This is a genomic window from Streptomyces sp. AC602_WCS936, from assembly GCF_019049125.1.
Lineage (GTDB): Bacteria > Actinomycetota > Actinomycetes > Streptomycetales > Streptomycetaceae > Streptomyces.
This window is the reverse complement of sequence record NZ_JAGMUF010000105.1, coordinates 1-53663: the sequence shown is the minus strand read 5'-3', so window position 1 is coordinate 53663 and position 53663 is coordinate 1. Positions and strand designations below refer to the sequence as shown.

At 72.1% G+C, this 53663-nt stretch carries 57 protein-coding genes and 3 pseudogenes (1 of these 60 running past the window's edge); 27 read left to right on the top strand and 33 right to left on the bottom strand.

Features of this window, described 5'->3' with window-relative positions; genetic code table 11:
* Together KUM03_RS29560 and KUM03_RS29555 are read left to right on the top strand one after the other, a co-directional pair.
* Positions 1 to 284: the final stretch of a thymidine phosphorylase gene (locus KUM03_RS29560; protein ID WP_217253342.1), read on the top strand. The gene continues 994 nt to the left of window position 1, outside the view; 284 of the gene's 1278 nt are visible here — the last part of the coding sequence; its start codon lies beyond the left edge, outside the window; the stop codon is at positions 282 to 284.
* A 74-nt stretch (positions 285 to 358) separates the two neighbouring features.
* Positions 359 to 949: a Uma2 family endonuclease gene (locus KUM03_RS29555; protein ID WP_217253269.1), complete on the top strand. Its 591-nt coding sequence runs from the start codon at positions 359 to 361 to the stop codon at positions 947 to 949.
* A 1-nt stretch (position 950) separates the two neighbouring features.
* Here KUM03_RS29555 and KUM03_RS29550 read toward each other — a convergent pair whose 3' ends face one another.
* A complete protein-coding gene (locus KUM03_RS29550; protein WP_217253267.1) occupies positions 951 to 1871 on the bottom strand; it encodes an AEC family transporter in 921 nt (306 codons plus the stop codon).
* Positions 1872 to 2006: 135 nt separating this feature from the next.
* Here KUM03_RS29550 and KUM03_RS29545 point away from each other — a divergent pair, with 135 nt between their 5' ends.
* Complete coding sequence (locus KUM03_RS29545) at positions 2007 to 2393, top strand: STAS domain-containing protein (RefSeq protein ID WP_217253265.1); 387 nt, start codon at positions 2007 to 2009, stop codon at positions 2391 to 2393.
* Here the strand turns inward: KUM03_RS29545 and KUM03_RS29540 are convergent.
* Together KUM03_RS29540 and KUM03_RS29535 are read right to left on the bottom strand one after the other, a co-directional pair.
* The gene (locus KUM03_RS29540) at positions 2277 to 3290 is read right to left on the bottom strand and encodes a sigma-70 family RNA polymerase sigma factor (protein WP_217253263.1); all 1014 of its coding nucleotides are present in this window, start codon (positions 3288 to 3290) and stop codon (positions 2277 to 2279) included. The two genes, KUM03_RS29545 and KUM03_RS29540, sit on opposite strands and share 117 nt — an antisense overlap.
* A gap of 123 nt (positions 3291 to 3413) precedes the next feature.
* A complete protein-coding gene (locus tag KUM03_RS29535; protein WP_217253261.1) occupies positions 3414 to 4715 on the bottom strand; it encodes an MFS transporter in 1302 nt (433 codons plus the stop codon).
* Between the two features lie 63 nt (positions 4716 to 4778).
* Here KUM03_RS29535 and KUM03_RS29530 point away from each other — a divergent pair, with 63 nt between their 5' ends.
* Positions 4779 to 5732: a LysR family transcriptional regulator gene (locus tag KUM03_RS29530; protein WP_217253259.1), complete on the top strand. Its 954-nt coding sequence runs from the start codon at positions 4779 to 4781 to the stop codon at positions 5730 to 5732.
* A gap of 9 nt (positions 5733 to 5741) precedes the next feature.
* On the opposite strand, the gene KUM03_RS29525 is transcribed toward KUM03_RS29530, so the two are convergent.
* A complete protein-coding gene (locus KUM03_RS29525) occupies positions 5742 to 6503 on the bottom strand; it encodes an alpha/beta hydrolase (protein WP_217253257.1) in 762 nt (253 codons plus the stop codon).
* Positions 6504 to 6665: 162 nt separating this feature from the next.
* Between KUM03_RS29525 and KUM03_RS29520 the strand changes: the two genes are divergently transcribed.
* Both KUM03_RS29520 and KUM03_RS29515 read left to right on the top strand, forming a co-directional pair.
* The gene (locus KUM03_RS29520) at positions 6666 to 7835 is read left to right on the top strand and encodes an adenosine deaminase (protein WP_217253255.1); all 1170 of its coding nucleotides are present in this window, start codon (positions 6666 to 6668) and stop codon (positions 7833 to 7835) included.
* Positions 7836 to 7973: 138 nt separating this feature from the next.
* A complete protein-coding gene (locus tag KUM03_RS29515; protein ID WP_073724784.1) occupies positions 7974 to 8342 on the top strand; it encodes an ATP-binding protein in 369 nt (122 codons plus the stop codon).
* Positions 8343 to 8459: 117 nt separating this feature from the next.
* On the opposite strand, the gene KUM03_RS29510 is transcribed toward KUM03_RS29515, so the two are convergent.
* From KUM03_RS29510 to afsQ1, 5 genes are all read right to left on the bottom strand, one after another.
* Positions 8460 to 8663: a PspC domain-containing protein gene (locus KUM03_RS29510; RefSeq protein WP_217253253.1), complete on the bottom strand. Its 204-nt coding sequence runs from the start codon at positions 8661 to 8663 to the stop codon at positions 8460 to 8462.
* Positions 8664 to 8758: 95 nt separating this feature from the next.
* Positions 8759 to 9310, bottom strand: a complete 552-nt coding sequence (locus KUM03_RS29505) for a VanZ family protein (protein WP_217253251.1) — start codon at positions 9308 to 9310, stop codon at positions 8759 to 8761.
* Between the two features lie 102 nt (positions 9311 to 9412).
* Positions 9413 to 10033, bottom strand: a complete 621-nt coding sequence (locus KUM03_RS29500) for a hypothetical protein (protein ID WP_217253249.1) — start codon at positions 10031 to 10033, stop codon at positions 9413 to 9415.
* On the bottom strand, positions 10033 to 11637 hold the full coding sequence (locus KUM03_RS29495) for a HAMP domain-containing sensor histidine kinase (protein WP_217253247.1): 1605 nt from the start codon (positions 11635 to 11637) through the stop codon (positions 10033 to 10035). The genes KUM03_RS29500 and KUM03_RS29495 overlap by 1 nt, the downstream gene beginning before the upstream one ends.
* Complete coding sequence (gene afsQ1 / locus KUM03_RS29490) at positions 11634 to 12311, bottom strand: two-component system response regulator AfsQ1 (RefSeq protein WP_003974066.1); 678 nt, start codon at positions 12309 to 12311, stop codon at positions 11634 to 11636. The genes KUM03_RS29495 and afsQ1 overlap by 4 nt, the downstream gene beginning before the upstream one ends.
* Positions 12312 to 12521: 210 nt before the next feature.
* Between afsQ1 and KUM03_RS29485 the strand changes: the two genes are divergently transcribed.
* Positions 12522 to 13277, top strand: a complete 756-nt coding sequence (locus tag KUM03_RS29485) for a SigE family RNA polymerase sigma factor (protein WP_217253245.1) — start codon at positions 12522 to 12524, stop codon at positions 13275 to 13277.
* Between the two features lie 241 nt (positions 13278 to 13518).
* Here the strand turns inward: KUM03_RS29485 and KUM03_RS29480 are convergent, their stop codons facing one another.
* The gene (locus KUM03_RS29480) at positions 13519 to 14121 is read right to left on the bottom strand and encodes a uridine kinase (RefSeq protein ID WP_217253340.1); all 603 of its coding nucleotides are present in this window, start codon (positions 14119 to 14121) and stop codon (positions 13519 to 13521) included.
* Positions 14122 to 14312: 191 nt separating this feature from the next.
* On the opposite strand from KUM03_RS29480, the gene KUM03_RS29475 reads away from it, so the two are divergent.
* Positions 14313 to 14723 (top strand): hypothetical protein, encoded by a 411-nt coding sequence (locus KUM03_RS29475; protein WP_217253243.1) that lies wholly within the window; start codon positions 14313 to 14315, stop codon positions 14721 to 14723.
* Positions 14724 to 14744: 21 nt separating this feature from the next.
* Here KUM03_RS29475 and KUM03_RS29470 read toward each other — a convergent pair whose 3' ends face one another.
* The 5 genes from KUM03_RS29470 to deoC form a co-directional block, all read right to left on the bottom strand.
* Positions 14745 to 14996: a type II toxin-antitoxin system RelE/ParE family toxin gene (locus tag KUM03_RS29470; protein ID WP_217253241.1), complete on the bottom strand. Its 252-nt coding sequence runs from the start codon at positions 14994 to 14996 to the stop codon at positions 14745 to 14747.
* Positions 14993 to 15247, bottom strand: coding sequence for a type II toxin-antitoxin system Phd/YefM family antitoxin (locus tag KUM03_RS29465; protein WP_217253239.1), 255 nt, complete (start codon positions 15245 to 15247; stop codon positions 14993 to 14995). Before KUM03_RS29465 ends, KUM03_RS29470 begins: the two co-directional genes overlap by 4 nt.
* A gap of 115 nt (positions 15248 to 15362) precedes the next feature.
* Entirely contained in the window at positions 15363 to 16256 is an 894-nt protein-coding gene (locus KUM03_RS29460) for an aldehyde dehydrogenase (RefSeq protein WP_217253237.1), read from the bottom strand.
* A complete protein-coding gene (locus KUM03_RS29455) occupies positions 16249 to 17691 on the bottom strand; it encodes an aldehyde dehydrogenase family protein (RefSeq protein ID WP_217253235.1) in 1443 nt (480 codons plus the stop codon). The genes KUM03_RS29460 and KUM03_RS29455 overlap by 8 nt, the downstream gene beginning before the upstream one ends.
* Positions 17692 to 17696: 5 nt before the next feature.
* Positions 17697 to 18662, bottom strand: coding sequence for a deoxyribose-phosphate aldolase (gene deoC, locus KUM03_RS29450; protein ID WP_217253227.1), 966 nt, complete (start codon positions 18660 to 18662; stop codon positions 17697 to 17699).
* A gap of 159 nt (positions 18663 to 18821) precedes the next feature.
* Here deoC and KUM03_RS29445 point away from each other — a divergent pair, with 159 nt between their 5' ends.
* Positions 18822 to 19523 (top strand): PH domain-containing protein, encoded by a 702-nt coding sequence (locus tag KUM03_RS29445; protein ID WP_217253225.1) that lies wholly within the window; start codon positions 18822 to 18824, stop codon positions 19521 to 19523.
* Positions 19524 to 19560: 37 nt separating this feature from the next.
* On the opposite strand, the gene KUM03_RS29440 is transcribed toward KUM03_RS29445, so the two are convergent.
* The 4 genes from KUM03_RS29440 to KUM03_RS29425 form a co-directional block, all read right to left on the bottom strand.
* Positions 19561 to 20796, bottom strand: a complete 1236-nt coding sequence (locus tag KUM03_RS29440; RefSeq protein ID WP_217253223.1) for a hypothetical protein — start codon at positions 20794 to 20796, stop codon at positions 19561 to 19563.
* 188 nt (positions 20797 to 20984) lie between these two features.
* Positions 20985 to 22652, bottom strand: a complete 1668-nt coding sequence (locus tag KUM03_RS29435) for a phospho-sugar mutase (RefSeq protein WP_217253337.1) — start codon at positions 22650 to 22652, stop codon at positions 20985 to 20987.
* Positions 22653 to 23088: 436 nt separating this feature from the next.
* On the bottom strand, positions 23089 to 23913 hold the full coding sequence (locus KUM03_RS29430) for a purine-nucleoside phosphorylase (protein WP_217253221.1): 825 nt from the start codon (positions 23911 to 23913) through the stop codon (positions 23089 to 23091).
* A 104-nt stretch (positions 23914 to 24017) separates the two neighbouring features.
* On the bottom strand, positions 24018 to 24455 hold the full coding sequence (locus tag KUM03_RS29425) for a gamma-glutamylcyclotransferase (RefSeq protein ID WP_217253219.1): 438 nt from the start codon (positions 24453 to 24455) through the stop codon (positions 24018 to 24020).
* A 71-nt stretch (positions 24456 to 24526) separates the two neighbouring features.
* On the opposite strand from KUM03_RS29425, the gene KUM03_RS29420 reads away from it, so the two are divergent.
* Complete coding sequence (locus KUM03_RS29420; protein ID WP_217253217.1) at positions 24527 to 25975, top strand: NAD(P)H-quinone dehydrogenase; 1449 nt, start codon at positions 24527 to 24529, stop codon at positions 25973 to 25975.
* A 180-nt stretch (positions 25976 to 26155) separates the two neighbouring features.
* Complete coding sequence (locus KUM03_RS29415) at positions 26156 to 27127, top strand: DeoR/GlpR family DNA-binding transcription regulator (RefSeq protein ID WP_217253215.1); 972 nt, start codon at positions 26156 to 26158, stop codon at positions 27125 to 27127.
* A 106-nt stretch (positions 27128 to 27233) separates the two neighbouring features.
* On the opposite strand, the gene KUM03_RS29410 is transcribed toward KUM03_RS29415, so the two are convergent.
* Positions 27234 to 29006 (bottom strand): biotin carboxylase N-terminal domain-containing protein, encoded by a 1773-nt coding sequence (locus KUM03_RS29410; RefSeq protein ID WP_217253213.1) that lies wholly within the window; start codon positions 29004 to 29006, stop codon positions 27234 to 27236.
* Between the two features lie 374 nt (positions 29007 to 29380).
* On the opposite strand from KUM03_RS29410, the gene KUM03_RS29405 reads away from it, so the two are divergent.
* Entirely contained in the window at positions 29381 to 29860 is a 480-nt protein-coding gene (locus tag KUM03_RS29405) for a hypothetical protein (RefSeq protein WP_217253211.1), read from the top strand.
* Here KUM03_RS29405 and KUM03_RS29400 read toward each other — a convergent pair.
* The 4 genes from KUM03_RS29400 to KUM03_RS29390 form a co-directional block, all read right to left on the bottom strand.
* On the bottom strand, positions 29829 to 30449 hold the full coding sequence (locus KUM03_RS29400) for a nucleoside triphosphate pyrophosphatase (protein WP_217253209.1): 621 nt from the start codon (positions 30447 to 30449) through the stop codon (positions 29829 to 29831). The genes KUM03_RS29405 and KUM03_RS29400 overlap by 32 nt on opposite strands.
* A gap of 32 nt (positions 30450 to 30481) precedes the next feature.
* A complete protein-coding gene (gene mmpB, locus KUM03_RS38930; protein ID WP_302185910.1) occupies positions 30482 to 30610 on the bottom strand; it encodes a morphogenic membrane protein MmpB in 129 nt (42 codons plus the stop codon).
* Positions 30611 to 30721: 111 nt separating this feature from the next.
* Positions 30722 to 30928: an acyl-CoA carboxylase subunit epsilon gene (locus KUM03_RS29395; protein WP_217253207.1), complete on the bottom strand. Its 207-nt coding sequence runs from the start codon at positions 30926 to 30928 to the stop codon at positions 30722 to 30724.
* 18 nt (positions 30929 to 30946) lie between these two features.
* Complete coding sequence (locus KUM03_RS29390) at positions 30947 to 32539, bottom strand: acyl-CoA carboxylase subunit beta (RefSeq protein WP_217253204.1); 1593 nt, start codon at positions 32537 to 32539, stop codon at positions 30947 to 30949.
* A 181-nt stretch (positions 32540 to 32720) separates the two neighbouring features.
* On the opposite strand from KUM03_RS29390, the gene KUM03_RS29385 reads away from it, so the two are divergent.
* Together KUM03_RS29385 and KUM03_RS29380 are read left to right on the top strand one after the other, a co-directional pair.
* The gene (locus tag KUM03_RS29385; RefSeq protein ID WP_217253203.1) at positions 32721 to 33614 is read left to right on the top strand and encodes a biotin--[acetyl-CoA-carboxylase] ligase; all 894 of its coding nucleotides are present in this window, start codon (positions 32721 to 32723) and stop codon (positions 33612 to 33614) included.
* A gap of 114 nt (positions 33615 to 33728) precedes the next feature.
* The gene (locus KUM03_RS29380; protein WP_217253201.1) at positions 33729 to 34871 is read left to right on the top strand and encodes an adenylate/guanylate cyclase domain-containing protein; all 1143 of its coding nucleotides are present in this window, start codon (positions 33729 to 33731) and stop codon (positions 34869 to 34871) included.
* Positions 34872 to 34901: 30 nt separating this feature from the next.
* Here the strand turns inward: KUM03_RS29380 and KUM03_RS29375 are convergent, their stop codons facing one another.
* The gene (locus KUM03_RS29375; RefSeq protein ID WP_254400072.1) at positions 34902 to 35582 is read right to left on the bottom strand and encodes a hypothetical protein; all 681 of its coding nucleotides are present in this window, start codon (positions 35580 to 35582) and stop codon (positions 34902 to 34904) included.
* 212 nt (positions 35583 to 35794) lie between these two features.
* Here KUM03_RS29375 and KUM03_RS29370 point away from each other — a divergent pair, with 212 nt between their 5' ends.
* The 3 genes from KUM03_RS29370 to hutH all read left to right on the top strand — a co-directional run bounded on the left by KUM03_RS29370 (position 35795) and on the right by hutH (position 39455).
* Positions 35795 to 36595, top strand: coding sequence for an enoyl-CoA hydratase/isomerase family protein (locus KUM03_RS29370; protein WP_217253198.1), 801 nt, complete (start codon positions 35795 to 35797; stop codon positions 36593 to 36595).
* A gap of 78 nt (positions 36596 to 36673) precedes the next feature.
* The gene (locus KUM03_RS29365; RefSeq protein ID WP_073724750.1) at positions 36674 to 37822 is read left to right on the top strand and encodes a diguanylate cyclase domain-containing protein; all 1149 of its coding nucleotides are present in this window, start codon (positions 36674 to 36676) and stop codon (positions 37820 to 37822) included.
* 94 nt (positions 37823 to 37916) lie between these two features.
* Positions 37917 to 39455: a histidine ammonia-lyase gene (gene hutH / locus KUM03_RS29360; protein WP_217253333.1), complete on the top strand. Its 1539-nt coding sequence runs from the start codon at positions 37917 to 37919 to the stop codon at positions 39453 to 39455.
* 93 nt (positions 39456 to 39548) lie between these two features.
* Here hutH and KUM03_RS29355 read toward each other — a convergent pair whose 3' ends face one another.
* Positions 39549 to 39866: a hypothetical protein gene (locus tag KUM03_RS29355; RefSeq protein WP_217253196.1), complete on the bottom strand. Its 318-nt coding sequence runs from the start codon at positions 39864 to 39866 to the stop codon at positions 39549 to 39551.
* Between the two features lie 109 nt (positions 39867 to 39975).
* Between KUM03_RS29355 and KUM03_RS29350 the strand changes: the two genes are divergently transcribed.
* The 4 genes and pseudogenes from KUM03_RS29350 (at position 39976) to KUM03_RS29340 (ending at position 42244) form a co-directional block, all read left to right on the top strand.
* Positions 39976 to 40329, top strand: a complete 354-nt coding sequence (locus KUM03_RS29350) for a hypothetical protein (protein ID WP_217253193.1) — start codon at positions 39976 to 39978, stop codon at positions 40327 to 40329.
* A 231-nt stretch (positions 40330 to 40560) separates the two neighbouring features.
* Positions 40561 to 41808 carry an Ig-like domain-containing protein gene (locus KUM03_RS29345; RefSeq protein ID WP_217253191.1) on the top strand — a complete coding sequence of 416 codons (1248 nt, stop codon included), beginning with the start codon at positions 40561 to 40563 and terminating at the stop codon, positions 41806 to 41808.
* 99 nt (positions 41809 to 41907) lie between these two features.
* Positions 41908 to 42081: pseudogene (locus KUM03_RS38635) on the top strand (Scr1 family TA system antitoxin-like transcriptional regulator); the annotation flags it as partial.
* Positions 42020 to 42244 (top strand): DUF397 domain-containing protein, encoded by a 225-nt coding sequence (locus tag KUM03_RS29340; RefSeq protein ID WP_254400071.1) that lies wholly within the window; start codon positions 42020 to 42022, stop codon positions 42242 to 42244. The pseudogene KUM03_RS38635 and the gene KUM03_RS29340, both read left to right, overlap by 62 nt.
* A gap of 141 nt (positions 42245 to 42385) precedes the next feature.
* Here KUM03_RS29340 and KUM03_RS29335 read toward each other — a convergent pair whose 3' ends face one another.
* Positions 42386 to 43315 carry a ketopantoate reductase family protein gene (locus KUM03_RS29335; protein WP_217253189.1) on the bottom strand — a complete coding sequence of 310 codons (930 nt, stop codon included), beginning with the start codon at positions 43313 to 43315 and terminating at the stop codon, positions 42386 to 42388.
* Positions 43316 to 43534: 219 nt separating this feature from the next.
* On the opposite strand from KUM03_RS29335, the gene KUM03_RS29330 reads away from it, so the two are divergent.
* The gene (locus KUM03_RS29330; RefSeq protein WP_217253186.1) at positions 43535 to 44437 is read left to right on the top strand and encodes a LysR family transcriptional regulator; all 903 of its coding nucleotides are present in this window, start codon (positions 43535 to 43537) and stop codon (positions 44435 to 44437) included.
* Between the two features lie 12 nt (positions 44438 to 44449).
* Here the strand turns inward: KUM03_RS29330 and KUM03_RS29325 are convergent, their stop codons facing one another.
* A complete protein-coding gene (locus tag KUM03_RS29325; protein ID WP_217253184.1) occupies positions 44450 to 45331 on the bottom strand; it encodes a helix-turn-helix domain-containing protein in 882 nt (293 codons plus the stop codon).
* 167 nt (positions 45332 to 45498) lie between these two features.
* Between KUM03_RS29325 and KUM03_RS29320 the strand changes: the two genes are divergently transcribed.
* Together KUM03_RS29320 and KUM03_RS29315 are read left to right on the top strand one after the other, a co-directional pair.
* Complete coding sequence (locus KUM03_RS29320; RefSeq protein WP_217253181.1) at positions 45499 to 46539, top strand: NAD(P)-dependent alcohol dehydrogenase; 1041 nt, start codon at positions 45499 to 45501, stop codon at positions 46537 to 46539.
* 140 nt (positions 46540 to 46679) lie between these two features.
* Positions 46680 to 47498: an SDR family oxidoreductase gene (locus tag KUM03_RS29315; RefSeq protein WP_217253180.1), complete on the top strand. Its 819-nt coding sequence runs from the start codon at positions 46680 to 46682 to the stop codon at positions 47496 to 47498.
* Here KUM03_RS29315 and KUM03_RS29310 read toward each other — a convergent pair.
* Positions 47482 to 48537, bottom strand: a complete 1056-nt coding sequence (locus tag KUM03_RS29310) for an aldo/keto reductase (protein WP_217253177.1) — start codon at positions 48535 to 48537, stop codon at positions 47482 to 47484. The genes KUM03_RS29315 and KUM03_RS29310 overlap by 17 nt on opposite strands.
* A gap of 180 nt (positions 48538 to 48717) precedes the next feature.
* Between KUM03_RS29310 and KUM03_RS29305 the strand changes: the two genes are divergently transcribed.
* The gene (locus KUM03_RS29305; RefSeq protein WP_217253330.1) at positions 48718 to 49308 is read left to right on the top strand and encodes a TetR/AcrR family transcriptional regulator; all 591 of its coding nucleotides are present in this window, start codon (positions 48718 to 48720) and stop codon (positions 49306 to 49308) included.
* 18 nt (positions 49309 to 49326) lie between these two features.
* On the opposite strand, the gene KUM03_RS29300 is transcribed toward KUM03_RS29305, so the two are convergent.
* Both KUM03_RS29300 and KUM03_RS29295 read right to left on the bottom strand, forming a co-directional pair.
* Entirely contained in the window at positions 49327 to 49977 is a 651-nt protein-coding gene (locus tag KUM03_RS29300; protein ID WP_217253176.1) for a hypothetical protein, read from the bottom strand.
* Between the two features lie 118 nt (positions 49978 to 50095).
* Positions 50096 to 50404: pseudogene (locus KUM03_RS29295) on the bottom strand (DUF6247 family protein); the annotation flags it as partial.
* A 199-nt stretch (positions 50405 to 50603) separates the two neighbouring features.
* Between KUM03_RS29295 and msrA the strand changes: the two are divergent.
* Positions 50604 to 51116 carry a peptide-methionine (S)-S-oxide reductase MsrA gene (msrA, locus tag KUM03_RS29290; RefSeq protein WP_217253171.1) on the top strand — a complete coding sequence of 171 codons (513 nt, stop codon included), beginning with the start codon at positions 50604 to 50606 and terminating at the stop codon, positions 51114 to 51116.
* Between the two features lie 77 nt (positions 51117 to 51193).
* Here msrA and KUM03_RS29285 read toward each other — a convergent pair whose 3' ends face one another.
* Positions 51194 to 52312, bottom strand: coding sequence for a hypothetical protein (locus KUM03_RS29285; protein WP_217253168.1), 1119 nt, complete (start codon positions 52310 to 52312; stop codon positions 51194 to 51196).
* A 97-nt stretch (positions 52313 to 52409) separates the two neighbouring features.
* Between KUM03_RS29285 and KUM03_RS29280 the strand changes: the two genes are divergently transcribed.
* The gene (locus KUM03_RS29280; protein ID WP_073724720.1) at positions 52410 to 53564 is read left to right on the top strand and encodes a cystathionine gamma-synthase; all 1155 of its coding nucleotides are present in this window, start codon (positions 52410 to 52412) and stop codon (positions 53562 to 53564) included.
* Here the strand turns inward: KUM03_RS29280 and KUM03_RS29275 are convergent.
* Positions 53561 to 53663: pseudogene (locus KUM03_RS29275) on the bottom strand (IS481 family transposase); the annotation flags it as partial. The gene KUM03_RS29280 and the pseudogene KUM03_RS29275 overlap by 4 nt on opposite strands.

Genomic DNA, 53663 nt, shown 5'->3' with positions numbered 1-53663 from the left:
CGGGCGTCCTGACCCGCCTCGACGCCTACGACATCGGCGTCGCCGCCTGGCGCCTGGGCGCGGGCCGCGCCCGCAAGGAGGACCCGGTGCAGGCCGCCGCGGGCGTCGAACTCCACGCCAAGCCCGGCGACACGGTCACCGAGGGCCAGCCCCTCCTGACCCTCCACACCGACACCCCGGACCGCTTCGAGTACGCCCTCGCGGCGGTGGAGGGTTCGTACGACGTGGCTCCGGCGGGCACGGACTTCACGGCGTCGCCGGTGGTGCGGGAGCGTATCGCCTGATCAGGGGGTTCCTCGATCGGGTGAACGGGACCGGTGGACCTCCACCGGTCCCGTTCGGCATGTTCACTGACGGGATGCGGGAAATCGAGGGTGACTACATCCTGGCCGACAACGTGTGGGACGAGATTGTCTGGGTCTGGCGCCAGACAGAGGCGCCCAAAGGCTGCAAGGCGGAGATTGTCGAAGGGCTCATCACGGTCGCTCCGCTGTCCTCCGTCGCGCACAACGGCGTCGCCGAACGCGTGCAGCGACGTCTCTACGACGTGGTCCCGCAAGACTGGGGCATCTATCAGCGGCTTCCCCTCGCCGTACCCGGCCGTCTCGGTCTTTTCGAGCCGGACCTGGTCGTGGTGCCGAAGCAATTGCTGCGTGCGGGAGAGGAGCAGCTGATCCCCGCGTCCAAGGCCGAACTCGTCGGGGAGATCGTCTCCGCGGCCACGGCGACCAACGACCGGATTCACAAACACGCGGGCTACGCCCAGGCAGGCGTCCCGTTGTACCTCCTGATCGACAGCCTGGCGCCGGGCGGCCCGACGGTCACGCGCTACGGCGAACCCGACGGCGAGACCTATCGGGTCCTGTACGCAGGAAGAGTCGGCGATCCGGTGGTGTTGCCGGCGCCCTTCCAGTGCACGTTGCACACCAGTGAGTTCCCTGGACGCTGACTCACCCCAACACCGCCGCCACCCCCACCAACACCGGCACCGAAACCACCGTAGACACCAGGATCGCGTCCCGCGCCAGCCGCTCGCCCACCCCGTACGTCGACGCGTACGTGTACAGGTTCTGCGCCGCCGGCAGCGCCGACGTCACCACCACGTCGAGCAGTTGGGCGCCCCGCAGTCCGAACACCCCGGACGCCAGTGCCCAGGCCACCGCCGGCTGCCCCACCGTCTTCAACGCCACCGCGAGCAGCACCGGCCGCCGTTCCACGCCCCGCAGCGGCATCGTGGAGCCGCACAGACCGATGCCGAAGGCCAGCAGGACCGCCGGCACCGACATGTTGCCGATCAAGGTCACCGGATCCATGACCGCGTCCGGCACCCGCAGCCCACTCGCGGCGACCGCGACCCCGGCCAGCGAGCCCAGCGCTATCGGATTGCGCACCGGCGTCAGCAGTCGCCGCCACACCGGGCCCTTCCCGCCCCCTCCCGACAGGTCCAGGATCGTCACCGCGATCGGCGTCACCAGCACCAGCTGGAACAGCAGCACCGGCGCCACCAGCGAGGCGTCGCCCAGGACGTACACGGCGATCGGGATGCCGAGGTTGCCGGAGTTGACGTAGCCGGAGCAGAGCGCGCCGATCGTCGTCCGGCCCACGCCCCAGTGCCGTGCGACGCCCACCGCGACGAAGACCCCGGCCACCGCCACCGTCGACAGCGCCGTGACCAGCAGCCGGCTGGAGAAGACGACGGACAGGTCGGCCGTCGCGAGGGTCGTGAACAGCAGGGCGGGGGAGGCCACGTGGAAGGCGAGCTTGGTCAGGACCTCGCGTCCCTGGGGGCCGAGGTGGCCCCGCAGACCGAGTACATAGCCCACGGCGATGACGACCGCGATGACCGCGAAGCCGGTCAGCACCCCCTGCACGGAACCTCCCCGACAAGCAGGCCGAGCGGACGGGCCTGGGACGCCAGGGCGCGGGGAGGGGATACGTGGGGCATGCAGCAAACCCTCCGGCGGAGGGTGCGCGCACGTCAATGTGATCTCTGATGGCGGGCACCGATGAGTTCCCGCCGCGCCCCGGGTCTACCGCACGTGGACGCCGTGACACCCGCCGTACTCGTGCTGCCGGGGCCCGTCTCCCGAGGGGAGACACCCCGGCTCTGCGACGAGGTGCGCGCGCTGATGGAAAGCACCCGGGCCGGGGTGGTCGTCTGCGACGTCGGCGGTCTTGGACCGCCGGGGCTCGCCGTCGTCGATCTGCTGGCCCGCCTGGAGCTCACCGCCCGGCGGGCCGGTGGCCGCATCCGGCTGCGCGACCCCGATCCCGCGCTACACGCCCTTCTCGACCTCGTCGGCCTCCGCTTCGAGACGGAGCGGCAGGTCGAACAGCGGGAACCACCGCTTGGTGTCCAGGAAGCAGTGGAACCCGGTGATGCGGCCCTCTGAGATCTCCAGCACCTGGACCGCCCACGGGGCGAAGCCGCCCGCCTCCTCGTCCGGCTTGTAGTGCGCGAAGGCCGGCAGCCCGTTGGCCTCGACCGGCACCAGCCGCGAGTTCGCGCACGCGGCGCCGAGGGTCGTCATGAAGCCCGTGATGTCCGCCGAGCCGGACAGCCACAGGTCGAACGGCGGCATCGTCATGATGGCGTCCTCGTGCAGCAGCTCCGTCAGGGCCGTCATGTCGTAGCCCTCGAAGGCCGCGACATAGCGCTCCAGGAGCTTCTGCTGCTCCTCGTCCAGCGGGTCCGAGACCGCCGCCCCGTCACCCTGCTCCGCCCGCTCGGCGAGGGTCGCGCGGGCGCGCTGGAGGGCGCTGTTGACGGAGGCGACCGACGTGCCGAGCAGCTCGGCGACCTCGCTCGCCCTCCACGCCAGCACCTCGCGCAGGATCAGCACCGCCCGCTGCTTGGGCGGCAGCTGCTGGAGCGCCGCCATGAAGGCGAGCCGCACCGACTCCTTGGCGACCGCGGCCTCGGCCGGGTCGGCGGTCGAGGGCAGTACGCGGGCGTCCGGCATCGGCTCCAGCCAGGTGTTGTCCGGGCGGGGGGAGAGGGCGGCCTGCGCGAGGGGTGTGGAGTCGGTCAGGTCCATCGGGCGGGCCCGCTTGTTGCCCGCGGTCAGCATGTCCAGGCAGACGTTGGTCGCGATGCGGTAGAGCCAGGAGCGGAGGCTGGAGCGGCCCTCGAACTTGTCGTAGCTCCGCCAGGCGCGGACCAGGGTGTCCTGGACCGCGTCCTCGGCCTCGAAGGAGGAGCCGAGCATCCGGTAGCAGTACCCCGTCAGCTCGACCCGGTGCTTCTCCAGCGCGGCATCCAGCTCCGTCGTCACGGTGCCGTTGGTCATCGTCCACCCACCCCTGTGGCGTTCCCGTCGTGCGCGTCTTCGCGCCTCGCACTTCGGAAGCTACCGCAGGGGACTGACAATGGCCTGTGCAGTCGGGAAAAGACCAGGTGAGGAAGGTGGGCCTCAGGCCCGCGCCGGCACGCCCCCGCCCGTGCGCCGTGCCGCCAGCGAACCGGCCACCGTGATCGCCACGACGCCCACCACCGCCAGCAGCCCGACGCCGACCGTCCCGGCCCAGCCGCCGGAGTGGAAGGCCATCGCGCCGACCGTGCTGCCCGCGCTGGAGCCGATGTAGTAGGCGGACTGGTACAGCGCCGAGGCCTGCGCGCGGCCGTGCGTGGCCGTCCGGCTCACCGCCGAGGAGGCCACCGCGTGCCCGGCGAAGAAGCCCGCCGTGATCAGCACCAGGCCCAGCAGGACCAGCGGGAGGGAGGGGGCGAGGGAGAGCAGCAGGCCCACCGCGGTCGTACCGCCGCCCAGGTACAGCGCCCCGCGCCGGCCGAGGCGGCCCACCAGGCGGCCCGCCGTGGACGCGGAGACCGTGCCCACCAGGTACACCAGGAAGATCGAGCCGATGAGGCCCTGCGGCAGCGAGAACGGGGCTTCCGCCAGGCGGTAGCCGATCACCGTGTAGACGCCGCCGAACACCGTCATGAACAGCGCGCCGATCGCGTACAGGCGGCGCAGCAGCGGGTTGGCGAGGTGGTCGCGGACCGTGCGGGCCAGGACGCGCGGGCGCAGCGAGCCCGGGGTGAAGTGCTTCGGCGCCGGCAGCAGCATCCGGAAGGCCACCGCGCACGCCACCGCCACCACGCCGATCACGCCGACCGCGACCCGCCAGCCCCACTCCTGGGCGACCCAGCCGGTGATGACCCGGCCGCTCATCCCGCCGACGCTGTTGCCCGCGACGAACAGGCCGATCGCGGTGACCAGCGCCCGCGGGGTGACCTCCTCCGCGAGGTACGCGGTCGCCGAGGCGGGCAGCCCCGCCAGTGCCGCGCCCTGCACCGCGCGCAGCGCGACCAGCGCCGGCAGCGACGGGGCGAAGGGGACCAGCAGCCCGACGGTCACCGCGACCGCCAGGGACGCCGTCATGACCGTACGCCGTCCGAACCGCTCCGACAGCGCGCTCATCGGCAGCACGAACACCGCGAGGCCACCGGTCGCCGCGGCCACCGTCCAGCTCGCGTCGCCCGCCGTGACACCCATGTCGCCGGAGATCAGCGGCAGCAGCGCCTGGGTGGAGTAGAGCAGCGCGAAGGTCGCGACGCCCGCGAGGAAGAGGGCGAGACTCATCCGGCGGTAGCCGGGGCCGCCCGGGGCCATGCGCGAGTCGGGGCCGCCGGGTGTGCCGGGGACGTCGGGGGCGGATACGGAAGCGGCGGCGCCCACGGTGGTGGACGCCCCGGTATCGGCGGGAGTCATACCGTGACCGTACGGAGCCAGCGACTCATCCGTCCAATGCATGGAATGGCCATAATCGTTCCCATGGTGCATCAGCAAAGCTCACAGGCACGCCTGTCACCTTCCGGTGACACAGAAGACATCGTCGCGCTGCTCGCGCCGCGCCTGGCGCACTTCGCCGGCGTGGCCCGCACCGAGCACGTCACCCGGGCCGCGCAGGAGATGAACGTCCCCCAGTCGACGCTCTCCCGTGCGCTCGTCCGGCTCGAAGCGGACCTGGGCGTCGACCTGTTCGTCCGCCGTGGCCGCACCCTCGCGCTGACCGTCGCCGGGCGCACCTTCCTCGGCTCGGTCGAGCGTGCCCTCGCCGAGGTCGAGCGGGCCGCCGAGGAGGTCCGTGCGGACGCCGACCCGGCCACCGGCAAGGTCGCCTTCGGCTTCCTGCACACCATGGGCGCCGAGACCGTCCCCGGCCTGCTGCACGCCTTCCGCGCCGACCACCCCCGGGTGCGCTTCAGCCTGGTCCAGAACTACGGCGAGGCGATGCTGGAACGTCTGCGCGCCGGTGAACTCGACCTCTGCCTGACCTCCCCGGTCCCGGACGCTCCCGACCTGGTCGCCCGCCGCCTGGACGAACAGAAACTGCGCCTGGTCGTCCCCGCCGACCATCCGCTGGCCGGCCGGCGGCGCATCCGCCTCGCCGAGGCCGCCGACGAGAACTTCGTGACCCTGGAGCCCGGATACGGCCTGCGCCGCATCACCGACGCCCTGTGCAAGGAAGCGGGCTTCCGGCCCCGGGTGGCCTTCGAGGGGGAGGAGGCCGAGACCCTGAGGGGCCTGGTCGCCGCCGGTCTCGGCGTCGCGCTCCTGCCGCCGCCCGCGGTGCCCCGCCCCGGCGTGGTGGAACTGACGGTCACGGCGCCGCGCGCGGCCCGGGAGATCGGCGTGGCCTGGCTGGCGGGGCGCACGGACACACCTCCGGTGGCGGCGTTCAAGAAGTTCCTGCTGTCGAGGCGGGGCCACCTCCTCCCGGACTGACCGCGGCGGCTACCGCCGCAACGACTTCCCGAACCCCACCGCGAGCGGCATCCGCAGCCCCAGCGGCGGGGGAGCGGCCAGCGCGTCCTCCACCGGGCGGGAGAAGGACTGCCCGAAGAGCGCGCCCATCACGAAGTCCTCCGCCAGCGCCGCCACTTCCTCCCGGTAGTGCCGCAAACCGTGGCCGTCGGAGTGGACTTCGAACCGGCACACGGCGCGGTTGGCCTTCTTCGCCCGGGAGGCCAGCCGGAACGACAGCTCGGGGTCGCTGCGTTCGTCGTTGGTGCCGTGCACGATCAGCACCTGCCGCCCGGTGAGCTGCTTCACCGGCTCGGGGGGCGCGGCCATGTCCTCGTCGGGCAGCCAAGGGGCGATCGCCAGCACGGAGTTGACGGCCTCGTGCCCGGCCGCCCGCAGCGCGGCCCGCCCGCCCATGCCGAGGCCGGCCAGGCAGACGGGCACGTCGCCGTAGCGCCGTACGGCCTCGTCGGCGGCCCAGTCGGCGTCGCGGGCGAGGTGCGCCTCCGCACCGTTCCAGCCCCGGTAGCGGTAGTGCACGACATGCGTGGCCAGGCCCTCGTCCCGCCCCGCGCGCGCGAGCCGGCGCCCGAGCGTGCGCACGGAGGCCGCCGCCAGCAGCGGAGACGGTCTGCGGCTGGACACCTCGTCCCCGGCGGGGAGCAGCAGCACCACCCCGCTCACCGCCGTCCCCTCCGGACCGAGCGTTCGCCCCAGCCGGGCCCGACGGACCGGCGTCGCTTGCTGTGCCATGGCAGAACATTCTCAGAAGACCGGGTGTACGCCACCCGTCATCGCAGTCACCGTTACATATCGGCCGGTTCGTAAAGCCGTGAATCCCGCCCTCGCCGTCGCGTTCGACCGTGTCCGTGCGTTCGCCCGGTGCTCTACGCGCGTAGGAGTTAGAGTGCGGAAATGACGAGCCAGAGCACCGCGAAGACCAGCGCGAGGACGCCGACGCCGGACCACATCCGCCGGGCGCCGAAGGTTCTGCTGCACGATCACCTCGACGGCGGGCTGCGCCCCGGCACGGTCGTCGAACTCGCCCGCGCCACGGGCTACTCGAATCTCCCGGAGACCGACGCCGACCGGCTCGGCACATGGTTCCGCCGGGCCGCCGACTCCGGGTCGCTGGAGCGCTACCTGGAGACCTTCTCCCACACCGTGGGCGTCATGCAGACCCGCGACGCCCTGGTCCGGGTCGCCGCCGAGTGCGCCGAGGACCTCGCCGAGGACGGCGTCGTCTACGCGGAGGTGCGCTACGCCCCCGAGCAGCACCTGGAGGGCGGACTCAGCCTCGAAGAGGTCGTCGAGGCCGTCAACGAGGGCTTCCGGGAGGGCGAGCGGCGGGCCCGGGAGGGCGGCCACCGCATCCGCGTCGGCGCCCTGCTCACCGCCATGCGGCACGCCGCCCGCGCCCTGGAGATCGCCGAACTCGCCAACCGCTACCGCGACCTCGGCGTCGTCGGCTTCGACATCGCGGGCGCCGAGGCCGGCTACCCGCCCACCCGGCACCTGGACGCCTTCGAGTACCTCAAGCGGGAGAACAACCACTTCACCATCCACGCGGGTGAGGCCTTCGGCCTGCCGTCCATCTGGCAGGCCCTCCAGTGGTGCGGCGCCGACCGGCTCGGGCACGGCGTGCGCATCATCGACGACATCCAGGTCCACGAGGACGGCACGGTCAAGCTCGGCCGGCTCGCCTCGTACGTCCGGGACAAGCGCATCCCCCTGGAGCTGTGCCCCAGCTCCAACCTCCAGACCGGCGCGGCGGACTCGTACGCCGAGCACCCGATCGGCCTGCTGCGCCGGCTGCACTTCCGCGCCACGGTGAACACGGACAACCGGCTGATGTCCCACACCAGCATGAGCCGTGAATTCGAGCACCTTGTCGACGCGTTCGGTTACACGCTCGACGACATGCAGTGGTTCTCCGTCAATGCGATGAAATCAGCGTTCATTCCTTTCGATGAACGACTGGCCATGATCAATGACGTCATCAAGCCCGGATATGCGGAGCTGAAATCCGAATGGCTGTTCCAGCAGACCGCTTCCACCAGCACTTTCGCCGAGAGCGAGGGCTGATCGAGGGGGGACGGTAATACGGAAATGCGGACGGGCTTTCACAATCCGTCCGCATTTCGATGTTTGCCGCGAGGGGTGGTGCGTGTTTACGGTCAAGGACCGCTCACATCCCCGTCATCCCATTCGAGGACGCATTTCATGAAGCAGTCTGCTGCCAAGACCCTCGGTGTCGCCGCCCTCGGTGCCGCCTTCGCCGCCGCCGGCGCGGGTGCGGCCACCGCGGCCCCCGCGCTCCCGGACACCGCCCAGACGGTGGACTCCGTCGCCCGGACGCTGCCCGCGGAGACCGTCTCCCAGGTGGTGCCCGGCGCCGGCAACATCGTGGAGCAGGGCCGCAAGGTCTCCGCCACGGGTCTGACCGCCGCGCAGCCGGTCGTCGAGCAGGTCGTCGAGCAGCAGCTCTCCGAGGGCCCGACCAAGCCGGTCGCCGGACTCCTCGGCGGTCTGCCCGCCAAGGGCCTGCCCACCCAGGGCCTGCCGGTCAACGGCCTCCCGATCGGCGGCTGACCCACAGCCCCAGACGCGCCGGAAGGGGCGCACCCGGTGTCGCCGGGTGCGCCCCTTCGGCGTACCAGAGGGAGGTACGTCAATCGGGCGCCGTCACCTGCCGTCGGTGCGGGCCGGTCACCACGCCGTCCGCGCGGCCTTCTCCTCGGACGGCAGCAGGATCCACAGCGCCAGGTAGAGCAGGAACTGCGGGCCGGGTAGCAGGCAGGAGACCACGAAGATCACCCGCATCGTGGTGGTGGAGGTGCCGAAGCGCCGGGCCAGCGCGGCGCACACTCCGCCGATCATGCGGCCGTGGGTGGGGCGGGCGAGGCGGGACATCGCGGCTCCTTCGTCAGCGTGTGGCGGGTCTGCCCTGTCGGCTTCCCCTTCATCCGCCCTCCACGCTACGGAGACGAACGGAACAAAGCGTCGCTCTACGGGGCGATACCGACCCTGGGAATCGTCGGGGTCCGCCCCTGAGCGGGCTCCTCCTGGGGGACGTCCTCCCGCGGCGCCCGCTCGGACCAGCGACGGACCCGGGCGCGGCCCGCGGGCACGACGGCGAGGTGTACGAGGGCCACGCCCGCCGTGTTCAGCAGCAGCGAGTCGACGTCGACGACCTGGCCGGGCACCCCGGTCTGCAACAGCTCGATGCCCAGTGACAGCAGCGCCGCCGCGGCCGTGGTGCGCAGCAGCGAGCCCAGCGGGGAGACGGCCAGCCGGCCGCCCGCCACCGGCAGCAGGACGCCCAGCGGCGCCAGCAGTGCCAGCGACCCGCCGATGGCCCGGGCCGCCGCGGGCCAGCCCAGCGCCAGATCGGCGCGGATGCCGTCGAAGGGGTGCAGGTTCGGCGGCAGCACCCAGGGCACGTCCAGTGGCCGCAGCGTGTACCAGGCGACGAACGCGAGATGTGCGACCAGGAGGACACTTCCTGTCACACGGATGCGGAGCGCGGCGCTGCCGCCGAGGAACCCATGACGCTGCACGCCCCCCTAGACGCGGCCGCCGCCGCGCGCGGTTCCGGCCCCTCCCACGCAAGGGTGAGGCTTGCGCCACACGGCCCACGTCACAGGGTCCCCTTCGCCGGATCAGCCGTCGGTGACCTCGGTGGACGGAGGCTCGTTGCTGCCCGGACGGGCGCGGACCTCGTCCGTGCAGGAGTAGCGGCGGGCGGGCGCGTCGGAGGGGCCGGCCAGGATGACGGAGCCGTCGCCCTCGGCCGCCGCCGAGTCGGAGAAGGTGCACACCACCTGGGCGAGCGCGTACGAGGTGAGGTCGGCGGGGGCGGTGCCCAGGCGCAGCGTGTCCTCGGGGTCACCCGGCCGCGGGCCGCTCACGGTGATCCCGTCGCGAACGTCCGTCGTGTACCCGGCCTGCTTCTCCGCGGCCGACGGCGACTGAGCCAGCTCGTCGAGCAGCCCCTGGGCCACCCGCGCCCGCCGCCCGGAGTCCGCCGCGGCCTCCGGAACCCGTACCGTCCGGTCCACGGCCACCAGAGACGAGCCGCACAGCAGGAACACGCGTACCGGCATCCCGGGCGCGGCCCGCTCCGCCGCGTCCGGATCGGCGAGCGAGCAGCGCGCCCGCGAGGGCGCCGGACCGAAGTCCGTGGGCACCTCGGTGGCACGGATGCCGCACCCGGTGAGCAGCAGGGCCGGCACGGCCCACAGGACCGCTCGGCGGAGTGCCGGCCGACGGCGTACGGTCATCAGACCTGTCCCTTCGGGTCCTCGCCCTTGCTCTCGTCTCCCGAGGAGCCGTCGTCATCCTCCGCCGGCGGCGACGGGTCCTGCGGCAGCCGCAGCACGAACACCGCGCCCCCCTCGGGATGGTTCTCGGCGCTGATCTCACCGCCGTGGATGTGCGCGTTCTCCAGGGCGATGGACAGGCCGAGCCCGCTGCCCTCGGAGCGGGGCCGGGACGCGCTCGCCTTGTAGAAGCGGTCGAAGACGTGCGGCAGGACGTCCTCGGGGATGCCGGGCCCGTGGTCCCGCACCCGGATGACGATCTCGTCGTCCGCCCGCGCCACCGACACCCTCACCGGCGACCCGCCGTGCTTGAGCGCGTTGCCGATCAGGTTGGCCAGGATGACGTCCAGCCGGCGCGGGTCGAGCCGTGCGTGGATGCCGCGCTCGGCGTCCAGGTCGACGGCGTCCAGCCAGGCGCGGGCGTCGACGCAGGCGGTGATCTGGTCGGCGACGTCGACGTCGTCGAGGACCAGCCGAGCCGTGCCCGCGTCGAAGCGGGTGACCTCCATCAGGTTCTCCACGAGGTCGTTCAGCCGCCGCGTCTCGCTGACCACCAGCCGTACGGCGGGCTCGACCATCGGGTCGAAACTCCCGCCCTCGCCGTCGCCCTCGCCCGCGTACTCCAGCTCCTCCTCCAGCACCTCCGTCACCGCGGTGAGCGCCGTCAGCGGCGTACGCAGCTCATGGCTCATGTCCGCCACGAAGCGCCGCGACGCCTGCTCCCGGCCCGCCATGTCCGCGACCCGCTTCTCCAGGTTCTCGGCGGCGCTGTTGAACGTCCGGGACAGATCGGCCAGTTCGTCGGTGCCGGACACGCGCAGCCGGGTGTCCAGCTTGCCCTCGCCGAGCCGCCGCGCCGCGACTCCCAGCCGGTGCACCGGCTTGAGCACGGTCGTCGCCAGCGCCTGGGCGAGCAGCGCGGAGCCGAGCAGCGCGAGCCCGGTGGCGATCCCCAGCGACCAGGCCAGCGAGTTGAGGTCCTTCGCCTCCGGCTCCAGCGACTTGAGCATGTAGCCGGTCGGCCCGCCGCCGATCACCTTCGTGCCGGCCACGAGGTACGGGGTGCCGTCCTCGGTGGTCCGCTGCCAGTACAGGTGGTACGGGTGCTTGTTGGCCGAGGTGAGCTTCTGCTCCTTGTTCACCGCGGTGCGCAGCGACTCGGGCACGTCGGCCAGCGAGAAGCCGCCCAGCCCGCCGGAACTGGCGTACACGGTCTTCCCGTCGGAGTTCTCGGCGACCAGCAGCACGCTGAACCGCTGGCTGCTGCTCGCCATCTGCCCCGCCGTGTGCTGCAACTCGTCCTGCGAGGGATGCTCCGGCAGCGCGCCCGCGCGGTTCTGCATCTCCTGCTCGAAGCCCCGCAGCACGGCGTCCTGGGCGCGGGTCAGCACCGCCTCCCGGTTCAGCCAGTAGGCGATGCCGGACGCGGAGACGGCCGCGGTGAGCGCGACCAGACCGAAGACGAGGACGAGCCTGAGCCGCAGACTGGTGAAGCGCAGCCCGGACCAGACTCCCTTGCGAGCCGCGGCCAGGCCGCGTGATCCCCCCTGGTGCTTCTGTGTCACTGCGGCGGATCCAGCCGGTAGCCGACACCCCGCACGGTACGGATCAGGGTCGGGGACGACGGTACGTCCTCGACCTTGGCGCGCAGCCGCTGCACGCAGGCGTCGACCAGCCGGGAGTCGCCGAGGTAGTCGTGCTCCCACACCAGCCGCAGCAACTGCTGGCGGGACAGCGCCTGGCCCGGCCGCCGGCTCAGTTCGAGCAGGAGCCGCAGCTCGGTCGGCGTGAGCTGGAGGTCCTCCCCGTTCTTGGTCACGGTCATCGCGGAGCGGTCGATGACGAGGCTGCCGAAGCTCGCCGAGTCGGTCGACTCCCGCTCCCCGCGCCGCAGCACGGCCCGGATACGGGCGTCCAGCACCCGGCCCTGGACGGGTTTGACCACGTAGTCGTCGGCGCCCGACTCGAGACCGACGACCACGTCGATGTCGTCGTTGCGCGCGGTCAGCAGGATGATCGGCAGCTGGTCGGTGCGCCGGATGCGCCGGCACACCTCGAACCCGTCGATGCCGGGCAGCATCACGTCCAGCACGATCAGGTCCGGCCGCTGCTCGCGCAACAGCTTCAGACCGTCCTCGCCGCTGGCAGCGGTGGCCACCCGGTGACCCTGGCGCGTCAGTGAGAGCTCCAGGGCCGTGCGGATGGCGTCGTCGTCCTCGATCAGCAACAGGGAAGGCACGGGCTCATTCTGGCCCATGGAGGGGGTGCGGTTCGACCTGTGGGTCCACAACGGTGCCCGCCCCGCCGCCGGACCCTGTGAAGGAACCGTGCGGCACCGGTGACGGACCCCTGTGACAGGTCTGTGACAGTCGGCGGACACGGCCATGAAGTCGCCCCGGCAAGCTTTTCGGCACAGGCAACACCGGAAGTCCACGACGGGAGGCGCGAGATGAACACGCTGCACGGCACCAGCACCAGCGCAGTGGTCACGCGTCTGCACGACGTGCACGCACACCGGTCCGCAGAGAAGTCCGGTGCCGTGAGCGGGCGGGGGTGCGCTCGCGGCACCGGGCGGCAGCACACCGCCTACATGACGGTGGTGGACGCCGCCAAGGGGGGAACCCAGGGGGGATCGCACGGGGGAACGGCGTACGGGGAGGCCGAGGGGGAGCGCCGCTCGCTGTCGGAGGCGGAGTTCACCGCCTACGTCCGGGAGCGCCGCGCCTCCCTGTACGCCACCGCCTACCACCTGACCGGCGACCGCTTCGAGGCCGAGGACCTGCTGCAGAGCGCGCTGTTCTCGACCTACCGGGCGTGGGACCGGATCAGTGACAAGGCCGCGGTCGGCGGATACCTCCGCCGCACCATGACCAACCTGCACATCAGCGCCTGGCGGCGCCGCAAGCTCAACGAGTACCCGACCGAGGAATTGCCGGAGAGGGCCGGCGACACGGACGCGATGCGCGGCACCGAGCTGCGTACGGTCCTGTGGCAGGCGCTGGCCCGGCTGCCCGAGCTCCAGCGCACCATGCTGGTCCTGCGCTACTACGAGGGCCGCACGGACCCGGAGATCGCGGACATCCTCGGCATCAGTGTCGGCACGGTGAAGTCCAGCATCTGGCGGTCGCTCCGCCGGCTGCGCGAGGACGAGGTCCTCAGCTTCGGCCGTGACCGGGAGGACGCCTTCGGCGAACTCGTCGCCTGAAGGTCAGGGGGTCCGGGGGGACCTCCGGAAGGACCCGTGAAAAAAGTTCGAGCCGGGGTGTATCAGAGGGAGGGGACCGGGCTCTTACTCACGGGGAAGCACCACGGGGGAACAACGGGGGGACACGGGGGAACGGGGAACACGGGGGAGCACGGGGGAAGAGAGCGGGGCTGGAGGGCCGGGGGGTCCGTCCAGCCCCGCTCTCGCGTGTACGGGGTACGGGGTGCGCGCGTGGGGCGCGTTACGCCGCCGTACGCGCCGTGGCACACCGCCCCGCCGCGGCAGCCGCCAGCCGGCCCATCGCCTCGTCCCGGTCACAGGCGTACGCGCCCAGGGCCGTCTGCCGTGCGATGACCGACCGTTCCTGCCGCATCAGCCGCCAGCCGCGGCGCAGCAGGAACGGCACCGACTTGCGGCTCTCCCGCAGGTCCCGCACGAAGCGCCGACGGAAGGTCGTCACCGGCCCCCGGCTCAGACAGAGCGCGTCGGCCAGGACGCCCAGCTCCCGGCAGCGTGCCACGAGTTCGGCGGCGAAGATCCCCTCCGCGAGGAACAGGGGGGTGCGCCCGATGTCGACCGCCTCCTCGCCGGTGCGCGCGCTCAGCGAGATGTCGTAGACGGGCACCCGTGTACGGCCCGACCGGCACAGCTCCGTGATGGCGGCGACGGCCGCGTCCGCGTCCCACGAGGCCGGGTGGTCCCAGTCGATGTCGGAGCTCTGCGGCACCAGCGGCAGCGTCGGGTCGGTGCCCTCCTTGTAGAAGTCGTCGAGCCGCAGCACCGGAAGGCCGGAGTGGGCGGCGAGGAGGGACTTGCCGGAGCCGGAAGGGCCGCAGAGCAGCACGACTCGCGTCGGTATGGGCGGATGGGAGCTCACGGGACACCAGTCTGAGGCATCCGACGGCCGCCGTACGACCCCGCGGGCGGACTTTGCCGCGCGCGTCACATCCCGATCGCGCTGCGCGGTGACCTGATCACGGTGCGCGCTGTTATCAGGGCAGTCCGTAGCAATCCACACCAAGAGGTGGCTCACCGATGGCCCGACACGCATCCCCCCGCACCACCACCGTCCACCGCGCCCTGGTTCTGCTCGCGACCGCGGGGGCCGCCCTGGGGGCGGGCGCGGCCACGGCTTCCGCGGCGGAAGGCAGCGGCGAGACGATCGCGGGACTGGCCCACACCCGCCCCACCTCGATGGGCAACATCGACCCGCAGGCGGGCGTCCAGGCGGTGACCGGCATCGTCGGCTACGTCACCGGCCCGGTCGCCGACCTCAAGCCCAACCCGCTGGCCGGCACCGGCGTCGACCCCCTCGACAACGGCGTCGGCACGAAGGTCGCCGACTTCCAGCCGCTGACCTCGACGGCCCTGACGGGGCCGGTCGCCCAGGCGCAGTCGCTGGGCGCCGTGCCGGTGCTGGGGCAGGCGACGGAACTGCTGCGCTGACGCGACCGGCCCGGCGAGGGGTCAGGCGGTTCGGCCGAGGTGGGTTACCAGGATGCGAATGACGTCTTGGTCGATGGCGTAGAGAGCCCGGTACTCACCGATGCGCAGTCGCCGAATGTTGGCTGATCCGTACGGGACCGAACCGGCGGGGCGGGGGTCGTCCGCCAGTTTGTCGATGGTGTCCAGCACCAGGGCAAGGCCGCCCGGGTCGTCTTCGAGGAACCGGGCGGCGGCGTTGAGAGCCTGTGGCTCGAAAACAATCTCGTAGGTCACTTCTGTTCGAGCCCCAGCCGCCGGCGCACCTCAGCCATGGGGATGCCCTCTCCGAGCGTCCCCTCCGCCTTGCGCCGCTGATAGTCCGCTACTGCCAGCGCGTCCTCCAGATCCTCTATCAACTGAGGCGACACGAGAAGGGCGGCCACGTGCCCGTGGTCGGTGAGCGCGATGGTCTCGCGGCCGTGGGCGGCACGGCGCACGAGGTCGCCGAGCTGGGAGCGAGCAGCGCTGATGGCGATCTCAGTCATGGCCACATGATGGCCCAAGTGTCATCTTGTGGTCAACTCGGTGATGAACTGAAACGAAGAGTCGTGCCCTCCCCGGACGGTGGGAGGGCACGACTCGGTCGTGGTGACGTGCGGCTCAGTACGACGAACCGGACGCGCCCAGCGAGCCCGTCGGGTGCCAGACCGTCTTCGTCTCCAGGAACGCCGTCATGCGGTCGGTGCCCGGCGTCGCCGACCAGCCCGCGTCGTCCACAGGCTGTGGACGCAGGACGCGCTTGAGGTTGTCGGCCGCCGCGATCTCCAGCTCCTTCGCCAGCGTCTCGTCGGCGCCCGCGAGGTCGATCGCGTTGACGTCCTGGTGGGCGGCGAGGGGCGTGGCGATCTCGGCCGTACGGCCGGAGAGGATGTTGACCACGCCGCCGGGAAGATCGGAGGTGGCCAGGACCTCACCCAGGGAGAGAGCGGGGAGGGGCGACTTCTCCGACGCCACCACGACCGTCGTGTTGCCGGTCGCGATGACCGGGGCGACGACCGAGACCAGGCCCAGGAACGACGACTCCTGCGGGGCCAGGACGGCGACGACGCCGGTCGGCTCCGGGGAGGAGAGGTTGAAGAAGGGGCCCGCCACCGGATTGCCGCCGCCGATCACCTGGGCGATCTTGTCGGTCCAGCCCGCGTACCAGACCCAGCGGTCGATCGCGGCGTCCACCTGCGCCGCCGCCTTCGACTTCGACAGGCCCTCGGCGTCGGCGACCTCCGCGACGTACTGGTCGCGGCGGCCCTCCAGCATCTCGGCGATGCGGTAGAGGATCTGGCCGCGGTTGTACGCCGTCGCGCCGGACCAGCCGCCGAACGCCTTGCGCGCGGCGACCACCGCGTCACGGGCGTCCTTGCGGGAGGAGAGCGGGGCGTTCGCCAGCCACTTGCCCTTCGCGTCTGTCACCTCGTACACCCGGCCGCTCTCGGAACGCGGGAACTTCCCGCCGACGTACAGCTTGTAGGTCTTCAGCACGCTGAGTCGGTCAGACATCGAGGTACGCCTCCAGGCCGTGGCGGCCGCCCTCGCGGCCGAAGCCCGACTCCTTGTAGCCGCCGAACGGCGAGGTCGGGTCGAACTTGTTGAACGTGTTGGACCAGATCACGCCCGCGCGGAGCTTGTTCGCGACCGCCAGGATGCGCGAGCCCTTCTCCGTCCAGATGCCGGCGGACAGGCCGTACGGCGTGTTGTTGGCCTTGGCGACCGCCTCGTCCGGCGTACGGAAGGTGAGGACGGACAGGACCGGGCCGAAGATCTCGTCGCGGGCGACCGTGTGCGCCTGGGTGACGTTCGTGAAGAGCGTCGGGGCGAACCAGTAGCCGGTCGAGGGGAGTTCGCAGGCCGGGGACCAGCGCTCGGCGCCCTCCGCCTCGCCCTGGTCGGCGAGCGCGGTGATCCGGGCCAGCTGCTCGGCGGAGTTGATCGCGCCGATGTCGGTGTTCTTGTCGAGCGGGTCGCCCAGGCGGAGGGTGGTGAGCCGACGCTTGAGGGAGTCCAAGAGCTCGTCGTGGATCGACTCCTGGACCAGCAGGCGGGAGCCCGCGCAGCAGACCTGGCCCTGGTTGAAGAAGATGCCGTTGACGATGCCCTCGACGGCCTGGTCGATCGGCGCGTCGTCGAAGACGATGTTCGCGCCCTTGCCGCCAAGTTCGAGCGTCAGCTTCTTGCGGGTGCCCGCGACCGTGCGCGCGATCTCCTTGCCGACGGCGGTGGAGCCGGTGAAGGCGACCTTGTTCACGTCCGGGTGGGCGGTCAGAGCCGCTCCGGCGCGGCCGTCGCCGGTGATGATGTTGACGACGCCCTTGGGCAGGCCCGCCTGGCGGCAGATGTCCGCGAAGAACAGGGCGGAGAGGGGGGTCGTCTCGGCGGGCTTGAGGACCACCGTGTTGCCCGTCGCGAGCGCCGGGGCGATCTTCCACGCCAGCATCAGGAGCGGGAAGTTCCAGGGGATGACCTGGCCCGCGACGCCCAGCGGGCGCGGGTTCGCGCCGTAGCCGGCGTGGTCGAGCTTGTCCGCCCAGCCCGCGTAGTAGAAGAAGTGCGCGGCGACCAGGGGGAGGTCCGCGTCGCGGGTCTCCCTGATCGGCTTGCCGTTGTCCAGGGTCTCCAGGACGGCCAGCTCGCGGCTGCGCTCCTGGATGATCCGGGCGATGCGGAACAGGTACTTCGCGCGCTCGGCGCCGGGGAGCGCCGACCACTTCTCGAAGGCCTTGTGGGCCGCCTTCACGGCGCGGTCGACGTCCGCCTCACCGGCCTCGGCGACCTCGGAGAGGACCTCCTCGGTCGAGGGGGAGACCGTTTTGAAGACCTTGCCGTCGGCGGCCTCGGCGAACTCGCCGTCGATGAACAGGCCGTACGAGGGCGCGATGTCGACGACCGCACGGGACTCGGGTGCCGGTGCGTACTCGAATGCAGATGCAGATGCCATGGGGATCAGTCCACCGTCACGTAGTCGGGGCCGGAGTAACGGCCTGTGGCCAGCTTCTGGCGCTGCATCAGCAGGTCGTTCAGAAGCGAGGACGCGCCGAAGCGGAACCAGTGGTTGTCCAGCCAGTCCTCGCCGGCGGTCTCGTTGACCAGGACCAGGAACTTGATCGCGTCCTTGGCGGTACGGATGCCGCCGGCCGGCTTCACACCGACCTGGACGCCGGTCTGGGCGCGGAAGTCGCGGACCGCCTCCAGCATCAGGGTGGTGTTGGCGGGCGTGGCGTTCACCGCGACCTTGCCGGTGGACGTCTTGATGAAGTCGGCGCCGGCCAGCATGCCGAGCCAGCTCGCGCGGCGGATGTTGTCGTACGTCGACAGCTCGCCGGTCTCGAAGATGACCTTCAGGCGGGCGGACGTGCCGCAGGCCTCGCGTACGGCGGTGATCTCGTCGTACACCTTCATGTAGTTCCCCGCGAGGAAGGCGCCGCGGTCGATGACCATGTCGACCTCGTCGGCCCCTGCCGCCACGGCCTCGCGCACGTCGGCCAGCTTGACGGCGAGCGAGGCGCGGCCCGCCGGGAACGCCGTGGCGACCGAGGCGACCTTCACGCCGGAACCGGCCACGGCCTCCTTGGCGGCGGGCACCATGTCGGGGTAGACGCAGACGGCCGCCGTGGTGGGGGCGGTGCGGTCGGTCGGGTCGGGGTGGGCCGCCTTCGCGCCGAGCGCCCGGACCTTGCCCGGGGTGTCCGCGCCTTCCAGCGTCGTCAGGTCGACCATCGAGATGGCGAGGTCGAGGGCGTACGCCTTCGCGGTGGTCTTGATCGAACGGGTGCCGAGCGAGGCGGCGCGCGCCTCCAGGCCGACCGCGTCGACGCCGGGCAGCCCGTGGAGGAAGCGGCGCAGCGTGCTGTCGGACGCGGTGACGTCGGCGAGTCCGTGTGCGGGAGCAGCGGATGCAGTGGTGGGCATGGTCACCAGGCGAGCATATCTACGCGCGTAGCGGCTGTACAGTCCCGTGCGGTTGTTCCGCGGTTGTTCAGGGGACGGCGCGATCGGTGGGCGCGGTCCGGCACCGCCTGTCAGCCCCGTGCGTCAGTGCCGTGCATGGCGTCGGGCACAATCGGCTGCATGACGACCCCGGAGCCCCAGTCACCGTCGCCGCAGCCTCCGGTACCCGTGTCCAAGGACCGGGCCTACCGCTCGCCCGCAGGCATCGCCGGCGGCGTTCTGCTGCTCGCCCTCGCCCTCTGGCTCGGTATCGACGCCCTGGTCGCCGGGGAGGGGCGCACCCCCTGGCTGGCGCTCGCGGCGCTGCTGTTCCTCGTGCCGCTCATCGCCACCTACACCGTGCGGCCCGCCGTCTTCGCCAACGACGACCGGCTGCGCGTGCGCAATCCATTCCGCGTGATCGTGATCCCCTGGGGGCAGGTCGCCTCGTTCCGGTCGGCCTACTCCAACGAGGTTCTCACCGAGGGTGGCGACAAGTACCAGATGTGGTCCATCCCGGTCTCGCTGCGCGGCCGCAAGAAGGCCGCGCGGCAGGAGGCGCGGCGGGCCGCCGGGGCCGGCCGGGGGCGGGGGCGCGTGCTCGGCGGCTCCGGGCAGTCCGGGGCCGAGACCGACATCGACGGCGCGGAGCCGGACGCGGCGGTGGACCGGCCGGTGCGCGCCGAGGCCGACAAGATCATGGACGAGCTGCGCGACCTGCTGGAGGCGCGGAAGCCGGCCGAGACCTCGCAGGGCGAGGTGACGGTGCGGTGGGCCTACGAGATCCTCGCGCCGGTGGTGGTGGGGGCGGTGTTGTTGGCGGTGCTGATGGCCACGGGGTGACGACCCGGGGCGGTCGGGGGACGCGGTTCCGGGTGCGTCAAGGCGCCGCCGACCAGACCAGGAGCATGTACGCCCCGCAGTACGCCGAGCCCAGCACCGCTGCCGCCAGCGCCAGCGCGCGGTGGCGTCGGGAGGCGCGGGACAGGTGCAGGGCCAGCGGCAGGAGCAGCGGGAAGGCCGGGAGCAGGAACCGGGCGCGCGGAAAGTAGACGCCTCCGCTGCCCAGCACGATCACCAGCACCACGCCCGTGTACACCAGCAGCGCGGGCGGTTGGCGGTCCCACAGCGACAGGCCGAACAGCACCACCGCCCCGACCAGCGTGAGCGTCACCATCACCAGGAACAGCTGCGGGGTCGGGTCGCGCCACAGCAGCCACCGGAACTGGTGCAGGGTGCGCAGGCCGCCGTCCAGCTCGTTGTACCAGAGCCGCTGTACCGCGAAGTACCCGTCCCAGCGGCCCAGCCGCAGCCCCACCCAGGCGAGGTACCCGCACCAGCCGAGCGGCGCCAGGACCGCGGCCGCGACGACGCGCGGTGCCAGGGCGCGGTGGCGGGCGAGGTGCAGCAGGGCCGTCACCGTGACCGCGGCCGCCACCGCGATACCGGTCGGGCGGGTCAGGCCCGCCAGCGCGGCGCAGCCGGCCGCCCACAGCCAGCGGCCCGTCAGCACCGCGTACAGCGACCATGCCGCGCACGCCGTGAACAGTGACTCCGTGTAGCCCATCCACTGCACCGCGCCGACCGGGAACGCCGCCCACAGCGTGGTCAGCAGCACGCCGACACGGCGGCCGTGCAGGCGGTCGCCCACGGCGAAGATGCCCCAGGCCGCGACGAGTGAGGCGACGACCGCGAGGCCGAGCCCCGTGGAGGCGCGGGAGCCTGGCGTGAGGACCGCCACCGCCTTCACCAGGACGGGGTAGAGCGGGAAGAACGCCAGGTTGTTGGCGTTGGGAGTGGTGCCGAGCTCGTCGGTGTAGCCGTGGTCGGCGATGCCCAGGTACCAGTCCGAGTCCCACTGCGCGGCCAGGTTGACCCACAGGTCCTGGTGGCGGCGGGGGGCCCAGAAGGCGAGTACCGCGAGACCCGTCAGGCGTACGGCGAGGTAGGCGGCGAGGGCGGGGGCGGCGTGCCGGGCGGCTTCGCGCGCGGTGTGCAGGAGGTGCCGGGCGCGGGCCTGCTGGTTGCGCGGTGGCGTGGAGGTGGGCGGGGTCCGAGGGCGTCGGGTGCCGGGAATGTGTCCGTTTGGGGTGGTCTTGGGCGCGGTCGAGGACACGGCGGCGGCTCCCTGGCTCTTGGCGGTGCTGTTCCGGTCCACCGTTGCCCGGAGGGCGGCCGGGTAAGGCGAGGGTGCGTCGATGAGCTGCGGGATATCACCCGATGGGGTGCCGCCGGGTGGGGCACCCCGTGGGGATCGGGTGACGTACGGGGGAGGGGGCCGTGCGGTCGGTGCGGTCGGTGCGGTCAGATGCCCGCCGCTGTCGACAGGTCCTGCTTGAGCGCCGTCAGCAGGTCCCTCGCCGTCGCGCGGGCCTTCGGGAGGTCGGCGTGCGCCGTGACCGGGACGACCACCTCCAGGTAGCACTTCAGCTTCGGCTCCGTACCGCTCGGGCGGACGATCACCCGGGCACCGTCGAGGGTGTAGCGCAGGCCGTCCGTGGGCGGGAGCGTGTCCGTGCCCCGGGTGAGGTCCTCCGCCTTCGTGACGGGCAGGCCGGCCAGGTGGGTCGGGGGCTGCTCGCGCAGGCGGTGCATGGCGGCGGCGATCAGGGACAGGTCCTCGACCCGGACGGAGAGCTGGTCGGTGGCGTGCAGGCCGTGCTCGACGGCGATGTCGTCGAGGAGGTCGAGGAGGGTGCGGTTCTCCGCCTTGAGGGTGGAGGCCAGTTCCGTGATCAGGAGGGCCGCCGTGATGCCGTCCTTGTCGCGGACACCCTCCGGGTCGACGCAGTAGCCGAGGGCCTCCTCGTAGCCGTAGCGGATGCCGTCGACCCGGGCGATCCACTTGAAGCCGGTGAGGGTCTCCTCGTAGGGGAGACGCGCCTTCTCGGCGATGCGGCCGAGGAGGGAGGAGGACACGATCGACTCGGCGAACGTGCCCTGCGCTCCGCGGGTGACCAGGTGGGCGGCGAGGAGGGCGCCGACCTCGTCGCCGCGGAGCATGCGCCAGTCGGTACCGGCCCCTTCGGAGAGGAGGGTGGGGACCGCGACGGCCAGGCGGTCGGCGTCGGGGTCGTTGGCGATGACCAGGTCGGGGGCCGGGGTCGTCTCGCGGGCCTTCGCGAAGGCGAGGTCCATCGCGCCGGGCTCTTCCGGGTTGGGGAAGGCGACGGTCGGGAAGTCCGGGTCGGGGTCGGCCTGCTCGGTGACGAGAGCGGGGGCGGGGAAGCCGGCCCGGGCGAAGGCGGCGAGGAGGGTGTCCTTGCCGACGCCGTGCATCGCCGTGTAGACGGTGCGGGCGGTGCGGGGGGAGTCGGGGGCGAGGACGGCGTCCGTGCGGGCGAGGTAGGCGTCGAGGACGTCGTCGCCGAGGGTCTGCCAGCCGGTGGTGGGGCGGGGGACGTCGTTCAGGGAGCGTACGGCGTCGATCTCCGCGGCGATGCCGGCGTCGGCCGGGGGGACGATCTGGGAGCCGTCGCCGAGGTAGACCTTGTAGCCGTTGTCGCGGGGCGGGTTGTGGCTGGCGGTGACCTCCACGCCGGCGACGGCGCCGAGGTGGCGGATGGCGAAGGCGAGGACGGGGGTGGGGAGAGGGCGGGGGAGGACGGCCGCGCGCAGGCCGGCGCCGGTCACGACGGCGGCGGTGTCGCGGGCGAAGTCCTCGGACTTGTGGCGGGCGTCGTAGCCGATGACGACGAGGCCGTCGGTGTGGCCCTGTTTCTTCAGGTACCCGGCGAGGCCGGCGGCGGCGCGGATGACGACGGCGCGGTTCATGCGCATGGGGCCGGCGCCGAGTTCGCCCCGCAGGCCGGCGGTGCCGAACTGGAGGGTGCCGGCGAAGCGCGCGGTGAGCTCGGTGTGGTCCTCGGTGTCGATGAGGGTGGCGAGCTCGGCGCGGGTGTCCGAGTCGGGGTCCTCGGCCAGCCATGCCTTGGCCCGGGCGAGGAGGTCGTCGTCGTACACGTCGGTCAGCCTCTCGTTGGTGTGGGTGCGGATGCCTGCGGCGCCGCTGCGGGTGGCGCCTTCGGTTCGGTGGGTGGGTCGGGGCCGCGCCGGGGGGTGTCCGTCCTCGGAACGGCGCGGAATCGGTCGGCTACGGGGGTGAACGGCGCGGACGCGCCAACCGCTGCGGGCGGACACCCCCCGACACGTCCCCTTCCCGCCGTACGCGGCTGTCCGACCACGCGGGGGTGCGCGGGTGCCGCGCCATCGCGCGCGGCTGCGGGCAGTCGCCATCCCGCCCCAGCTGCGGGCAGTCGTGCCGCTGGGGCGGCACGGGTGGGCGCAGCGGCACCCCGTCGCGCCGGGCTGCGCACCCACCCCTGACGCCCACACCCGCGCCGGGTGCCGAAGAGGTGCCGGGCGTGGACTCCCGCCCGCAGGGGCGCCGGGGGCGGAGGGCCCCCGGTTACAACCGCCCCAGCACCTGCGTCAGCAGCGCACCCATCCGCGCGGCGGAATCGCGGCCTGCCTGCAGGACCTCCTCGTGGTTCAGCGGCTCCCCCGTCATGCCCGCCGCGAGGTTGGTCACCAGGGAGATGCCCAGCACCTCCGCGCCGGCCTCGCGGGCCGCGATCGCCTCCAGGACCGTCGACATGCCCACCAGGTCGGCCCCGATGACGCGGGCCATGCGGATCTCGGCCGGCGTCTCGTAGTGCGGGCCGGGGAACTGGGCGTAGACGCCCTCCTCCAGCGTGGGGTCGACCTCCTTGCACAGGGCCCGCAGGCGGGGGGAGTAGAGGTCGGTGAGGTCGACGAAGTTGGCGCCGACGATGGGGGAGGTCGCGGTGAGGTTGATGTGGTCGCTGATCAGGACCGGCTGGCCGGGGCGCATGCCCTCGCGCAGGCCGCCGCAGCCGTTGGTCAGGACCACGGTCTTGGCGCCGGCGGCGACGGCGGTGCGGACGCCGTGGGAGACGGCGGCCACGCCGTGGCCCTCGTAGTAGTGGGTGCGGCCCAGGAAGACCAGCGCGCGCTTGTCGCCGAGGGCGTACGAGCGGATCTTGCCGCCGTGCCCCTCCACCGCGGGCTTGGGGAAGCCCGGCAGGTCGGTGACCTGGAACTCGGCCTCGGGGGCGCCCAGGGCGTCCACGGCCGGTGCCCAGCCGGAGCCCATCACGAGGGCTACGTCGTGGGACTCGGCGCCGGTGAGTTCGCGCAGGCGGGCCGCGGCGGCGTCGGCGGCGGCGTAGGGGTCGCCCTGGATGTCGTCCGGAAGAAGAGATGCGTTCACGCCGAAGAGGGTAGCCGGTTTACGCCTACGCGCGTAGATGACGGAGCTCACGGGATTGTGATTGTTGTTTTGTTGTTTCTGACGAGAGGCTCGTTCGGCAGGGGTCAGCAGGGGCGTTTGCGCAGTTCCATGACGTAGTCGTGGGGTGCGCCGGCCGATTCGGCCGCGTCCGCCACCTCGCCCAGGTAGCGGGCGGAGGGCAGGCCGCCCTCGTAGGCGTTCAAGACGTAGGTCCAGGCCTGCTCCTCGCCGTCCAGGGTGTGGACGCGGACGCGGGTGCGGCGGTAGACGTCCAGGCCCACGCCCTCCCAGCGGTCCAGGGAGTCCTCGTCCATCGGCGCGATGTCGTAGAGGGAGACGAAGACCTGGGAGATCGGGTCCTCCACGAGCGTCGCCAGCGCGCCCTCCCAGCCCATGTGCTCGCCCCCGAAGGTCAGCCGCCACCCGTTCAGCCAGCCGGTCGCGCGCAGCGGCGAGTGCGGGGCGCGGCGGGTCATCAACCGCGCGTCGAGGTTGCCGGCGTACGCGGCGTAGAGCGACATGGGGAGAGGGTACGCGCCGTTCTTGTAACGACTGCGCCCCCGGGCGGCCCGACGTTGAAGGGTGCGGGACAATGGAGTACGTGACTCGGATCGTGATCATTGGCGGCGGACCCGGCGGATACGAAGCGGCGCTCGTGGCCGCTCAGCTCGGCGCGGAGGTGACCGTCGTCGACTGCGACGGTCTGGGCGGGGCGTCGGTGCTGACCGACTGCGTGCCGTCCAAGACCCTCATCGCCACGGCTGAGGTGATGACCACCTTCGACTCGTCCTACGAGGAGCTGGGGATCATCGTCGCCGACGACACCCCGCCCATGGAGCAGGCCGCCCGGGTGGTGGGCGTCGACCTGGGGAAGGTCAACCGGCGGGTGAAGCGGCTCGCACTGGCGCAGTCGCACGACATCACCGCCTCCGTGACGCGTGCCGGTGCTCGGGTCATGCGCGGGCGTGGGCGGCTGGAGGGCATGCAGGGGCTCGACGGGTCGCGGAAGGTCGTGGTGCGGGCCGCCGACGGGAGCGAGGAGACGCTGACCGCCGACGCGGTCCTCATCGCCACCGGTGGGCATCCGCGGGAGGTGCCGGACGCGCGGCCCGACGGTGAGCGGATTCTGAACTGGACCCAGGTGTACGACCTCGACGAGCTGCCCGAGGAGCTCATCGTGGTCGGGTCGGGTGTGACCGGAGCCGAGTTCGCCGGTGCCTATCAGGCGCTCGGGTCGCGGGTCACGCTCGTGTCGTCGCGGGACCGGGTGCTGCCCGGCGAGGACCCGGACGCGGCGGCTGTGCTGGAGGACGTCTTCCGGCGGCGTGGCATGAACGTCATGTCGCGGTCCCGGGCCCAGTCCGCCAAGCGGGTGGGGGACCGGGTGGAGGTGACGCTGTCGGACGGGCGCGTCATCACCGGGTCGCACTGTCTGGTGGCCGTCGGTGCCATCCCCAACACCGAGGGGATGGGGCTGGAGGAGGCCGGGGTCAAGCTCAAGGACTCCGGGCACATCCGCACCGACCGGGTGTCGCGGACCTCGGCTCCCGGCGTGTACGCCGCCGGTGACGTCACGGGCGTCTTCGCGCTGGCCTCGGTGGCCGCCATGCAGGGGCGGATCGCCATGTACCACTTCCTGGGCGACGCGGTCACTCCGCTGAACCTGAAGACCGTCTCCGCCAACGTCTTCACCGACCCCGAGATCGCCACCGTCGGGTACTCGCAGGCCGACGTCGACTCCGGCAAGATCGACGCCCGCGTGGTGAAGCTGCCGCTGCTGCGCAACCCGCGCGCCAAGATGCAGGGCATCCGGGACGGCTTCGTCAAGATCTTCTGCCGACCGGGTACCGAGATCGTGGTGGGTGGTGTCGTGGTGGCGCCGCGGGCCTCGGAGCTCATTCATCCGATCTCGATCGCGGTCGACAACAACCTGACGGTCGAACAGATCGCGAACGCCTTCACCGTGTACCCGTCTCTTTCGGGGTCGATCGCGGAGGTCGCGCGGCAGCTGCACACGCGGAAGGCCGGCGGGGAGGGCTGAGCGGCGGTCGTCGCGGCCGGAATCGAATCCCCACCGGTCACGGGGAGTTGCGGCGCTTGCGGGCGGCATAGGCGGCTCGGGTAGGCGCGTATACCACTTCCGCCTCTGCCGTGCGAACAACTTCTGTTATTCGGCGCATACTGCTGAAAGCAGACGGTCGTTGGGGTTACTGTCAGTTTCGTGTTCGCTGCAGAACGTCGCCAATTGATCCTCGAAATGGTGCGAGCGAACGGGGCCGTGTCGCTCCGTGAGCTCGCCCGCGTCGTCCAGACCTCCGAAGTGACCGTACGGCGGGACGTGCGCGCACTGGAGGCAGAAGGACTCCTCGACCGCCGGCACGGCGGTGCGGTATTGCCGGGCGGTTTCACGCGGGAATCCGGCTTTCCGCAGAAGTCACATCTCGCGACCGCCGAGAAGACGGCCATCGCCGACCTCGCCGCGGGCTTCGTCGAAGAGGGCGAGGCCATCGTGGTGGGGGCGGGGACCACGACGCAGGAGCTGGCGCGCCGGCTCGCGCGGGTGCCCGGGCTGACCGTCGTCACCAACTCGCTGCTGGTGGCCCAGGCCCTCGCCCACGCCAACCGGGTCGAGGTGGTGATGACCGGAGGCACGCTCCGGGGGTCCAACTACGCCCTGGTCGGGTCGGGCGCCGAGCAGTCCCTCCAGGGGCTGCGGGTGTCCAAGGCCTTCCTGTCCGGGAGCGGGCTGACGGCGGAGCGGGGGCTGTCCACGTCCAACATGCTGTCGGCCTCCGTCGACCGCGCGCTGGTGCAGGCCGCCGCCGAGGTGGTGGTGCTCGCCGACCACTCCAAGCTGGGCACCGACACCATGTTCCAGACCGTGCCCACGGACGTCATCACCCGCCTGGTCACGGACGAACCGCCCGGCCACGACGACCGTTGCGCCACCGAGTTGCAGGCCCTGGCGGACCAGGGTGTGCAGATCGCCGTGGCGGGGGCGGGTGCGGCGGGGGGCTCCGGGGCCTCGGGGGGTGATTCCGTCCCGGCGCGTCAGCAGCGCCGGGACGTGCCGCTTCCGGGGCCGCGCCGTCAGGTCCCGGGCGCCGCCGCGGGGCTGCGGTCGGCCGCGGCCATGGCCGAGCAGAACGCCGGTGCGGAACGGGCGCGCGTCGCGGACCTGCGCCGACGCTGACCCTCCGTACGGTCCGTCGCGTCCCCGGCAGCGATGACGGGGCGCCCGGCGGACCGAGAGTGTCGGTGTCCGCCGGGCGCCCCGTCGTGTGGTGCGGTGCGGGTGATCAGTCCTTGATCTCGCAGATCGCGGCGCCGGAGGTGACCGAGGCGCCGACCTCGGCACCCAGACCCTTGATGGTGCCGGACTTGTGGGCGTTGAGGGGCTGTTCCATCTTCATGGCCTCCAGGACGACGATCAGGTCGCCCTCCTGGACCTCCTGGCCCTCTTCCACGGCGATCTTGACGATGGTGCCCTGCATGGGCGAGGCGAGGGTGTCGCCGGAGGCCGCGGGGCCGGACTTCTTGGCCGCACGGCGCTTGGGCTTGGCGCCGGCCGCCAGTCCGGTGCGGGCCAGGGACATGCCGAGCGAAGACGGGAGGGACACCTCCAGGCGCTTGCCGCCGACCTCGACGACCACGGTCTCGCGGCCCGTCTCCTCGTCCGTCTCCGCGTCGGCGGGGGCGGTGAAGGGCTTGATCTCGTTGACGAACTCCGTCTCGATCCAGCGGGTGTGGACCGTGAACGGGTCGGACGAGCCGGTCAGCTCGGGGGCGAAGGCCGGGTCGGTGACGACCGCGCGGTGGAAGGGGATGGCGGTGGCCATGCCTTCCACGGTGAACTCCTCCAGGGCGCGGGCGGCGCGCTGGAGGGCCTCCTTGCGGGTGCGGCCGGTGACGATGAGCTTGGCGAGCAGGGAGTCCCAGGCCGGGCCGATGACGCTGCCGGACTCGACGCCGGCGTCCAGGCGGACACCAGGGCCGGTCGGCGGGGCGAACGTGGTCACCGTGCCGGGGGCGGGGAGGAAGCCCCGGCCGGGGTCCTCGCCGTTGATGCGGAACTCGAAGGAGTGGCCGCGCAGGGCGGGGTCGTCGTAGCCGAGCTTCTCGCCGTCGGCGATGCGGAACATCTCGCGCACCAGGTCGATGCCGGCGACTTCCTCGGTGACCGGGTGCTCGACCTGGAGTCGGGTGTTGACCTCCAGGAAGGAGATCGTGCCGTCGAGGCCGACGAGGAACTCCACCGTGCCGGCGCCGACGTAGCCGGCCTCCTTGAGGATCGCCTTGGAGGCGGAGTACAGCTCGGCCATCTGGGCGTCGGAGAGGAAGGGCGCGGGGGCCTCCTCGACGAGCTTCTGGTGGCGGCGCTGGAGCGAGCAGTCGCGGGTGGAGACCACGACCACGTTGCCGTGCTGGTCGGCCAGGCACTGCGTCTCCACGTGCCGGGGCTTGTCGAGGTAGCGCTCGACGAAGCACTCCCCGCGGCCGAAGGCGGCGACCGCCTCGCGCACGGCGGAGTCGTAGAGCTCGGGGACCTCTTCGAGGGTGCGGGCGACCTTCAGACCGCGCCCGCCGCCGCCGAAGGCGGCCTTGATCGCGATCGGCAGGCCGTGCTCCTCGGCGAACGCCACGACCTCGTCGGCACCGGAGACGGGGTCGGGGGTACCGGCGACCAGCGGGGCGCCGGCGCGCTGGGCGATGTGCCGGGCGGCGACCTTGTCGCCCAGGTCGCGGATGGCCTGCGGCGGCGGGCCGATCCAGATCAGGCCCGCGTCCAGCACCGCCTGCGCGAACTCGGCGTTCTCCGAGAGGAAGCCGTAGCCGGGGTGGATGGCGTCCGCGCCGGACTCCCGCGCGGCTTTGAGGACCTTGGAGATGTCCAGATAGCTGGCGGCAGGGGTGTCACCACCCAGGGCGAACGCCTCATCAGCGACGCGGACATGCAGAGCGTCCCGGTCCGGGTCCGCGTAGACGGCCACGCTCGCGATCCCGGCGTCCCGGCAGGCCCGGGCCACGCGGACAGCGATTTCGCCACGGTTGGCGATGAGCACCTTGCGCACGATTGAGGCTCCCTCCTTGAAACAAGCCGAGTTTAGGGACTGCCGACACGGCACTTCGACCCGTCCCCAATGGTGAGCTTGCCCACACGGAGCGTGATTCGAGGCTCGCTCGACCCGCGAAAGCCCTTGTCGTACCGCGATACGCAGGACTCCTCGGGGAAACCCTAGCCCCCCGGTGTGGGCAAGGTCTCTGTAAGAGGGTGCTGCGGGCCACTCTGTTTCTTTGTGGAGTCCCTACGAATGGCCCAATGATTCTTTGCTCGCGGCAGAACCCTTGTCGCGAGGTTTACCCGTTAGTAGCGTTCCGGATGTCTCGAACGTACTTGGGGTAACAGCTGCCGTGTGCGGCAGCGGTCGAAAGTGGGTGGGGACCGGTGACAGTGCGCAGGCCGGTGGCGTGGACCGTGGCGGTCGTGCTCTTCGCGGAGGCGGTCGGCGTCGCGGCGCTGAACTGGTTCCTCGGGATCGTCGTCGACCGCCAGGACATGTCCCTGGCCGGTCTCGACCCGGACGTGATGTCCGTGTCCTCGAAGATCGGCGGGGTCGTCTTCGGGCTCTACTTCGCGCTGTGCGGGCTGGTCGCCCTGCTGGTGGCGGTGCGCGACCGGTCGCCCGCGGGCCTCGGCCGGATCCTGCTGATCAGCGCGGCCGTGGTGCACGGGCTGCTCGGCGCGTTCTCCTGGGGGCTGGTCGGCCCCGCCGCCTTCGTCTTCATGATCGTCGTACTGGGCCTCGTCGTGCTGCTCCTGATGACCTACGACGGCCGGGGCGAGGCCGAGGCCGGGCGGAGCGGCGACGGCAAGGAGGACGACGGCTCCCCGGTCACCCCTCCGCCGGCGCCCACAACTCCGTGATGCCCACCCCGAGCTCGGCCAGCAGGCGCCGGAGCAGGGGCAGGCTGAGGCCGATCACGTTCCCGTGGTCGCCCTCGATGCCGTCGATGAACGGGGCCGAGCGGCCGTCCAGGGTGAACGCCCCGGCGACGTACAGGGGCTCGCCGGAGGCCACGTAGGCGGCGATCTCCTCGTCGGTCGGCTCGCCGAAGCGGACGACGGTGGAGGCGGTGGCCGAGACGTGGCGGCCGGAAGCGGTGTCCCAGACGCAGTGGCCGGTCTGGAGGGTGCCCGCGCGGCCGCGCATCGCCTTCCAGCGGGCGGTGGCCTCCTCGGCGTCCGCAGGCTTGCCGAGCGCCTGCCCGTCCAGGTCCAGCACCGAGTCGCAGCCGATCACGAGCGCGCCGTGCACCTCGGGCTTGGCGGCCACGACGGAGGCCTTCGCCTCGGCGAGGGCCAGGGCGAGCTCGGCCGGGGTGGGCGCGGTGACGGCGTCCTCGTCGACGCCGCTGACGAGCACCTCGGGGGTGAGTCCGGCCTGACGGAGGAGGCCGAGGCGGGCCGGGGACTGGGAGGCGAGGACGAGTCGCCTGCGGCGCTGAGCGGTCATGGGGTCAGGTTAGCGACCAGTGCCGGTGCGGCTCATCCCAGGCCGAGCACGATCATCGCCAGCAGCATGGCCGTGGCCAGGAGGACGCTCAGCCGCCGCAGCATGTGCTGCATGTCGCGCAGTTCCTCGGGCGGCTCGTTCTCGGGGTCGGACCACAGCATGCCACCAGCGTGGGGCTTGAGCGGCAGGGGGCGCCTGAGTAGCGGTACTCAAATGGGCGCCCCCCGTTGTCCCACTGTGCGCGGTTCCCCGCGCCTCTGGGGCGTTCCGCCTCAGCTCGGCCAGTAAGTGCGGCCCCATGAGGCCGGGCCCGGGTGGGGCAGGTGGGTCGCCGCGATGCGGGACGGGTCGGACCACGCGTCGCGCGGGGGTTCGGTGCCGGACGGCTCGGCGGTCGACGTCGCGGCGCGGGCGCGGACCACCGCCAAGGCGGCGGCCAGCTCCTCGGGGGTGGGGTTGCCCCGTACGACCTTGATCACAGCGGCTCCTTACCGGGCTCAGAGGGGGATGTTGCCGTGCTTCTTCGGGGGAAGGGATTCCCGCTTGGTGCGCAGCTGACGCAGGCCGCGCACGATGTGGCGGCGAGTGTCGGAGGGCATGATCACCGCGTCGACGTAGCCGCGTTCGGCCGCGACGTAGGGGTTGAGGAGGGTGTCCTCGTACTCCTGGATCAGGCGGGCGCGGGTGGCCTCGGCGTCGTCACCCGCCTCGGCGATGGTGCGGCGGTGCAGGATGTTGACCGCGCCCTGGGCGCCCATGACGGCGATCTGGGCGGTGGGCCAGGCCAGGTTGAGGTCGGCGCCCAGGTGCTTGGAGCCCATGACGTCGTAGGCGCCGCCGAAGGCCTTGCGGGTGATGACCGTGATGAGCGGGACCGTGGCCTCGGCGTACGCGAAGATCAGCTTGGCGCCGCGCCGGATGATGCCGTCGTGCTCCTGGTCCACGCCCGGGAGGAAGCCGGGGACGTCGACGAAGGTCAGCACGGGCACGTTGAAGGCGTCGCAGGTGCGGACGAAGCGGGCCGCCTTCTCGGAGGCGGTGATGTCCAGGCAGCCGGCGAACTGTATCGGCTGGTTGGCGACGATGCCGACCGGGCGGCCCTCGACCCGGCCGAAGCCGGTGACGATGTTCGGCGCGAACAGCGGCTGCGTCTCGAAGAACTCGCCGTCGTCGAGGACGTGCTCGATGACGGCGTGCATGTCGTAGGGCTGGTTCGCGGAGTCCGGGACGATCGTGTCCAGCTCGCGGTCCTCGTCGCCGGCCTCGAGGTCCGCCTCCTCCGGGAAGGCCGGGGGCTCGGAGAGGTTGTTGGACGGCAGGTACGACAGCAACTGCTTGACGTACTCGATGGCGTCCTTCTCGTCGCCCGCCATGTGATGGGCCACGCCGGACGTGGAGTTGTGGGTGCGGGCGCCGCCCAGCTCCTCGAAGCCGACGTCCTCGCCGGTGACCGTCTTGATGACGTCGGGGCCGGTGATGAACATGTGGCTGGTCTGGTCGACCATCACCGTGAAGTCGGTGATCGCGGGCGAGTAGACCGCGCCGCCCGCGCACGGGCCGACGACCAGGCTGATCTGCGGGATCACGCCGGAGGCGTGGGTGTTGCGGCGGAAGATCTCGCCGTACGCGCCCAGCGAGGCCACGCCCTCCTGGATGCGGGCGCCGCCGGAGTCGTTGATGCCGATGACCGGGCAGCCGGTCTTCAGCGCGAAGTCCATCACCTTGACGATCTTCTGGCCGTAGACCTCGCCCAGCGCGCCGCCGAAGACGGTGAAGTCCTGCGAGAAGACGGCGACCGGGCGGCCGTCGACGGTGCCGTAGCCGGTGACGACGCCGTCTCCGTAGGGGCGGTTGGCGTCGAGCCCGAAGTTGGTGGAGCGGTGCCGGGCGAACTCGTCCAGTTCGACGAAGGAACCCTCGTCGAGGAGGAGGTCGATGCGCTCACGGGCCGTCAGCTTGCCCTTGGCGTGCTGCTTCTCGACGGCGCGTTCCGAACCGGCGTGCGTCGCTTCCTCGATACGGCGCCTCAGGTCCGCGAGCTTGCCCGCGGTCGTGTGGATGTCGGGCTGCTGCTCTTCCGGCTCGGACATCGGGATGCGGCTCCCTGCCTGCTCAAAAGGGGGGACGGTTACTCGTTCGTAGAGTAGTAGGGGGCCTTCCGTTCGGCAGTGCGGTCTTTCCCACACCGTTTTCCCCTTCACAGACGCCGGAACGAGACCCACGAAGAGCCCAGGCCGCCGCCCGGAGGATGTCAAACCTAGGGTGGGTTGCATGACAGCAACGCCACCACATGGTGAAGGTAGGCCCGACGGGCACAGTGAGCCGAGGTCGGGACGTTGGTCCGACCTCGGCCGCCCCCCGCTGAACGCCACCGGCCTGCGCCGGGGCCTGGTGCGGGAGGGAGGCCTGTGGCGGCGGGTGGACGTCGTGCAGCGCACCGGGTCCACCAACACCGACCTCGTGGCCCGTGCCGCGCGGGAGGACCTGGCCGAGGGCGCGGTCCTCGTCGCCGAGGAGCAGACCGCCGCGCGAGGGCGCCTGGACCGGCAGTGGTCGGCGCCGCCGCGCTCCGGCCTGTTCTTCTCCGTGCTGCTGCGGCCCGCCGAGGTGCCCGTGCCCCGCTGGGGCTGGCTGCCGCTGCTCACCGGCGTCGCGGTGGCGACCGGGCTGTCCCGGGTCGCGGGCGTGGACACGGCCCTGAAGTGGCCCAACGACCTCCTCGTCACCGTCGGCGACGAGGAGCGCAAGGCGGGCGGCATCCTCGCCGAGCGGGCCGGGGACGACGGGGTCGTCATCGGCGTCGGCATCAACGTCAGCCTCCGGGCGGACGAGCTGCCGGTCGCGCGGGCCGGGTCGCTGGCGCTGGCCGGCGCCGTGAACACCGACCGGGACCCGCTGCTGCGGGGCGTGCTGCGGTCCTTGGAGGACTGGTACGGGCGGTGGCGGGAGGCCGGGGGCGACCCGGCGGCCAGCGGGCTCCAGGAGACCTACGCCGCCGGGTGCGCGACGCTCGGGCGGATGGTGCGGGCGGAGCTCCCCGGCGACCGGTCGCTGGTGGGGGAGGCGGTCGCCGTGGACGGGGACGGCAGGCTGGTGCTGGCCACGGGGGCCGGTGTGCAGGAGCCGGTGGGAGCGGGCGACATCGTGCATCTGCGGTTGGCGTGAGCGCGGCCCCGGGCGTCCCCGGACGGCAGGACGAGCGGGAGTGAGCTGGGGCACACCTGACGTAAAGTTGGGGCCGGTCGAACCTGACCGCGGCAGATCGGAAGGGCAGCAGGCGTGACCGTCGACGACACGGGCTCCGGCGCGGACGGGGACGGCCGGGTGGACCCCGAGCCCGCCCCGGACTCCGCCGACTCCGGCGAGGACCCGCTCGCGCTGCGCCTGGAAGGGCTCATCCTGGGCGCCGAGCGCCGCCACACCCCCTTCCAGGCCGCCCGCAGCGCGGGCGTCTCCATGGAGCTGGCCTCCCGCTTCTGGCGGGCCATGGGCTTCGCCGACATCGGCCAGGCCAAGGCGCTCACCGAGGCGGACGTCCTGGCCCTGCGGCGGCTGGCCGGCCTGGTGGAGGCGGGGCTGCTCAGCGAGGCGATGGCCGTGCAGGTGGCGCGGTCCACCGGGCAGACCACCGCCCGGTTGGCCGAATGGCAGATCGACTCCTTCCTGGAGGGGCTGACCGAGCCGCCCGAGCCCGGGATGACGCGCACCGAGGTGACGTACCCGATCGTCGAGCTGCTCCTGCCCGAGCTGCAGGAGTTCCTGGTCTACGTCTGGCGGCGCCAGCTCGCCGCCTCGGCCGGCCGGGTCGTCCAGGCCGGGGACGACGAGGAGATGGTGGACCGGCGGCTCGCGGTCGGCTTCGCCGACCTGGTCGGCTTCACGCGGCTGACCCGCCGGATGGAGGAGGAGGAGCTCGGCGAGCTGGTCGAGGCCTTCGAGACCACCGCCGCCGACCTGGTCGCCGCGCGCGGCGGACGCCTGATCAAGACCCTCGGCGACGAGGTGCTGTACGCCGCCGACGACGCCGGCACGGCCGCCGAGATCGCGCTGCTCCTCGTCGAGACCATGGCGAACGACGAGACCATGCCGGAACTGCGCGTCGGCATCGCCTTCGGCACGGTCACCACCCGGATGGGCGACGTCTTCGGTTCGACCGTCAACCTGGCCTCCCGGCTGACCTCGATAGCTCCCCGCGACGCCGTCCTCGTCGACGCCGCGCTTGCGGAGGAGCTGACCCGGACCCGCGACGCCCCGGCCTCGGAGGCGGCGGCCGCCGAGGAGGCAGCCACGGCCGAGAAGGAGGGCGAGGAGCCGCCGGCGTACCGCTTCGCGCTCCAGCCGATGTGGCAGCGGCCGGTGCGCGGACTCGGCGTGGTCGAGCCGTGGCTGCTCTCGCGCCGGGGGAGCGGCGGGGAGTCGTAAGACCTTCCGTGCCCGCAGGGCACGGGGGCGTCAGCCGTCGTCGTCGAGCAGGCCCACGCAGAGGCCGATGATCGGCACGCACAGGCCCGGGTCATCGGGTTCCGGGGACGGTGCGGGAGACCGGGGCGGCGCACTGCGGGCCGGTGGCGGCGTCGGGGTGGGGCGCGGTTCGGGAGCACCGGTGGCCGACGGCGGCTCGGGGGAACGCGGCGGCCGCGGTGACTGCGGAGTGCGAGGGAGTGAAGTCCGGGCGTCCGGAGCTCCGGCGTCCGGGTTCGAGGCGTCCGGGGCGGCCGTCGAGGGCCGGAGCGCGTCCGAGGGGCTGCCGGCGGACGGGTCGGGTATCGGGCCCGGTCCCGGAGATCCGCCCAGACCTCCCAGGGCCGAGGTCGCCGACGGGCTCGCCTGAGGGGAACCGGCCGTGCTCGTGGCGGCAGGTGCCGAGGCCCGGTCCGGCGCGGTGTCCTGCCCCGCGTCCGCCCCGGCGCGTGGCCCGGCCTCGGCTCGGAACCCGTCCGCGCCGGTGACTCCGGTGTCGGACAGCAGGTGTACGAGGCTCAGGGCGCCGGCCGCCAGGGCCAGGCCGCCTCCGGTGGCCAGCAGTGCCGTGCGGGGGCGCGGCCGGCGGTGCCGCCCACGGCGGTCCCACGGGCGTCGCGGCTTCGACGCTGTACCGGCCGTCGGTGTGCCGGTCGTACCGGTCGTGTTCATGGGCCCTCCCCGGTGCGCACGCGCCCCCCCTGCGCCGTGGCGGAGTGACGCTACGCGCCGTCGGCGGTCGGGACACGGCGGTCGGCCGGATGTCACTCGAACGGGTGGGCGGGGAGGTGTGAGGGCGTGGACGCGCCCGGCCTTTCCCCGAGCGGGTCCGCCTGCGATGATCGGGCCGTCCAGTTGTTAACCCGCGTTAACCGGAGGGTGTCATGAGCGAGGAGCGGTTCGGAGAGTTCGTCCTGGTGCGGCGGCACGCGGACGGGCATGTCGCGGAGCTCGCGCTCGACCGGCCGAAGGCCATGAACGCCGTCTCGACCGCCATGGCCCGGTCCGTCGGCGCGGCCTGCGCGGCCCTGGGAGAGGACCCGAGCGTACGGGTCGTGGTGCTGACCTCCACGCACGAGCGGGCGTTCTGCGTCGGCGCCGACCTCAAGGAGCGCAACTCCTTCTCCGACGCCGACCTGCTGCGGCAGCGCCCGGTGACGCGGGGCGCGTACACCGCGGTGCTGGAGCTGCCGGTGCCGACGGTGGCGGCCGTGCACGGGTTCGCGCTGGGCGGCGGGTTCGAGCTGGCGCTGTCCTGCGACGTGATCGTGGCCGACCCGACGGCGGTGGTGGGGCTGCCCGAGGTGTCCGTCGGCGTGATCCCCGGCGGCGGTGGTACGCAGCTGCTGCCGCGCCGGGTGGGGGCCGCGCGCGCCGCCGAGCTGGTGTTCACGGCGCGGCGGGTGGAGGCCGCCGAGGCCCGGGAGCTGGGGCTCGTGGACCAGCTCGTGGAGGAGGGCCGGGACCGGGAGGAAGCGCTGGAGCTGGCCTCCCGGATGGCCGCGAACTCGCCCGTGGGACTGCGGGCGGCCAAGCGGGCGCTGCGGCTCGGGCACGGCCTCGACCTGCGGGCCGGGCTGGAGGTCGAGGACGCCGCGTGGCGGTCGGTGGCGTTCTCCGGTGACCGGGCGGAGGGCGTCGCGGCGTTCAACGAGAAGCGCGCGCCGCGCTGGCCGGGGGAGTGAGGCCGCGCCCTCCTGATGGGCGCCCCATTTCGACCCACTTGAGTCCCCTTTCTCCATAAAACTCCCTAGCCTGGAGTGATGGGTGAGGACAGGCGGCTCACGGCCGTGGTGGCGTTGGCGCAGGGCATGGCCGCCGCGCAGAGCACGCGCGAGGCGTGGCGGGCCGCGGCGCTGGGCGGGTGTCTGGCGCTGGGCGGCAGCTTCGCGGCGCTGTCGGTGTGGGAGCGCGAGCTGGGCCGGCTGCGGGTCCTGGTGAACGTGGGCGAGCGCGCCGAGGGGGAGGAGGAGTTCCCGGAGGACGAGTCCTACCCGGTGCACCAGTTCGCGGAGATCACCGAGTTCCTGCACGAGCGCTGGGCCGGCGGGGGCGAGCCCGACGCCTGGGTCGAGACGGCCGAGGGCCCCGCCGCGGGGCGTCCCGGGTACGTCCACCAGCGCGTCGCCGCCCTGCGCCGCCGGGGGCGCGGCTGCTGCGTGGTGGCGCCGATCGTGCTGCACGGCCGGGCCTGGGGCGAGCTGTACGTGGCCCGTCCGGTGGGGGAGCGCGTCTTCGAGCGGGCGGACGCCGACTTCGCCACCGTGCTGGCCTCGGTGGTCGCCGCCGGGATCGCGCAGACCGAGCGGCTGGAGGAGGTGCGGCGCCTCGCCTACACGGACGCGCTCACCGGGCTGGCCAACCGCCGCGCGGTGGACGCCGCACTGGACGAGGCCGTCGAGCGGCACCGCGCGGAGCACGTCGTCGTCAGCCTCGTCGTCTGCGACCTGAACGGTCTGAAGCGGGTCAACGACACACACGGACACGCGGTCGGCGACCGGCTGCTGGAGCGTTTCGGCTCGGTGCTGTCGCTGTGCGGGGCGATGCTGCCGGGGGCACTCGCGGCGCGGCTCGGCGGGGACGAGTTCTGCCTGCTCGCGGTCGGCCCGCCCGCCGACGCGGTGGTCAAGGCGGCCGAGGAGCTGTGCCGCCGGGCGGCCGAGCTGGAGCTCGGCGACGGCGTGGCCTGCGGCGTCGCGTCCACCGAGGACCCCGTCGGACCGGTTCCGTCCGCCCGCCGCCTGTTCCGGCTCGCGGACGCCGCCCAGTACCGGGCCAAGGCCGAACGGGCGGCCGGGCCGGTCGTCGCGGGGCGCGAGGGGCCCGACGACCCCGTCGTACGACTGGCGGACGAACCGTCGCGGGAGGAGGGCGGGGAGCGCAGGCGGTTCCGGGGGCGGCACGCCCCGTAGGCCCGGTGCCGGTAAGGGGCGCAAGTGGCACGCATCTGTGACGTACCCCCTCGTGACATCATCGAATTCACTGCGTACGCTCCTGAATATGGATATGCACACTGTGGTGGTGGGGACGTCCGGGGTCACCGCGTCCGACGTCCTCGCCGTGGCGCGCGACGGCGCCCGGATCGAGCTTTCCGAGGAGGCGGTGGCGGCCCTGGCCGCGGCGCGCGGCATCGTGGACGCGCTGGCCGCCAAGCCGGACCCCGTGTACGGCGTGAGCACCGGCTTCGGTGCCCTGGCGACCCGGCACATCAGCCCCGACCTGCGGGCGCAGCTCCAGCGCAACATCGTCCGCTCGCACGCCGCCGGGATGGGCCCGCGCGTCGAGCGCGAGGTGGTCCGGGCGCTGATGTTCCTGCGGCTGAAGACCGTCTGCTCCGGGCGCACCGGCGTCCGCCCCGAGGTCGCGCAGACCATGGCCGACGTGCTGAACGCCGGGATCACCCCGGTCGTGCACGAGTACGGCTCCCTCGGCTGCTCGGGCGACCTGGCCCCGCTCTCGCACTGCGCGCTCACCCTCATGGGCGAGGGCGACGCCGAGGGCCCCGACGGCACCGTACGGCCCGCCGGTGAACTGCTCGCCGAGCACGGGATCGCCCCGGTCGAGCTGCGCGAGAAGGAGGGCCTCGCCCTCCTCAACGGCACCGACGGCATGCTCGGCATGCTGGTCATGGCCCTCGCCGACCTCGACACCCTCTACAAGTCCGCCGACATCACCGCCGCGCTGACCATGGAGGCCTTGCTCGGCACCGACAAGGTGCTCGCCCCCGAGCTGCACGCCATCCGCCCGCACCCCGGGCAGGCCGCCAGCGCCGCCAACATGGCCGCCGTACTCAAGGGCTCGGGCCTCACCGGACACCACCAGGACGACGCCCCCCGCGTCCAGGACGCCTACTCGGTGCGCTGCGCCCCGCAGGTCGCGGGCGCCGGACGCGACACGATGGCCCACGCGGGTCTCGTCGCCGAGCGCGAGCTGGCGTCGGCCGTGGACAACCCGGTCGTCCTGCCCGACGGGCGCGTCGAGTCCAACGGCAACTTCCACGGCGCCCCGGTCGCCTACGTCCTCGACTTCCTCGCCGTCGCCGTCGCGGACCTCGGCTCCATCGCCGAGCGGCGCACCGACCGGCTGCTGGACAAGAACCGCAGCCACGGCCTGCCGCCGTTCCTCGCCGACGACGCCGGTGTCGACTCCGGCCTGATGATCGCCCAGTACACGCAGGCCGCCCTGGTCAGCGAGTTGAAGCGGCTCGCCGTACCGGCCTCGGCGGACTCGATCCCGTCCTCCGCGATGCAGGAGGACCACGTGTCCATGGGCTGGTCGGCGGCGCGCAAGCTGCGCACGGCCGTCGACAACCTCACCCGGGTGATCGCCGTCGAGCTGTACGCCGCCACGCGCGCGATCCAGCTCCGCGAGGGCCTGACCCCGGCTCCGGCGTCCCAGGCCGTCATCGACGCCGTACGGGCGGCCGGTGTGGAGGGTCCCGGCCCGGACCGCTACCTGGCACCCGACCTCGCCGCGGCCGACGCGTTCGTGCGCGACGGGCGCCTGGTCGCGGCGGCGGAGACGGTCACCGGGCCGCTGCGCTAGCGATTCCCGCCGAACACGGAGGGTCCCCGTCGAAGTGACAGGGGCCCTCCGTGTTCTCACCGGGTCAAAAATCCCAAAAGAACGTCAAGTCCTCTAAAACTCAAGGCGTTCCCGGCGCACCGAGTACCCGACGAAGCCGACGCCCAGTCCGAGGCAGAGGGCGCCGCCGACGACGTAGGGCGTGCTGTCGAAGCTTCCGGTGTCGGCCAGGCGGGCCGTGTCCTCACCGGTGGCCGCCGTGCCCGTTGAGGCGGCTCTGGCCTGCTCGGTGACCTGCGGAGACGGGCTCGCGGCGGCGGACGCGAGCACCGGTGTCTCCGGGGTCGCGTTCGCGGACGGGACGAACCACAGGGCGCACAGCAGACCGCCCGCGGCGGCGGCGGTCAGCAACGGACGGCGAGCGGATGACACGGAATATCGATCCCCTTGTGGCGCTGGCGAATTGGCCGTGTGGGCAGATGTTAGTGAAAGGCGCGGGTCACAGGAAAGTCACGGGAGCGGTCGGCCTTACGCTCCGGGCATGAGCACTCCTCAGACATCACGTTTTGTGCGGATTCGCGTCGACCTCGTCCTCGAGGTCGACGACGAACAGGCCGTCACCGGTGCCGCGCTGCAGGCCGTCGCCGGCGACGGCGACCTGTCCGACGCCGAGCGGGCGCACGCCGAGAGCGCTGTGACGGACGACACCGCCGAGGCCCTGGCCTACCTCGTCGACCCGTTCGACCTGGTCGGCGAGGTGCCCGGAGTGGAGCTCCAGCAGGCCTCCTGGAGCAGTGAGCAGATCGACTACGACCCCGATTCGCCCGAGTGGGACCCGGACGAGGAAGATGGCGACGAGAACGACCCGGAAGACGATGAAATGACGGTCGGCTGACGCGGTGTGGGGAAATTCGTGACCCCGGGCGGCAACCACCGTCCGGGGTTTCGTCGTCTCACGGAGCGCACGGACCGCCCCCGTACCGCCGCACGCCTCCGCCCCCGAGCGGAAACGTGGTATGCCCCACACCGGAGACCGATGTGGAACGGGACGAACCGGTCGTAGCGTTGAAAGTCTTGACGGGGAATCTCGGGCTCACGGGAATCGGCGACGATGGAGAAGCGTGTGATGACGGACGGTAAGCGGCGCAAGGGCCTGGCGGCCGCGTCCGCACTGCTCGGCGGTGTGCTGGTGCTCTCGGCATGTTCCAGCGGCGACGCCGACACCTCCGCGGGTGGGGACGGCAAGACCTCGCAGGCCGAGGCCGACAAGGCGGCGGCCAAGAAGTCCTCCGAGGCCCAGATCAAGATCACTCCTGGAGACGGTTCCGACAACGCCTCCATCAACAACTCCGCCACCGTCACCGTGAGCAAGGGCACGCTCACCGAGGTCAAGATGACCGCCAAGGACGGCACCGCGGTCGAGGGCCAGATATCCGCCGACAAGAAGAGCTGGAAGCCCAGCGGTCAGCTGGAGCGCGCCACTACCTACGAGGTGACGGCGACCGCCACGGACTCCGAGGGCCGCGCCGCCCACGAGAACGCGTCGTTCACCACGGTCTCCCCGAAGAACAGCTTCATCGGCACCTTCACCCCGGACGACGGCACCACCGTCGGCGTGGGCATGCCCGTGTCGATCAACTTCGACAAGGAGATCACCAACAAGGCCGCCGTCCAGAAGGGCGTCACGGTCAACACCACCAGCGGCCAGGAAGTCGCCTGCCACTGGTTCAGCACCCAGCGCATGGACTGCCGCCCCCAGGACTACTGGCAGGAGGGCTCCACCGTGACCCTCAAGCTGGCGCTCGACGGGGTCGAGGGCGCCGAGGGCGTCTACGGTGTCCAGCAGAAGTCGGTCACCTTCAAGATCGGCCGCAACCAGGTCTCGTACGTCGACGCCAAGACCAAGCAGATGAAGGTCACGCAGGACGGCAAGACGATCAAGACCATCCCGATCTCCGCCGGCTCCCCCGAGAACAAGACCTACGAAGGTCAGATGGTGATCTCCGAGAAGTTCAAGGAGACCCGGATGAACGGTGCGACCGTCGGCTTCACCGACGACGACGGCGAGGGCGAGTACGACATCAAGGACGTCCCCCACGCCATGCGCCTGAGCACCTCCGGCACCTTCATCCACGGCAACTACTGGAGCAAGGGCATCTTCGGCAAGGCCAACACCAGCCACGGCTGCGTGGGCCTGGCCGACGTCCAGGGCGCCGACGACCCGAACACGCCGGGCTCCTGGTTCTACGACAACTCCATCGTCGGCGACGTGGTCGTCGTCCAGAACACCGGCGACAAGACCATCGCCCCGGACAACGGCCTCAACGGCTGGAACATGGACTGGGCCCAGTGGAAGGCGGGTTCGGCGGTCTGACGCCAACGGTCCGTCCCGCTCGTCCCGTCGTCGGCGCCCGTCACCTCTCACCCGGGGTGGCGGGCGTCCGTCGTTTCCCCGGCCGGCAACCACACAGAGGGGATGTACAGCGGGCAGTTGGTTGATGATCCGCGCCTCGTCAAGCAGTATGCGAAGGCATATGGTCGGCTCAGAGCCGCCGCGCTTCCTCCCGAGCCGTCCTTGAGGCTCATTGAGCAAGCGGCGGAGGACTGCCGAAACGGCAAGTATCCGAAGCGAGCTGTGCATAAATGACAGCTACAGCTACAGCTACGCCGACGGCGTTTCCGGCCTCGCCCCCGTCCGGGACTCCAAGGTCTCCCGTGACGGCGACGGAGACGGCACCGTCCTCCTCCTCCCCGCCCGCGCCTGGGCGCCCTTCGTCGCCGCGGTGAGCCGGGGCGCCTTCCCGGTGTGAGGGTGTTCCCAAAAAGCGTGAACACTCCGACGGCTTTTGTCCTCACCCCGCTCACCTGAGCGGTCAAATGACACTTTCCGCGGATTGTCCGCGCTTTTCGGAAGGGCATGCGCAGGGCCACGACACACTCGACCGCGCGTATCAACTACCGTGGCGCCGCCTCAGGTCCGTCACCAGCCGTGTCGCGAGAGGGACGGAGACGCCGTGCCGCCGGGCGGCGCGCAGCAGCGCGCCTCCGATGGCGTCGAGCTCCAGTGGGCGCCCCGCTTCGGCGTCCCGCTGCATCGATGACCGGGCGCCGCGCGGGAACGCCTCGTACAGTGCCAGGGACCGCGTGACGTCGATGGACGCCCCACAGGCTTCGCCGACCGCGGCCGCCTCCCGGACCAGAGCGGACAGCTCCGCGCGGCGTTTGGCGCGCACGTCGCCGATCGTCATCCCGTACCACGTCGTGAGCAGCGCGAACGGCGCGAGGAAGGCCAGCTTGGTCCAGAGCAGCGCGGACTCGTCACCGACCACCTGGGCCGTCACGCCCGCGGCGCGGAGGGCGTCACACAACTCCCCGAGCCGTTCGGCGGGCCCCGCCACGTCGATCTCGGTGAACGGGCTGCCGTGTTCGACGGCTCCCGGTGCGACGCGAGTCGACTCCACCCGGACGACACCCGCCACCACCCGGCACTCCCCGAAGTGCCGGCGCAGCCCCGCGAGATGCTCGACGCCGTTCAGGAGCGGCAGTACGAGCCCTTCGTCGAGCATCTGACGCGGGACCTTCTCCAAGGCCGCCGCCAGGTGGGTGCCCTTGACCGTCACCAGGCACAGGTCGACCGGCTCCCGCAGCTCAGTGGCCGCCTCCACCGGCACGGAGAGGTCGCCGAACTGCGCACTGCGCACGCGCAGCCCGTCCTCACGCAGGGTGGCCGCCGTGGCCGGGCCCGCCAGGCAGATCACCCGGTGCCCCGCACGGGCGAGCAGCGCCGCCAGCAGTCCGCCGACCCCGCCGGGGCCGAGTACGGCCACGGTCCACGGGGGTGTGGCGGCGTCCGTGTCCGGACGTACGGGGGAGGTGGTCATGGGCGAGGTCCTTCCGGCAGTTCGGGCCTCCGGCTGCACGGCAGACGGGGCGGCACCGCGGTCGCCGGGTCGGCACCCGGACGGCGCCGTCGCTCGGTCCGGATCCGCGCGAGGGCACCGGACGGGTTGCCGCCTGGACCGCAGTACGATCCTGCTGGCCCGCAACACCCCAGTCAATCCTGGGAATTACTCACTACTCCCAAGCTGTACCTTGGGTCCATGACCCTGGACGACCTGCGCGTGTTCGTTGCCGTGTGCCGGGCCGGGAGCCTCAGCGCCGTGGCCCGCGACCTGGGCTGTACGCAGTCGGCGGTGAGCCAGCACGTGAAGCGGCTGGAGCGGGAGAGCGGCGCGAGCCTGCTGGAACGCCAGCCACGCGGAGTCGTGCCCACGGCCGCGGGGCGCATCCTGTGCGAAGCCGCCGCCGGCGGGATCGCCGGTCTCGATCTCGCGCTGCGCCGCCTCGGCGACCTCGTCGACGGAGAAGGCGGCTCCGTACGTATCACCACCGGCGGCACGACCGTGCGGCACTTCATGGCCGAGGCGATCGTCTCCTTCCGCCGCCGGTACCCCAAAGTGAGCCTGGAGTTCCGGACCGAGACCTCCAGCCGGGACTGTTTCGACGCACTGCTCTCCAGCGACCTGGACCTCGCCTGGATCACCATCGCCGGTTCGGTACGCGGGATAGAGCAGCGGCCCGTCGTCGACCTGCCCTGGGTGCTCGCGGCCCGGGCGGACGACCCGCTCGCGGCACGGGCGCACATCGAGGTGTCCGACCTCGTCGACAGCCACCTCGTCCGCCTCCCTCCGAACTCGACCTCGGGCGGGCTGCTGGAGGAAGCCTTCAGGGAACTGGGCGTCGGGACCGGCTCGAACACGAGCGTCGCCGACTGGGACACCGCCCTGCTGCTCGCCGAACTCGGCCTGGGACACGCCGTCGTACCCGCCGTACCGGGTCTGCCCGCCGCCACGGAGAACGGGCCGTTGCGCCTGGTCCCGATCCCGGCGTTGCCGCCGCTGTCCGTCGGCTGGGCGGTACGCCGCTGGGACGCGCTGTCGCCGCCGGCCCGGGCGGCCTTCGCCGACATCGTTGCGGAAGACGTGCCTGTGTCGCGGCGCTGAATCAGGGCACGCTCACGGCGTGACGGTGGTGGTGGCCGCCGCGTCCGTCCCCCAACTGGCCAGCAGCCGCAGCCCCTCCGCCGACGGCGAGCCCGTCTCCGCGTGGTACGTCACGAAGCACTGCTCCTCGTCGTCGACGAGGCGGAACGTCTCGAAGGACAGGGTCAGGTCACCGACCAGCGGGTGCCGCACCCGCTTGACGCCGTAGCTCTTCTCCTTGACGTCGTGCGTGGCCCACAGCCGCCGGAACTCCTCGCTCTTCACGGACAGTTCGCCGACCAGCGCGGACAGCCGCGGATCGTCCGGGTGCCGGCCCGCGTCCATGCGCAGGAAGCTGACCATGTCGTACGCCTTCTGGTCCCAGTCCACGAACAGCTCGCGGTAGTCCGGGTTCAGGAAGACCAGCCGCGCCCAGTTCCGCTCCGCGGCGGGCAGCTTGCCCCAGTCGCCGAAGAGGGCGGCCGCCATCCGGTTCCAGGCGAGGATCTCCGAGCGGCGGCCCGTCACGTACGCGGGGACCGTGTCGATCGACTCCAGCAACTGGAGCAGCGCCACCCGCACCGGCTGCTTGCCCCGCGGGGCACCGGCCCGCCGGCGCTGCTGCCTCGGCCGCGCCAGATGCGTCAGGTGGGCCTGCTCCGCGTCGGTCAGCCTGAGGGCCCGCGCGATGGCGTCCAGGACCTCCACCGACACGTTCTGCCCGTTGCCCTGCTCCAGACGCGTGTAGTACGCCACCGACACCCCGGCCAGCTGCGCCAGCTCCTCCCGCCGAAGCCCCGGCACCCGGCGGTGCCGCCCGAACGACTCCAGCCCCACGTCCTCCGGCTTCAGGCGGGCCCGCCGGGTGCGCAGGAACTCGCTCAGTTCGGCCCGCCGGTCAAGCTGTCCATCCATGCTTCCAGTATCGCCGGACGTATTCCCGGTCGTACGCACAGGAGACTGTCCCCGCCAGTGGTACGCACGCCGGTCGTACGCAAAGCCGTGGTCTGGGTGGATCCGCAGGTCGCAGGCAGGGTGGAGGCATCACCCAGTCAAGCCAAGAGAATCCCGGAGAACCCGGCATGACCACTGTCGCCGCGTACGCAGCACCCGCCGCCAAGGCTCCGCTGGAGCGCACCACCATCGAGCGGCGCGAGGTGGGCGAGCACGACGTCCTGATCGACATCAAGTTCGCCGGCATCTGCCACTCCGACATCCACCAGGCCCGCGAGGGCTGGGGCGAGGCCATCTTCCCGATGGTCCCGGGGCATGAGATCGCCGGTGTCGTCGAGGCCGTCGGCCCCGGCGTCACCGAGTTCAAGGTCGGCGACCGCGTCGGCGTCGGCTGCCTCGTCGACTCCTGCCGCGAGTGCGAGAACTGCAAGGCCGGCATGGAGCAGCACTGCCTCAAGGGCAGCGTCGGCACGTACAACGCCGTCGGCTACGACGGTGAGCCCACCTACGGCGGCTACGCGCAGAAGGTCGTCGTCGCCGAGGCCTTCACCGTCCGCATCCCCGACGGGCTGTCGCTCGACGAGGCCGCGCCGCTGCTGTGCGCGGGCATCACCACGTACTCCCCGCTCAAGCAGTGGGGCGCCGGCCCGGGCAAGAAGGTCGCCGTGATCGGCCTGGGCGGCCTCGGCCACATGGGCGTCAAGATCGCCCACGCGATGGGCGCCGAGGTCACCGTCCTCTCCCAGTCGCTGCGCAAGAAGGACGACGGCCTGAGGCTGGGCGCCGACCACTACTACGCGACCAGCGACGAGCAGACCTTCGAGGACCTGGCGGGCACCTTCGACGTGATCCTCTCCACGGTCTCCGCGCCGCTCGACTTCGGCTCCTACCTCGGTCTGCTCAGGACCGGCGGCGCCCTGGTGAACGTCGGCGCCCCCGAGGAGCCGATCGCCCTGAACCTGTTCTCGCTCATCGGCGGCAACAAGACCCTCGCCGGCTCCATGATCGGCGGCATCGCCGAGACCCAGGAGATGCTGGACTTCTGCGCCGAGCACGGCATCGGCGCCGAGATTGAGCTGATCGCCGCGTCCGAGATCAACGAGGCTTACGAGCGGGTCGTGGCGAGCGACGTGCGGTACCGCTTCGTGATCGACACGGCGACGATCTGACCGGCGGGGAGATTTCTTCTCCCTTCCTGTCACACGGCTGCCCCGCCCCGGGTCATACCGCCACGGACACACACGGCGGACGTCCGGGCGGGGCGGCCTCATACCCGCTCCCCCCGGACGCCAGGACCCCGGGAGCAGACATGACGTACCCCACGACCCCCACCACCCCCCTCCTGGTCACCGGTGGCACGGGCACCCTCGGCAGCCATGTCGTCCCGCTGCTGCGGGCGGCCGGTCACGAGGTGCGGATCCTCACCCGGCGGGCCCGTCCCGCCGCCGACGGCGTCACGTACGTCACCGGCGACCTCCTCACCGGTGAGGGCGTCGAGGCCGCCGTCGACGGAGTGCACACCGTCCTGCACCTGGCGGGCGGCCCGAAGGGCGACGACCGGGCGACCCGCACCCTGGTGGACGCCGCGGCCCGTGCGGACGTACGGCACCTCGTGTACATCTCGGTCGTCGGCGCGGACGGCGTGCCGCTGGCGTGGCTGCGGACCAAGCTGGAGTCGGAGCGGGCGATCGCCGACTCGGGGATCGGGTGGACGGTGCTGCGGGCGGCCCAGTTCCACGAGCTGACCTTGACGATGATCGAGAAGATGGCCAAGCTGCCGGTCCTCCCCGTCCCCGGCGGCCTGCGCCTCCAGCCCGTCGACTCCCGCGAGGTCGCCGCCCGCCTGGCCGAACTGGCCCTCGCGGCCCCCTCCGGCCGCGTCCCCGACCTGACCGGCCCCGAGGTCCACGACCTGCCCGCCCTGGTCCGCCCCTACCTGGCCCTGCACGGCCGGCGCCGCCGTCCGCGGCTGCCGGTCCGCATCCCCGGCAAGGCGGGCCGCGCCTACCGCGCGGGCGCCAACCTGACGCTGGAGGGGGCGCGGACGGGCCGGCGGACGTGGGAGGAGTTCCTGAAGGAGCGGGCCGGGCAGGCGCAGGACGGCGCGCCGGCTACCGCGCGCCCGTGAGCCCGGCCGGGACCGGGATCCGGCGCCGCCGCAGCGACGGGTCGAGCAGCGCGGGCGGCGTGTCGAACTTCTCGTGCGCCGCCAGGTCGGTGCCGGGCGCGACGATCTCGTCGATCGCGTCCAGCACGTCGCCGGGGAGCACGGTGTCGGCGGCGGCGAGCTGCGCGTGCAGGTGGTCCAGGGTGCGGGGGCCGATGAGGGCGCTGGTCACGGCGGGGTGCGCGGTCACGAAGCCGAGCGCGAGCTGGATCATGGTCAGCCCGGCCTCGTCGGCGACCCGGGCCAGCCGCTCGACGGCGTCCAGCCGGGCCCGGTTGGCGGGCAGCGAGGTGTCGAAGCGCTCCGGCATGAACGCCGACCGGTGGGTGGCGATCTCCCGGCCCGCCCGCACCGCGCCCGACAGCCATCCCGACGCCAGCGGGCTCCACGCCAGCACGCCGAGCCCGTACTCCTCGGTCACGGGCAGGACGTGGCTCTCGATCCCGCGCTGGAGGACGGAGTAGCTGGGCTGCTCGGTGACGTAGCGGCCCAGGCGGTGCTCGCGGGCGGCCCACTGCGCCTGCACGATGCGGTACGCGGGGAAGGTCGAGGACCCGAAGTAGCGGATCTTCCCCGCGCGCTGCAGGTCGGTCAGGGCCGACAGCGTCTCCTCGTCGCTGGTGGTCGGGTCCCACCGATGGATCTGGTACAGGTCGACGTGGTCGACCCCGAGGCGGCGCAGGCTGTTGTCCAGCTCCGTGACCAGCCAGCGGCGCGAGGCGCCCCGGTGGTTGCGCTCGTCGCTCATCGGCATGACCGCCTTGGTGGCCAGCACGATGTCCTCGCGGCGGCCGGCGACGGCCTTGCCGACCATCTCCTCCGACTCGCCCCGGCCGTACATGTCGGCGGTGTCGATGACGTTGACCCCGGCCTCCAGGGCGGCGTCGACGATGGCGGTGGCCTCGTCCTGGGTGGTGCGGCCGATGGCGCCGAAGTTCATGGCGCCGAGCGCGAGGGAGCTGACCTGGACACCGGTGCGGCCCAGGGTGCGGTACTGCATGATCGTGTTCCTCCGTCGAGGGAAGGGAAGGGAGCAGCGGTGCGCGCGGGCGCACGGCAGGGCACGGCATGGCACGACGGCTCCGGGCTCTGGCATGATGGATAACCGGAACGCCGTCCCGTTTGACGATACGGAACGGTGTCCCGTTTAGCAATGCCGGTAGCTGGAGGGAACGACGCGATGGTGGACGCCGACGAGGCCGCGGGCCGCACCGACCGCCCCAAACGGGCGGACGCCCGGCGCAACCAGGAGACCCTCCTGGACGCGGCCGCCGCGGTGTTCGTGAGGTCCGGCGTGGAGGCACCGGTCCGCGACATCGCGGCCGAGGCGGGCGTCGGTACGGCCACGATCTACCGCCACTTCCCGACGCGGGCCGACCTCATCATCGGCGTCTACCGGCACCAGGTGGAGGCCTGCGCCGAGGCCGGCCCCGCGCTGCTGGCCAGCAGCCCGACCCCCTACACCGCCCTCGCCCGGTGGATCGACCTCTTCGTCGACTTCCTGGTCACCAAGCACGGCCTCGCCGGTGTGCTCCAGTCCGACAACGCCGGCTTCGAGACGCTGCACGCGTACTTTCTCGACCGCCTCGTGCCGGTCTGCACCAGCCTCCTCGACACCGCGTCCGCCGCCGGCGAGATCCGCTCCGACCTGACCGCCTACGAACTCATGCGCGGCGTCGGCAACCTCTGCATCGGCGCGGAGAACGACGCGCGCTACGACGCCCGGCGGCTGGTGGGGGTGTTGGTGACGGGGTTGCGGCGGACGGAGTGACGGGAAGGGCGCAGGACATCACTCGGCACCGTCGGGGCGCCCTCTGTCCGTCCCGCGCGTCCACAGGGAGAGGTCGCTGCTCGTGGCCACGGCGAGCGTGCGACCGGAGGGTGAGAAACCGGCGGCGCGGAACGTGGAGTAGTGCGCGTGGAAGATGTGCCACCACCGCTCTCCGTGCGGACCGGCGTGGAAGTCGTCGCCACTGGACAGCAGGACGCGCTCGTGCGGCCAGGCCGGCGTGGCCACGTCCAGGCACCAGCCGTCCCCGGTTGTGGTGTGCAGTCCGCCGCCGAAGAGCCCGGCGATGCGTACGCGGCTCCCGGCGACCGGCCCCAGTCCGGGGCACGACAGGTCGGCGACGGTGTCCGGGGTGCTGTCCTCGGGATCGGGGTCGCGGTCCCTGGCGATCTTCTCGCCGGTGACGGCCTCGAAGAGACCGTGCCCGTCGTTGGAGACGACCATCACCAGATCGTGACCGGTGTCCGGATGCGTCGCGAAGCCGATCCCGAGCAGACCGCCGACGGGCACGCCGTACCGGTACTCGAAGACGGGCCGCCAGGGCTCGGGTGCGGCGACCACGGGCGCCGCGAGCAGCCGGTCCCGCAGCGACCGCTGGTAGGCAGTGAGTTCCGGCTCCTTCGTCCACTCCGTCACGGGTCCATGATCCATGACTGGCGGGCTGTCCGGTGTTGACCGGCCAGCCGTTCCACTTCCGCCACCACATGCACGGGTACACCGCCTGCCACGTGATCGTGGTCAGGGTCGTTCTCCCACCGCCACTCCGTGGTCACCGGGAGGGAAGGCCGACGGCGGCGTGTGCATGGTCGAGGAGGCGGCCGATCTCCGAGGCGGCCTGGCGCGCCTGGGCGGCGTCGCCCGACTCTGCCATCTCCTCCCAGCTGCGCAGGTCTGCTGCCAGGTCCGGTTGCCGCTGGATGTGGACGTAGGCGGCCCACTGGGCGATGAAGCGTTGCAGGGGAGCCAGGTCCGAGCCCTGCCGGGACTGGTCCGCCGCTTGGTCCAGCTCCCGCGTGAACGCCGGCAGCGCGGCCGGGACGATCTGCCCGATCGCCTGGCGCAAGGCGGCGACCGTGGCGCGATTCCGGTCCCGCGCCCCAGACTATCCACCGCGTGCGCCGGCCCACCGCTCGAACGAGTGAGGCAGAACCGATACGCCCGTCCGCACGGCGCGGAATCGCTCGGAACGCTCGTGCGTTGACGAGGGTGGACGTGGGATGTCGGTGTGCCAGCCGAGTAGCCCGAGTGATCAGAGTGACGGAAATTGGAGGGCCGCGATGGCCGCGCAGACGCAGAGGGCCGTGCTTGCGGGCGGATGCTTCTGGGGGATGGAGGAGCTGGTCCGGCGGCTCCCGGGCGTGACGGCGACCCGGGTCGGATACACCGGGGGTGACGTGCCGAACGCCACGTACCGCGATCACGGTACGCACGCGGAGGCCATCGAGATCCTCTTCGACCCCGAGCAGACCGACTACCGCACGCTTCTGGAGTTCTTCTTCCAGATCCACGACCCGAGCACCAGGAACCGCCAGGGCAACGACATCGGCATGAGCTACCGCTCGGCGATCTACTACGTGGACGACGAGCAGAAGCGGGTCGCCGAGGACACGATCGCGGACGTGGACGCCTCCGGGCTGTGGCCGGGGAAGGTCGTCACCGAGGTGGAGCCGGTCGGCCCCTTCTGGGAGGCCGAGCCCGAGCACCAGGACTACCTCCAGCGGTACCCGGACGGCTACACCTGCCACTTCCCGCGCCCGGGGTGGCGGCTGCCCGCCCGCTCCGAGGGCTGACGGGAGCGGACGGTAGCGGGACGGCCCGGCGGGATCACCGCCGGGCCGTCCCGCGTCCAGCCGTCGCTGCCGAGCCGTCAGTGGGGGAGTGTCGCCGGGCTCCCGCCGTTGGCCTCGTAGCCCGCCACCGCCAGGGCGCGGTAGACGGCGAACTCCCCGGCCGGGTCGGGGGACAGGGTCCAGGGCAGCGCGCCCACGTGGCCGTCGATCACTGTCAGCTGGTTCATGGCCTCGGACCAGCGCTCGCCGCGGACCAGGAAGAACACCAGCAGATGGCGGACGTGCGCCTGCATCGGGTCGTCGGGGCGGGCGGAGTGCACCGCGTGCAGGGCGCCGTGGACCGCCTTGGTGACGACCTCGCTCTGGTGGAAGCTGCGGACCATGGTGATCTCGGGCAGGTGCTCGAAGACCGCGAAGAGGGGCATCGCCGCGAGGAGGGAACCCCGCGGTGCGCGGGCGGCCGCGGCCTCCGCGAAGGAGTACGCCAGCTCCCGGGAGCCGTGCCACTTCTCGCACCAGTAGTGCAGGGCGGCCAGGTGCGCCCCCATGTGGTTCGGAGCGCGGTCGAGGATCTTCAGCCAGAGCTGTTCGAACTCCTCGCGCGGATAGCCGAGCCCGCGGGCCACCGACAGCTCGACGATGTACGGGATCGGGTCGCCGGGGGCAAGCAGCGCCGCCTCCCCGCAGGCCGCCTTCGCCTCCTCCATGATGATCCGGAACTCGTCCGTACCCGGCGTCGCCGTCCGCCACGCCTGCTGCACCAGGAACTCGGCCTGCACGGCCGCCCCGCCCGCGTCCTTGGGGGCCTCGGCCCGCCACACCCGCAGCCACTGGCCGCCCGGTGTCTCACCGACGCCGCCGGGCCGCTGCGCCAGCTCCAGCGACGCGGCACCCGCGAAGGCCTGCACGCGCTGCCAGCGCCGCTCGCTCTCGGCCTCCGTGCCGGCCAGCAGCTGCTGGGCCCCCCGGTAGTCCTGGGTGCGCTGCACCAGGTCCAGGACCTCCAGCAGGTCCTGGTCGGGACCGGGCATGCGGATGTCGAGCTCCTCCTCGCGGGCGAAGCCGTAGTTCGCGGGATCCGCCGCGTCGGGGTGGCCGGGCGGGACCAGGCCGACCGCGTTCCGCCGGCGCCGCAGAAGGGGGACCAGCACCACGGCCAGCATGGCCAGTGCCATCAGGACCCAGAGAATCTCCATGTCTCAAGCGAACCAGACCGCGCCGACAATTGGCCAACCTGCCCCGTGAGCCTGTGGAAAACGCACGGAGCCGTCCGCGCCGCTACGCTCGGTCCCCATGAGCGACAGGCACATCAGTCAGCACTTCGAGACGCTCGCGATCCACGCGGGCAACACCGCCGATCCGCAGACCGGCGCGGTGGTCCCGCCGATCTACCAGGTGTCGACGTACAAGCAGGACGGCGTCGGCGGGCTGCGCGGCGGCTACGAGTACAGCCGCAGCGCGAACCCGACGCGCACGGCCCTGGAGGAGAACCTGGCCGCCCTGGAGGGCGGCCGCCGCGGCCTCGCGTTCGCGTCCGGACTGGCGGCCGAGGACTGCCTGTTGCGGGCGCTGCTGCGCCCCGGCGACCACGTCGTCATCCCCAACGACGCGTACGGCGGCACCTTCCGGCTGTTCGCCAAGGTCGCCACGCGGTGGGGCGTGGAGTGGTCGGTGGCGGACACGAGCGACCCCGCCGCCGTGCGGGCGGCGCTCACCCCGAAGACCAAGGCCGTGTGGGTGGAGACGCCGTCCAACCCGCTGCTCGGCATCACCGACATCGCGGCCGTCGCCCAGGTCGCCCGGGACGCCGGCGCGCGGCTCGTCGTCGACAACACCTTCGCCACGCCGTACCTCCAGCAGCCGCTGGCGCTCGGCGCGGACGTCGTCGTGCACTCCCTGACCAAGTACATGGGCGGTCACTCGGACGTCGTCGGCGGCGCGTTGATCGTGAACGACCAGGAGCTGGGGGAGGAGCTGGCCTTCCACCAGAACGCGATGGGCGCCGTCGCCGGTCCCTTCGACTCCTGGCTGGTGCTGCGCGGCACCAAGACCCTCGCGGTGCGCATGGACCGGCACAGCGAGAACGCGACCAAGGTCGCCGAGATGCTCACCCGGCACGCGCGCGTGACGAGCGTCCTGTACCCGGGGCTCCCGGAGCACCCGGGGCACGAGGTCGCCGCCAAGCAGATGAAGGCGTTCGGCGGCATGGTGTCCTTCCGCGTCGAGGGCGGCGAGGAGGCGGCGGTCGAGGTCTGCAACCGCGCGAAGGTGTTCACGCTCGGTGAGTCCCTGGGCGGCGTCGAGTCTCTGATCGAGCACCCGGGCCGCATGACGCACGCCTCCGCGGCCGGCTCGGCCCTGGAGGTGCCCGCCGACCTGGTACGGCTGTCGGTCGGCATCGAGAACGTCGACGACCTGCTCGCCGACCTCCAGCAGGCGCTGGGCTAGCTGTACTGCCCAGGGACGTTGGTCAACCTGGTGATGGGTGGTTTGCCGCCGGTTGCGGTGTGGGGGCGGTGGTGATTGTAGTGATGGAGCCAGGCCGGC

What these genes read in the sequence shown, in the direction of transcription:
- KUM03_RS29555 (WP_217253269.1), top strand. Translation starts at nt 359, where the DNA reads ATGCGGGAAATCGAGGGTGACTACATCCTGGCCGACAACGTGTGGGAC.
- KUM03_RS29545 (WP_217253265.1), top strand. Translation starts at nt 2,007, where the DNA reads ATGAGTTCCCGCCGCGCCCCGGGTCTACCGCACGTGGACGCCGTGACA.
- KUM03_RS29540 (WP_217253263.1), bottom strand. Translation starts at nt 3,290, where the DNA reads ATGACCAACGGCACCGTGACGACGGAGCTGGATGCCGCGCTGGAGAAG.
- KUM03_RS29535 (WP_217253261.1), bottom strand. Translation starts at nt 4,715, where the DNA reads ATGACTCCCGCCGATACCGGGGCGTCCACCACCGTGGGCGCCGCCGCT.
- KUM03_RS29530 (WP_217253259.1), top strand. Translation starts at nt 4,779, where the DNA reads ATGGTGCATCAGCAAAGCTCACAGGCACGCCTGTCACCTTCCGGTGAC.
- KUM03_RS29525 (WP_217253257.1), bottom strand. Translation starts at nt 6,503, where the DNA reads ATGGCACAGCAAGCGACGCCGGTCCGTCGGGCCCGGCTGGGGCGAACG.
- KUM03_RS29520 (WP_217253255.1), top strand. Translation starts at nt 6,666, where the DNA reads ATGACGAGCCAGAGCACCGCGAAGACCAGCGCGAGGACGCCGACGCCG.
- KUM03_RS29515 (WP_073724784.1), top strand. Translation starts at nt 7,974, where the DNA reads ATGAAGCAGTCTGCTGCCAAGACCCTCGGTGTCGCCGCCCTCGGTGCC.
- KUM03_RS29510 (WP_217253253.1), bottom strand. Translation starts at nt 8,663, where the DNA reads ATGTCCCGCCTCGCCCGCCCCACCCACGGCCGCATGATCGGCGGAGTG.
- KUM03_RS29500 (WP_217253249.1), bottom strand. Translation starts at nt 10,033, where the DNA reads ATGACCGTACGCCGTCGGCCGGCACTCCGCCGAGCGGTCCTGTGGGCC.
- KUM03_RS29485 (WP_217253245.1), top strand. Translation starts at nt 12,522, where the DNA reads ATGAACACGCTGCACGGCACCAGCACCAGCGCAGTGGTCACGCGTCTG.
- KUM03_RS29475 (WP_217253243.1), top strand. Translation starts at nt 14,313, where the DNA reads ATGGCCCGACACGCATCCCCCCGCACCACCACCGTCCACCGCGCCCTG.
- KUM03_RS29465 (WP_217253239.1), bottom strand. Translation starts at nt 15,247, where the DNA reads ATGACTGAGATCGCCATCAGCGCTGCTCGCTCCCAGCTCGGCGACCTC.
- KUM03_RS29460 (WP_217253237.1), bottom strand. Translation starts at nt 16,256, where the DNA reads ATGTCTGACCGACTCAGCGTGCTGAAGACCTACAAGCTGTACGTCGGC.
- KUM03_RS29455 (WP_217253235.1), bottom strand. Translation starts at nt 17,691, where the DNA reads ATGGCATCTGCATCTGCATTCGAGTACGCACCGGCACCCGAGTCCCGT.
- deoC (WP_217253227.1), bottom strand. Translation starts at nt 18,662, where the DNA reads ATGCCCACCACTGCATCCGCTGCTCCCGCACACGGACTCGCCGACGTC.
- KUM03_RS29445 (WP_217253225.1), top strand. Translation starts at nt 18,822, where the DNA reads ATGACGACCCCGGAGCCCCAGTCACCGTCGCCGCAGCCTCCGGTACCC.
- KUM03_RS29425 (WP_217253219.1), bottom strand. Translation starts at nt 24,455, where the DNA reads ATGTCGCTCTACGCCGCGTACGCCGGCAACCTCGACGCGCGGTTGATG.
- KUM03_RS29420 (WP_217253217.1), top strand. Translation starts at nt 24,527, where the DNA reads ATGGAGTACGTGACTCGGATCGTGATCATTGGCGGCGGACCCGGCGGA.
- KUM03_RS29400 (WP_217253209.1), bottom strand. Translation starts at nt 30,449, where the DNA reads ATGACCGCTCAGCGCCGCAGGCGACTCGTCCTCGCCTCCCAGTCCCCG.
- mmpB (WP_302185910.1), bottom strand. Translation starts at nt 30,610, where the DNA reads ATGCTGTGGTCCGACCCCGAGAACGAGCCGCCCGAGGAACTGCGCGAC.
- KUM03_RS29390 (WP_217253204.1), bottom strand. Translation starts at nt 32,539, where the DNA reads ATGTCCGAGCCGGAAGAGCAGCAGCCCGACATCCACACGACCGCGGGC.
- KUM03_RS29385 (WP_217253203.1), top strand. Translation starts at nt 32,721, where the DNA reads ATGACAGCAACGCCACCACATGGTGAAGGTAGGCCCGACGGGCACAGT.
- KUM03_RS29375 (WP_254400072.1), bottom strand. Translation starts at nt 35,582, where the DNA reads ATGAACACGACCGGTACGACCGGCACACCGACGGCCGGTACAGCGTCG.
- KUM03_RS29370 (WP_217253198.1), top strand. Translation starts at nt 35,795, where the DNA reads ATGAGCGAGGAGCGGTTCGGAGAGTTCGTCCTGGTGCGGCGGCACGCG.
- KUM03_RS29365 (WP_073724750.1), top strand. Translation starts at nt 36,674, where the DNA reads ATGGGTGAGGACAGGCGGCTCACGGCCGTGGTGGCGTTGGCGCAGGGC.
- hutH (WP_217253333.1), top strand. Translation starts at nt 37,917, where the DNA reads ATGCACACTGTGGTGGTGGGGACGTCCGGGGTCACCGCGTCCGACGTC.
- KUM03_RS29350 (WP_217253193.1), top strand. Translation starts at nt 39,976, where the DNA reads ATGAGCACTCCTCAGACATCACGTTTTGTGCGGATTCGCGTCGACCTC.
- KUM03_RS29345 (WP_217253191.1), top strand. Translation starts at nt 40,561, where the DNA reads ATGACGGACGGTAAGCGGCGCAAGGGCCTGGCGGCCGCGTCCGCACTG.
- KUM03_RS29335 (WP_217253189.1), bottom strand. Translation starts at nt 43,315, where the DNA reads ATGACCACCTCCCCCGTACGTCCGGACACGGACGCCGCCACACCCCCG.
- KUM03_RS29330 (WP_217253186.1), top strand. Translation starts at nt 43,535, where the DNA reads ATGACCCTGGACGACCTGCGCGTGTTCGTTGCCGTGTGCCGGGCCGGG.
- KUM03_RS29325 (WP_217253184.1), bottom strand. Translation starts at nt 45,331, where the DNA reads ATGGATGGACAGCTTGACCGGCGGGCCGAACTGAGCGAGTTCCTGCGC.
- KUM03_RS29320 (WP_217253181.1), top strand. Translation starts at nt 45,499, where the DNA reads ATGACCACTGTCGCCGCGTACGCAGCACCCGCCGCCAAGGCTCCGCTG.
- KUM03_RS29315 (WP_217253180.1), top strand. Translation starts at nt 46,680, where the DNA reads ATGACGTACCCCACGACCCCCACCACCCCCCTCCTGGTCACCGGTGGC.
- KUM03_RS29310 (WP_217253177.1), bottom strand. Translation starts at nt 48,537, where the DNA reads ATGCAGTACCGCACCCTGGGCCGCACCGGTGTCCAGGTCAGCTCCCTC.
- KUM03_RS29305 (WP_217253330.1), top strand. Translation starts at nt 48,718, where the DNA reads ATGGTGGACGCCGACGAGGCCGCGGGCCGCACCGACCGCCCCAAACGG.
- KUM03_RS29300 (WP_217253176.1), bottom strand. Translation starts at nt 49,977, where the DNA reads ATGGATCATGGACCCGTGACGGAGTGGACGAAGGAGCCGGAACTCACT.
- msrA (WP_217253171.1), top strand. Translation starts at nt 50,604, where the DNA reads ATGGCCGCGCAGACGCAGAGGGCCGTGCTTGCGGGCGGATGCTTCTGG.
- KUM03_RS29285 (WP_217253168.1), bottom strand. Translation starts at nt 52,312, where the DNA reads ATGGAGATTCTCTGGGTCCTGATGGCACTGGCCATGCTGGCCGTGGTG.
- KUM03_RS29280 (WP_073724720.1), top strand. Translation starts at nt 52,410, where the DNA reads ATGAGCGACAGGCACATCAGTCAGCACTTCGAGACGCTCGCGATCCAC.